Below are 56896 nucleotides of genomic sequence, written 5' to 3' on the forward strand. Positions count from 1 at the left end.
AAACTCCATGCTAAATCATCTATATTAGGATTATACACATGTGGATTAGGGTTAACCTGTCCTACATTCCATTTATTGATAATAGAAGTATTGATTGTTGCCTTATCAGCTACAAAATTTAGATAGTCTTGGCTTGTATAGGTATACATCGCATAACAATTCCAAATCGAGTTATTTGTGCTTACACCTAAACACCAGCGGGTAATGTTATCTAAGCCGACATCAATTACACTTTTAGCAGGCATTGGTTTAGAATCTGCTAAGATTCCATCAATATCAACACTTAAAGTATCAGCGGTAAAAGTGAATGTAACTAAGCGTCTTTCAAAAAAGTTGATATGAGCATTAGGCATACCAAAATATGCAGGGTCGGAACCTCCCATTCTTAAACCAGGTGGCAGATTACCAGCGTATGGTGCATGTCCATCACCTGAGTTACCACCATCGTTAAAACCTTCATATTCTTGTCCAGGCAGAAATTCCATAACCATGCTAAAAGCATATGGATAAGTTATAGATGCAAACTGCTCAGATTTGTAAAAAATATTAGGGGCATTATAAAATGCTACATATGGTCTATCTCTTTGATTTGCCCGTAAAAATGGTGGCCTAGCTAAATATGCGGTAACATCATCACCCTGGTATGCTAAATTTAGCCCAGATTTTCTATCAATTAAAGTATAAATACTATCACCATCAGCTACAGGCGCACCATCTTTTTTAAGAGATACACCAGGATAATAAATGTTGGTGGCAACTAATTCTTTATCATTTAATGCTGAATCAAAAACAGTATTAGGTGGCGGGGCAACTGTTGCCCCTACCATAAATCTTCTTAGTGTCTTCATGTTATGCAACCATTCCTGATTGTTGAAGATTAGGGGCAAGCATTTGCAAGGTATCCTGATAAACTTCTACATACAAATCAACATTTGGTTGTGGAATTGTAATAGTGTCATCAATCTCAGTCCATGTATCACCAGCATCAAAAGAATATTCAGCATACATCTGTGTTCCTGTTCCTCTAACTCTTCCTAGTGGCGTTCCAGTAAAATCAACATTGTTAAAATTATCCTGTCCGTCACCATTTCCAACAGCTGCCCATCTACCGTTTGTACTTGAATTATACTGCCATTGAACTGCACCAATAAATGAATTGTTACCAGCTATAGCATTGCCCTCAATTACTCCAAATACACCACTTTTTCCAGTTAATGGTGAATCCATTCTAATTTCAAAAGGAGCACCAGCGGGTACTTTTAACTGTGAAACAGCTGCACCGTAATTATCTACAGGCGCAACGGTATAACTAACTGAATTACTGCTAATTGTTACATCCTTCACAATACCAAATGCGGTAATAGGAGATAAAACAGTACCTGATGCTGAAGTTGTGATTGTAATAATATTACTTATAGCACTATCTGCTAAACCTGGTGCTGTTGCAAAAATTCTGTATTCATAATCTGTAGCAGGTGTTAAACCAGAGTCAGTAAAGTGGGTTGCTGTTGCTGTCCCTTCTTGTGTCCAGGTACCATTGATTAATTTTTGAATCGTGTAAGAAGTGGCATTAGCAATAGCATTCCACGACATTGAAGCACTCGAATTAGCAATACTTCCTGCTGCTAAAACAGGTGCAGATAATGTAATAGTTGCACCGCCCGCTGCAACCAGGTTATTAATGTAATTTAAAATTGAAGTGTTGGTGGTAATAAAGGAAATTAACTTGCTCTCACTTATTCCATCAGCAATACCATCATTATCTGAGTCGGCAAACCAATCAGATGTTAACGTTGGTAACTGGCTCAATGGTAAAGTACCATTGACTAAATCAGCTTTATTACTGATATCGACAGAAGTAACCGTTGCTAACCTGGCAATTTCTGTATCTGCAATAAGTGATTTACCTGTAATCTTATCTACTTTACCTGAAATATCAACATTAGCTAAAGTGGCTAACCTGGCAATTTCAGTATCTGCAATTAAGGATTTACCAGTAACGGTATCTACTTTAGAGTTAACACCGTTCTTCAATTCGTTAGCATCCTGGGCATTAAATGCTGCTGCATCATATGCATCAGTTTGTATTTTATCTGTGAAATTTACGTTCATTTATGTGTGTTTCTTTTACACGTATTGACCGTTAACTTATAATTCTACAGGGAATGCATAAGGGAATTTACTTTCAATAATAACTGGTGCATTACCAAATGATATAGGGAAAGCATAGGGAAACTTTTTAGGTATAGTTGTAGGTATATCATTCAATGGAATAGCACATCTGTTTTGTGTCCTGATGCTTTGCAATTGTACAGTAAAAGTTAATCCTGCTATCCTATCGCCATCTGCTTCCGTAAACTTTTGACTGTTGGAAGATTTATTAAAAGTCCATGAAGGATTAAATTGTAAATAAGTATAAAAATCTTCTGCAATATCTAGGGCAGTAAAATAAATATCAGATTCATTTGTATTACCAGGAGTTAACAAATCAGCAATAGTAACCTGGTAGCTATCAGTTCTTACCTGGCCATTGATACTAGAATCCAAATAATAAACGTTGGCAACAGTATATAACTTTGCCCTATCACCTATGAAATTCTTATTATCATATTGTGTTACTGAATTGATTTGCAGATGAGAATTAAACCAGGCAACTAATGCTGCACTTATTTCTTTGACAGTCATAATTTATAAATATCTATTACGCCCTCGGTTGAAGTAATCACTGAAATCATTGAAAGATTCAATGTATAAACCTGTAAGACTGGATGTAACATTAGTATCTGTTGCATCACTACATTCAACATCTTCATCAGTTTTGAGGTGTTCTATAAGCTCCAATTTAGCTGTGTTAGCTTTGGTATCATAATAGTTTTTAAGTCCTTCTATACCCTGGATATTAACCGTACTTGCTTCATTATCATTCATTTGTAACAAGCCTTTATTGGTAAGTTTGAATGAGTTTAAAACAATAAAATCAACTATCACTGCTGCCACCAAAAAGGGTTGAATATAGTCAGTAATTAAAGCCAAAGTATCAACACTAATAGCTACAGGATTAACGGTTAATAAACTATTATCAACTTCTGTAATGATAGAATTAAATAAGGTGTTCCCTAATATTTTACGTAGCTGATTGTGCTGCACATCATTTAGAATAACACGAATAGATTTAGGTGCTACACTCATTTCAATTAATGATTGATTTTTTATTTCTTCTTCTGAAATCAGTAATGTTTTCTTCATGTTATTTATTTAATTTTTTTGATTACAGATAATGCTTTGAAATAATGTCTACAGTGATTATATGTTATTCCAGTCATAGAATCCTTCCAGAATCCACCAGTATGAGCCATGATATCATACTGAAATATCGTGCTCATTGAATTTATGTCTTGTCTGCTAAATAGTTTTCCTGATTCTACAAGTTGCACACAAAAACCCCTGGATGTGGGTAATAAATCATCACCTTCAACTTCTTCACGTTTAACATATTTGTACATGGTCATAATCTCACGTTGTGCCAATTCTTTCTTTGTATCAGCAACAGGTGGTTTTATAATAAATTTACCATTGTCAAAAGTTGCAGAAATAACACCTGCATTGGATAAATCAGTAATCAATTTTTTTAGTCCAGCAGTCGTTATGTCAATGGATAATTCTTTCTTGATTAAAGCCCTTAATTCAGCACTAGAAACACCTGTGATATCATTGTTAAGGATAAATTCAGCAATATCACTTTCATCATCAAAACGACATTGAGCAGAAAATACATCACCTTCAACTAAATCAAAATCATCCCAGGATGCACCCATATCTTTAACTAAATCAAAATCTTCAGCTGTTAGATATTTACTGGTTACTTCTTCATTTGCACATTTGATACTGCATTGATGTTCTTGCTTAAATGAGCTGGTAGGTGCATTATTCGCTTTTACTGCACTGGCAATAAATCTATCACCATCTGCTATTGGTTCTTTACCTTGTTCTGCACGCAACTCATTGATGGTATAAATACCAATCCTGATTGCATCAGATATTGTTGCAGAAAACAGTGGTTTGTTTTGAAAATATATTGGTGCATTGAAAAGTTCACTAAGTACTGTTTCAACTTCTGTACGCCTTACTCTTAGATAACCATTATTCCAAATTTCATAAGCATTTTCTAATTCTTGTGTACTACCTAATGAACCTTCTTTTGCTTCACCAAACAATGCACTGCTAGTAATTTCATGTCCCTTGTAAATAGTTGCCTGTACAGCATCAGAGACGGTATTGTAACAATCAGCCCAATCACCAGCCGTAAGAGGTTTAATTTCAGCTCCTTTACCGTTTGGATGGTTGAAATCAATCATCAACTTTTGACCATCTGCACCAGTATAACCATCCTTTAAATCCCTGATTATTTTTGCTTTAACATCTTCATTCTGATTTCCATTGAAAAACGAAATTAATGTTGCAGGCGAAAAATGATTACTGATTTGATTGTAGTTAAAATCTGTAATAGCGATATCTGTTAAAAGGGTTTTATACAAGGCATGGTAATCTGGCGTAGGATATACCTTAGTCATATTTACGATAGTTGTTGATTTTCCTTCAATTACTGTTGGCACATAACGTTCAAAATAAAATACCTTTGAATTGTTATCAGAATATTTTAATGCAGGGTTATACCTTTGATAGGTATAAGTAACCTTTTGCCTGTCCTTATCTCCATAATAAAAGATTTTATCCTTACTAGGACTTAATCCTACACGTTCAATAGGTATGTGTACATAACTACCAACACTACCATCAATATTAAAATTTACTTCAACTGCAATTGCATTAAAAATTAAATATGATTTTAGAATTTTATCTACAAAACTATTTAAGTTGTCATCAACATTTGGTTTTAGTTGAAATGGTTTTTTATCTCCAATATTCATCAGACCATCACCCCAAATATGTACCGCTTTTTGATTTATAATATTTGCATGTATAGGAGATTTTGAAAATAAAGACAAAAGGAAAAAAGGGAAATTATTATTAGTCCCCCAGGTGGTAGGTCTATCGTTTGATGTATTTTGTGATTCAGTTGCCTGTGGTATTTTCACGCCACCGAAACCTAGAAATTCTGGTATATTATTTATTATTGGTTCTATAGCCATTTATTGTTTTTTTAAAGTATTGAATGGCTAATTATTAATAGCGAAAAACATTGTATTCATTATCTTCAATTTGAGCAATAACAGCATCAGGTATTACTTCAGTTGAATCATTAATTTTCAACATTCCTTCAGAAATAATACTATCATCCAGGTAATGTTTATAATGATATAAACCTATATTCAATTGATTAAATGAATCAGATGCAAGAACAAAAAAACTATAGTATGACTTGTAATTACTTAGATTAGCATCTAATTGAATAGTTATATCTTTCAATGTGTAATCAGAATGCAGTACCAAAGTATTAACGCCTGTTGATACAGCAGTAAGAATTATTTTATTTTCAATTGTATTTTTATCTAAGATTATCATAAAAAAGTATTGAGTATTATAAAAGAAAACCCCCAACCAAATAAATGATTAGGGGTTGTAAGTAATTTGGGTATTACTTAATTATGCAGTAACGCCAATGGCAGTTAATGCGGCTGTAGACTCAACGATTTTAACACCTAATGTATCAAAACCACTAAAGGTTAAAGTATAACCAATTAAATCAGCTGCTGCTTTACCCAGACCACCAGTCATTGCTGATAATCTAAGTGAACCATTCAAACCAACTGCGAAATATTCACCTGCTTTAGACATAACAATTGCTGCTACATCTTGATTAGTTACGCTATCTACAAAGTTTTGATTTGCGATATTCATTCCAAGTAATTGTAAACCTAGTGATACTGATTTATAGTTAGTACCATTTGCATTAATAACACCATCATTTTTTAATTCTGTTGAATCTGATGCCGTAGCAATTCCAATTTCAACGAATGTTTTACCTGATGCCATATTAATCTGGTTAATTACCCCACCAGTTGCAAGCACATACGGGAAAGAACTACCAGAAACTGGTACTAAATCCGCATAAGCTGCCATGTATAATTTAAGTGCACCGCCCGCAATACCAACAGTGCATGGTAAAGGTAAATCGGTAAGAGATTGACAAGCTGCCATATATTTTTATTTTATTTTTTAAATGAAAAAGGGTAAGTAAATTTTACCTACCCTCTAATTATGAATTAATCGTGTTATTAATTATACAGTTGTGTATCTAACATCTTCTGGATAAACTACAGCGATACCTACAGAGAAGAAAGTGTTTTCTTTGAAAATATTATCATCTTTAGAGTACCACAAATCAAATCCAGTAGTTTCTGGTGAACCATTAAATGCTAATTGAAGGTTAGATAAACGCAATGCTAACGCTGTACGTGTACCGTTTAATCCTGCTGTTGGAAACAACTTGATTGAAGTTCCAGCAACAGTTAAATTACCATCTTCCCTATACATGTTTTTAGCCCATAATGCTAATTTGTATTCTTCATACAAAGCATCAGAAATAAATACATATGCATCTTCTTGTAACTTATCTAGGTCTGGCATCGCCATGTAAAGAGCTTGTAATTTTTCAACGATTGTTGCACCTGTTACTACAGTTGCAGTATTACCACTAGTGGTTACAACCTGTTTAACAATACCATCAAATTTATTTAGGTTAGCTGCCGTTGCACCTGTAATAGTTGTATCACCTTGAAATAAAGCTACTTCAACCGCTGCATTAATTAATGCAACATCTTTATCAATAATTTGAGTAGTGAAACTAGACATCAATACAGCTTCTTCAGGGTCATCACTACGAATTAAAGCTTGTGCCATATAGGTACCTTCAAAATCCTTATAGCAATAATCCTTATATACGGCTAATGAGGCTACATTTACATATTTCTCACCAAAGCTTGTATCTCCGATTGCAGTTCTACCACAACCTTGTTTTTGGAAAGTTACAGTGGTATCAAATTTGATAATGGGTGCAGATGTAATTACACCAGCCTGATAGTTAAGGGATGCAATTAATGCTTTTGCTAATTTTGCTTGTGAAACGCCTTTAGTTGCAATTTTAAATCCATCTTCTAATTGTATTTGCTCACTAAGAGCGGAAACATTAAATGCCATATATTTTTATTATTTTATTTTGTTTTTTTAGGTATTGGTTATTCAGTTTTATTTAGAACCTAATACACTTTGTAATCTTTTCATATCCTCTTCTTTTTTGGTAACCTGTTTGAAACTGGATGATACTTGTGAATGTTGTGCAGGACTTTTAGCAACGATTTTTATATCATTACTCAGTACTTTAACCTCTGCATCCAGGGTTGAAAACTGTTCTTTAACTGGCGTTAAATCTTCTTCTGTTAAATACTTTGGTGTAGCCTCGAATGCTTCTTTAACTGCTGTAAATTCTTCAACAGTAGCATACTTCGGTAATGCACTGAATTGTGCTATTAAACCTTCTAATTGTTGGGTTAAATCAACTACAATAGATTTCAATGCATCTAATTGCAATTGTGCATCAGGCGCAACATCCTGTGCTGCTGGTGCAGGTTCTACTGGTGTAACTGCTAATTCTACTTCAACTGCAACAGGAATAACTTTTACTTCTTCAACCGCTTTGAAATCATCGCTAGATTCAATTGTTTCAATCAATGAGTCTACAGTTGAAAATGAAAACCCATCATCCAATACCCATGTTTTATCAGGTACAGGTTCTGCATCAGCACCTTCTGTTACTTCACCTCCAACTTCTCTACTGGATAGATTTAAATCCTGTCCATCCTCAGTTTTAACTGCTTCAAATGAATCAAGAATACCCTTTGCAAGTGTTCTTAGTTCTTTAGTGTTTTTATTTTTTTTAGACATAAATTCTTATCTTTTTTTTAGGTATTGAACTATCTTTTTCAAATCCTTAATTAATAATTGTTCATCGTCTAAACCGTCCACATTAAAGCCCTGATAAACTGAATAATTAAATAAACCTTCAGCAGAGAAACCAAATGTTTTCACGCTGTTATAAGTATTTAAATCATCTATTTTAGCACCTAATACCCATGTACCATCAGGCAGGGATAATTGGTTAACCTGGATATCACCAATGCCATTTCCTACAATTCCTGATTGAAAGAAATAACCTGGGATAGATTGTGTCGTATGATTGAAATTAATATTATGCTGAAAGCCATTTTTGAAAAATTCTTTGGCCATTAATCGAATATCTGAGGCTGAGAACTGCACCGTATGCCACGCATTAAATGCTTGATTTGGTTTTCTTAATATCTTTTTATCTGGTATGATTGCAGCACCTAATATTTCCTGTCTGGCATCACTAGCTGTGAATAATTGTTTCTCCTTTTCACCAGAAAAAGCCAAATACATACTTTCGTGTGCAGGGTCATCAGTTACAGCAAATGCGTTTACATAACCATCTGTTTGTGGATTTATTGATAAATAAAAAGATGGTAATTCATTTAATTCTTGTTCTGTCATTATTGTGTTTTTGACAGTATTGATTAAGCATAAAAAAAGCCCCTAACAATTGAATGTTAAGGGCTAAAAAGAAAAGAAATAATGGTTAAACGTTTGTTAGATTAGCATTGAATGCTGCTACATCCATTGTGTTTTTTAATTCTTTATTTGTGATATAAGCTTTCAATGGCGTATCACCAACTAGTTGTACTTTCTGCACATCTGTACCACTTGCAGCATTTGATGTTATTGTAGGTGCAGCACTATAATTAACTGCTGGTGTTGCTGATGTTGTACTTCCAACTGAACCGCTACCACTCATAAATTTACTTACTGTAGCTGCACCAATGGTTGCAATACCTAATGCTGCACTTACTTTAGTCTGGGTGATAGATGCTGCTGTACTTGCAGCTGCAACCAGATATGCAGGATTAGGAATTGGTACACCTAAAACTGCTGATTCTGGTAGAATCGTTGGAATAGCTGCTAAACTTGCTGATTGTTTTGCTATAGATGCTGCTGCTCCTGTTACAATTTGTGCAATAGCTAATCCTTTTTCAACGGCAAAGAGTGTATCTGCTAAAGCTTTATTTTTACCGAATAAACCACCTAGTATTTCAAGGCCTTCATTAGCAATTTCAAATTTTGTATCCTGTAGCTTTTGTTCAGCATCTTTCTGTGCTTGCTTTAAGGCTAAATCTTTTTGATTGTAATCAAGATTAGTTTTATAAACATCTTCATTATACTTCTGTTGTGCTTTAAGCTTATCAGCATCAGACAACTGTTTTACTACCAAATCTTCAGCTAATTGGTCTGCTAATACTTTAAGTTCAGCATCATGTTTAGTTTTTAAATCTGAAGCAGGGTCATCTACTGTTGCCTGGTCTGTAACTGTCGTATTATGTAGTGTCTGTTCTGTACGTATTTTTTTAACTTGTACGGTTGCTGTTGCTTGTATTTCACCTGCCCTATCAGGATTATTTTTAGCTAATTCATTAGCTTTTAAATAGATATCATCTATTTTCTTTTGATATTCATCTTTAAATTTATCAGCTTCATCTAAGAGATATTTATCAACTATTTTATCATTTTTAAGCTTGTTTTCTCCTAACTCAGTGGCCTGTGCATCTTGCAAAGTTTTAACTTCTTCAGATGTAGCAGAATAGATTTTGGTAGCATCTGCAATGCGTTTACGATATTTGTCCATTATGGCCAAATCTTCCTTATCACGGTCACCCATGTAAGCCTTATCAATTACATCTTGTGCAGAAATGACATTCTTATCCACCTCCTTCTGCATTGCCAAACGTTGTTCTTCCAGCTTTTTTGCTGCTGCCTTTTGAGCATCTAAACGTTTTTTGATTAAGCCATTTTCGAAGATTATTCTATCTTCTTCAACCTTTTTAGATTCTTTATTTGGGTCGTCTTCATCATTTCCCTTTTCATTCAGTTCAGCTAATTTTTTCCTATCAGCAAAGTTTTGGCGTTCTAAAGCAATTGCTTTATCACCTAATGCTTTTCGCTCTTTGATAATTGCTTCATTGGCTGCTATCAACTTTGTTAGCCTTTTCTTCTCTGCGTCATCGGCAATATTTTGAGCTTCAACTGCAACACCTTTAGCATAAACACCAGCAACATCACCAGCCTTTTTTAATTCATCAATAACTGCTGGTAAGTCACCTTTGACTAAATCAATCAAAACTTTAACAGTTGAAATAACTGAATTTATCAGGACAGAACCAACCCCAACAAATACTTCTTTTAATTCATTGAAAGCACCTTTGGTTGCAGTGGCAGTTGGTAGAAACTCTTTAAAGGTATTTTTTAACTCCTGCCAATTCGCTATGAGATATGCTACGGCTGCTATGATTAAACCTATACCCAGAGCTTTAAAAGATAGCCCTAAAGCAGTGGTAGCAACTGAGGCTTCTTCAGTGGTAGTTGTTGTAATACTAGTGGCTAATCCTTCAGCCCTGGTTGCTGCTGCTCCTTCCAACTTGGCTATTGTTAGCTTTTGTTCGAGAATAACCTGTTGAGAGGTTGTACCAATTGAAATTAATCTGGCTTCCTCTGCCTGAGCTTCAGCTATTGCTTGTGCCTCTGCTGCTGCCGTAGCTCCCAGCTGTGCAATGATTAAATCATTCTGTGCTACAGTTGCTTGGGCAGTAATTAATGTTTGCGCTGCTATAGCTTCTGCATTACCTGCAACCGCTACGGTATTACTTGTTACGGCAACATTTGCCGATAACAGGTTATTAATGAAGGGTATTAACGTTAATTTTGCTGTGTTGAAGGTATCAAACAATTGAATAATAGCACTGATTGACTGCAACTTAGCAATAGATGCTGCTGCTGATTCACTTGATGCACCCAGGAGGACAAACGTACCTTGGAGTGCGCCTAATGATGCAGCTGCTAACCTGGCTGTTGAACCTAATGCAGCAAATTTGTTGTTAGGGTCTAAGGCTTTAACAGCATCGTTTAGCTTTAACTGCTCATTTTTTAAATCAGCTACTTTCTGGGCTGCTTGTATATATGCTGCTGTACCAGATTGCCCAGCGGCACCTAAAGCAAGCACTGCTTCCCTTGCTTCTCTTAATTGTGTTCGGAAAGACTGTACACCAGCATTTGCTGCCTGGAACTGTCCACCATTACCCATGCCTGCTAGTGCAGTGTTAACATCGGCTACGCCTGATGCTACACCAGCACTATTAATTGAGGTATTTATTACTACATTAGTCTGTAAATTATTATCCATTAATACTTTTTTTAGAAGTATTGAAGAAGTTTACACTAATACCTTCTGTAGCTTGATTGAAGAGGTACGGCCATTATTAGTATAGTCAACAGATAATAATTTCCAGTATGATGCACCATACATGCCTAAATCGATAAAAATTGGTACAGATAAATCCAGATTTGCAATGTCATTTTCATTCAAATAAGCTTCACAATCAAAGTAATTGACGTTAGGATTTTTCAATTCCAGTATCTGGTTTCTATAGTTCGCATAACTCGTTGGTACGCTGGTAGCAGACTTGATAATATAAGTTTCGTTAGGACTTCCAAAGTGGATATCACTAACTGGATTACCTGATGAATCAGTTACAAAGTTGCTTACCATTGCAGCAATTTCAGTAATGAAAGCACTATGGGAATAACTATTATTTCTGGGATTAAATATCTCAGTGATAATAGTAATAGGTGTCTTGTTATAAGCTGCTGTAAAGTCCGCTATGCCATTATAATTTAAAATCCTAATGTTGGTATCCAATGGGAATACATTGCCATTAGAATCAAGCGTATAAATCCAGGGAATAGCCTTATCTAATCCACCTTGGCCTGTTATATTAGGTGCAGCCAAAACTAAAGGAGTTGGTGAAAATATTACATCAACAGCTAAGGGTGTTTCACTGATTCCTAAAGCATCAGTAACACTATAATCACCGTATGTTTGCCCGTATTTTTTCTGATAGAAATCATTGATATAATCACTATCACTTTTCATGGTAAAATTGTAGAATTTTTGGATAGTGGTATTTGTGGTGATTTTTCCACGTGAAGTAAGGTCGATTTTCCTTGTCCAATCTAAAGCATTTGCTACTAGGTTTAACCCTTTGGTATTAGCATAGTAATCATTGTATTGTTCGAATACTATTATCCTTGTATCCTGGTCTGTCCAGACATAAAAATTGAAAATATTTCTTAAACTATTTATGAAATCTAGTTGCTTAACACCTGTGGGAAGTGTTGGAATAATGGTGTCACCAATGTTTACATTAGTTACGATTGTAGCACCAACCTGATTAGGGAATTGTAAAACAACATTAGGTATTTGATAGGTAAAATGCGCTGTATCTAAGTTGCCATTTTTATCTACAAAGTTGATACCTGTAGTAGCATAATCGGAATATAAACTAAATGTAACCCTAATTTGCCTACCCACTTGATAGGTACGTTCGGGAATTGCTAAAGTGAAATTTCTAACTAAACCAGTTGAAGAAGTTGACGCAAATAAAAACACGTCACTAGCGACTTCATCCCAACCTACGGCTGTTCTATACCCTGCCTGGTTAGATTCTGCTACTACATTTCTTTCCCATAGTGTAAATTTTGCCTGAATAGGTTTAGATGCTCCATATAGGTTAGTATATATTAATTGTGTTGTTAATGTGCCTGCTGCCTTGAATGTTCGGTTAACATTATATACAACCAGGTCTTTACCATAAGGATGTGAAGTTGAAATGTTGTTAGAAAAGAAACCACCAACAGTAAATAGGTTTAATGTGTCTGTTTTAGTTCCAAAGGTTACATCATTCAACAGCGTTACAAGTCCAAAACCATCAGATTCTTGTGTGAGTAGAGCTGAATCAGAATAAATACCAGCTGTATTTGTCATTGAAAATAACTGTGTACTACCAGTTAACACCTGTGGATTACCCATGTTTAGCTGATTATTTGGGATAATTAGGTTGTTAAACATGGTTTTAAAGGCAACAGAGCCATCAACACGCCAATTATATGCCAATCCTGATACTGTTCTGACCTCTGTATCTATGTTATTATCTGTAGTTGTAGTAATAAGAATGTTAGAATCAGCAAAGATTTTATCTAGGATTTTAGACACAAAAACAGCAGGTTTAAAGTTCCTAATTTGGAAAGGATTAATGGTTGCTGCCTCAACAGATGTAGTATCCAAAAAGGGCATACCGTTGTGAATTAATGGATACACATAACCCTGGGATAATGGGTCATTATTCCAATTATATAGAATAGAACTTAGTGAAAATGTATGTGTCATTTCGGACAAATCCAAATCTGTTAACAGTTTATCCGCTAACATGCCTCTAAAATCAATTAAATCACCAGTAATAACACAATCATAGGATACAACATTATTTGCATTCAGATTAATATTTAATAATCTTAAGCTACCCTTCATCAACAAAGCACCATTTTCATAAATGTATGCATCTACTAAAACCTGTGGATTATAGTTGAAAAACAATGTACCATTTGTTACATCATCGTTATCATCATTGTATTTAGTAACCATGAATGCATAACCAAAAGCTTTGTTATTTCTGGCGGTACCTGGTAATGTTAAATCTTTGGTCGCTGCATCTTTACGTTTACTAATATCATTGATATCACTTACGGCAAAGGTTGTTGAAAAATCGGTTGCATCTGTATCTAATTTAGTGTATTGATTGTGTACTTTATCGTCTAAATATATTTCAAACATTATTAATCTTTTTCAAGTATTGATGTACTTGTCAATTAATTTTTTACATTTGATTATATACTTAAATAAATAAACATATGGCACGTCCTAAAGCGGTACAACCTAGCACAATTGAGACTAAAATTAAAAGTAGATTAGCATCACTTGATGAACAAATTGAAGCCCTACAAAATGAAAAGAAACACTGGACTAAAGTAGCTTCTGATTACGAAACTAACAGGGTTACAATTGAATCAATTTTATCGGTTGCAGATGCACCAGATTTAGCTGCACCGAAAAAAATCAGAAGTACATCAGGCAAAAAAGCAACTAGTAAACATAGTTATTAATAGCTATCAATAAAGCTATGGGACAAATGATTTTTGGCGCATTTTGCCTTGCTTTCCTTTTATGGATTTGCACTAAAGCTAATAATTTTCATAATGCGAGGGAAAAGGTAGCAGTCTGTCCATTTTGTAAAAAAACTGGTGCCAAAAGAATTATGAAAGGCACAACCAGAGGTAGACATGAATGTAATCACTGTAGAAGACATTTTAATTTTTAAAACTACACACCAAATATAAATGAAGGGGAAACATTAATTTGCTTCCCCTCTTTTGTTTAACTGCTTGCTCCTGCAATAGTTGAAATTGTATAAGTTGTTGCTGTAGGACTAACACTTGTTACGGTCGGTGCATAATGGTTAGCAGTAAAATCTGGTTGATATGTAGTTGTTGCGGTTTTCGTCAAATCACCAGCTGCCAATACTATAGTATAGATACCAGAACCTTCACCACCTAATATTGTTTGATTTCCCGCTGAATATGCTGCAATTGAACCTTTTATAGTTACCGCAACAGCGTAATCACTACGTTTATTAACAGTCACATCATAATAAGTAACCCCGCCTGTTGTACGTGAAGTACATAAAATTGTTAAATTAGTTGGAGTTGCAACAGTACATTGTAGCATTTGCACGAACATACCACCACTGGCTACAACGTATGCTTTAGAATCACCAGGTGAAATCTTATAAGTTCCAGCGGTTAGTGGAGTTGAAAAAGTATCATCTAAGTAACCATAAATCCCTGATGCAGTTGCAGTACTGGTTAATGATGTAATAGCATCATAATCCGATTGAGTAATAAATACAGTTACCGCTGTACCAGCATTATCACAAGCTGCTGTAACCTTCCACATACTGCCATAGTATATAGCTTCTGCTGCATAGAATTGTACAGCTGCACCATAATATGTGCCCTCACTGTTTGAAAAATATGGTCTAACCAAAACGCTATCATTGGTAGTGGCTGCAACTGCACAAATATCTTGTACTGTAACACTAGTATTTGCTGCAACAGCAGTTGATGCTGCATTAAAATTAATATAGGCACCACCATTAACAGAAAATTGATATCCTCTAGCGTAGCTTCCGCCATCGAAATAACTGGCTTTTAATGTTGTACCAACTCTCACATAGTTGCTATAACGGGTAAAAATTGTGTTCAAAACTGCATCAGGTAATGTATTAAGCCCTCCATCCAGATAAGATTTTAGATAACCGTTATAATACATGTTAATTGCACCTATACGGGCTGTTGAATGATGGTTATAGTTGTAGGAATTAAGTAAATTCATCCCTATCCAACCTGTGTTGGTCGGTAATAGATAATCAAGATAAAACCTAGCTTTTAATGTTGCTGCTGTATCTGATGTATTCAGTACAAAATTGTGATTTACCTGGTTACCTGAACTGTTTTTAACTATCAAATTTGTACCTGTGTATGCGCTTGTCGGTGCTGCCATTTATTGTTTTTTAAAGTATTGTATTATTGTATCCAAATATTTCCATTAACTGGTGAAGCTGGTGCACCAGTTGGTATAATCAGACTAGATGCCACTGTTATTTTAGGTGTACTAATACTTCCAGATACACCAAAGTTTCCCGCTGCATCTAAAGACATTACAGTAGTTGGAATTACACCAGCAGAGGCTGAACCACTACCCCAAATCATTCTATTAGATGTATCTATGCCATTGCCCCAGCCAATTTGCCCTGCTCTAGTCATTCCGAAATAACTATAATTATTACCATTTGCTCCTCTAGTAACCGACATAACACCGTATGGGTCACTAGATGTACCATCAGCTGCTGCTGCAATTAATCCTTTCCCTAAATAACTTCCGACAGCTGTAATATCTCCATTCATTCCCAGGGCAATGTTAGTTGTGCCTGCTTGCCTTAAAACTACTTGGTGAATTGAAGACATCAAAGAACTATTATAAGAATAACCTAAGCCATAATGTGCTGCTATTGTGTTCCACTGGTCTCCAATAGTCCAGACAATTTTATCTTGGGTGGTATTCTGGTCGTAATCACCAACCATTCCATGATAATTTTGTGATTTATAACCATAAGCAGCTGACGATGAAACATATTGAGAATCAGTATACACATTTCCAGCTGAGTAAAAGCCTTTTCCATTATATACTCTTACATAACTGGTATCTGTCATATATATACCACCACCATAAGTATCATTATACCACCCTGTAGCACCTGAGCTATGGAACCAATTTGAAGCACCTACTGTCCCTGCGCTACCTGCATCATAGCCAAAAATACCTCTATTACCTTGTACGTAACTTGATGATACAACTTGACCATTCGCATATAGACTACCTGTCAATGTGCCACCAGCTAATGGCAAATAGTTACCAGGGCTGAAATTACCTGTATGCCATAAAGAGTACCAGGTATTCCATGTGCTATCAATCCCACTACGTAAATGCATATAAGGAACTCCACCGCCATTAGCTGAACTATTACCAAATGCCAATTGGTAGGAACCATCTCCTGTTGAAACTGTTGTACCAACCCAAGGTGAATAAGTCATCACCCCAGCATAGTTACCATTTCCACCTGCACCAACTGAACCTGCATTTACAAAATCAAAACGTACTCTATTAGGATTAGCATTTGGAAGAAAAGTAGAAGCATCTCTACTACCATCAGGACTAATTACATATGAGGCTGCTGTTGATGTTGCTGCATTACCGTTAATACTGTTTGTTAATGTTGTTCCGTTATTAACATTTAAAAATGTTTGAACTGTTGTTGCAGTAAATGGATTCCAGGTACCTGTAGAACTATTATAACCCATGACATATAATAAATTACTACCAGCACCACTTCCAGAATAAGTATTACCATTCCAAGTAGTTGCACTTCCAGCATTACCAGATATATTATTAGATAACGTACTTCCATTATTTATACCTAAAAATGCATTGAATAGTGCTGCTGTACCATAACGGAGCACACCATTTAGCATTACAATAGGTGCATCTATGCCTGTACCAGCAGTAAAACTAGCTGTAACACCGTTTAATGCAGTTGAATTTGTTGCCGTTGCGCCTATTCCTAAATAAGCTGCTGCATCCTGGGCTTTATTATTGTAATTTGATAAATCAGTAATTATAGCCTGGTTAACCCATTTTGTGCCATTATACACTAATGCCTGGCCATTGGCAGGACTTGATAACATTACATCAACTAATCCTGCTAATGTAGTACTACCACCAGAACCACCTGATGTAGAACCAGTTAAACTATCACCAATCCACATACTACCGTTCTGCAGGTTTGTCGGTAAAGACAAAGGTATCATCATATCGCCACCCCTGGCATCAATAACACCACCATTTTTAACTGTAGCTCCAATATTGGTGTCAATAACTATTTTATTACCATTCAATCCAGTAGTACTATCAGAGAAAGTAAATCCTCCAATGCTTCCAGATGTTGCATTAATGGTACCGCTAATGATTGCATTTGTAAAATTTGCTATACCATACTGGTCTATACTAAAATTTTGTGCAGATATCCCATTAGCATTTACCAGGATACCACCTATACTACCTGTACTTGCATTAATATTTCCTGTTAAATCAACATTTGTTGCAAATAATCTTCCATCAGATGTAAGTGAAGTTGTTGCAGTACCATTGCTGTTAGTTTGCAGTGATTTAATACTGCCTTGCGTGATAACCCAACCGCTCACACCGTCACCTAAATACAAATTATTAGATTCTAATTTACCAATGTAAGCATCTTGTGCTAAAAGTATGTCCGTTGCAACGTTGGCATAACTATTTAGAGCTAACCAGTAAGTACCATTTGTAGGCACTGTACCCAAAGGGATTGATGCAGAACCTAAAAGGGTTGCATAGTAAACATTGTCATAGCTAACTACTGTTTGAAAATCTGTTTGTTCTGTATATTGTTTGCTTGCGGACCATAATCCACTGAAAGTAATTGCAGGTCCTTGTCTACCTTGTAATCCTTCATTTCCAACGGCACCAGTTGCCCCTGTATCTCCTTTATCCCCCTTGATTTGCGCCCAAGAATATAATGCTGGATTTGTACTATCAGCTAAAATAAAATCTACATATTGACCAATATAAGAACCAACAGTTTCACCTACGTTTGCCGTAAAGGTTACACCTGCATCATTGGAATATTTAATGTGTAGATAACTAGTTTTTCCATCGGCTCCAACACCTGCTATACCATCAGTACCGTCTTTACCATCGGCTCCACGTAGTTGTTGCCATTGATAATCTAAATAGTTTGTACTATCTGCAACTATCTGGTCTGTGTATGTACCAATAAATGCACCACCAGTTTGATTAAAATTAACACTACCATCTAAACTATCTGCGTACGCAACGTGGAATTGTAAACCATTAGCACCAGGTGAACCTGTAGCACCATCAAGGCCATCAATTCCATCACGACCATCTAATCCAGATGCACCTGTTGCACCCTTAATTAAAATCCATAGATAATCACTATAAACAGTTGAAGGTGTAGGTGAAAGTTTATTATATCCGATACCCATGTAAGCCTTACCCGTAGGGCTATCGCTCATTCCAGTAGTAGGTGTATCTGCATATTTATACCAGGTGTAAAATGTAGAACCATTGGCACCAGGTGCTGATACAATGTTAAATCCAGCACCTTCAGTATAAACGTAAACGCCAGAATCATATACTATCCATTTTACAATGGTTACTGCATTAGCTGTTGTATCAGTAGTGATAAATCCATTATACCTTGCATCATTAGGCAGCAACATGTTATGGCCACCTACAGCATCCTGTTGAATAATTAAGGTACCTAATCCACCTGCTTCAAAGTTTGATAAAATGAAAACATCATCTGCTGTTAATATTATTTTTCTAACTATTTCCATTATATAAGTGCCTGTCCGTTTAATCCAACAACTACTTCATAATCTGTAGTCTGTAATACTATATCTGGGTTGCTTGTACCTATCTGTCCAACAATTTGATTGTTTGCAATAGCTTGTTTAACTGTCTGATTTAACCCTGTTTCAGTTGAATAAGTAAGTGTCAAACTGTTTGGTACTGTAGCATATTCACCAATGATTGATACAGTGGTTAAAGTAACTTTAACTGGTAATAATTTACCGTTGGTAAGCTCTACAAACACTGCTTTACTACCCAAAATAGAGGCTTTTAACCAAGCTTCTTCATCGTTATTTAACCAATCAGATACTACTGTATACTCACTTGTGCTGTCTGATGCTATGATTATTTCACTTGATTGATAGATATTAGCATTGGATGCAGCGTAAAAACCTGCTGAATTGACTGCATATGAGTTAGTATTAATCGTTGTAGATGTAACTGTTACTTTTTCCTGGGGATTTTTAAACAAATAACTATCTGTTCCACCTAAATCATTAGCCCAAATAATACTTACTGGCTTATCATGACAATCAGCCAAAACATTATTGTAATACCTGGTAACAGTTTGACTTGCAACTACAGCGCCTGCCATTAGGCAAACATTGAAGGATATTAAATTAGATAAGCTGATATCAGCAACAACCAAACTACGAGGGGATATATTCACCCTACCAGATTTTTTACCCAGGGGAATATTGAAAGATTTTGTTACTGTACCTGTACTATAATTTAACGTAAATAAAGCTGCTGTAACCCTTCCATTATTTAGGTAATACAAATACTCACTTAACCAGTATTTAGATACACTGGTAGGCTTATTTGTAAGGAATTTAGGTGTACTTGTGGCTGTTGCTGTTAAAGTTGTATAATCATAATCACCCATTGCAATCTTTGGTATCTGGCCATTCCATGTATTAACAAATGAAGTTGTTGCTGAAGCACCAATTGAAACAGTGTTAGATGTTACATTATAGATATACTCAGTGAAAGACAGCTTATAACTAACCACATCATCATATTCTTCAATAATTACATCATTCTTTGATATGGTAGTATTAACAATGTTTTTGAGTACCTGAGTAAGGTTAACATAAGCTCCTTGTCTTAATGCTGGGGTTGGCTGCGCCTTTAATTTTGATATTACTGTAACACCATCTGCTGCATAAACAACAACTTGAAAATATAATATATCAGTCCTGTCTGTTGCTATCTGCCATATGGCATCATTCAATGCAGGACTAAATAATGAAGGTGTTGCGACTATAGTTATTGCCATTCTTTTCTTTTTGTTAAGTATTGAATGGCTCTACAGTTTATTCCCATTTATCCAATGGACAACCGAATTGACTATATATCTTTGCAGCCAAAGGACAACCACATTCACCACAAGTATTTAAATTCGTTTTACTTGTGCAAGAGTTACAGATGCTCATACGTTGCCTGGCTTTAACATATTCAGCCTGTGAATGCTTATATGATTTATACCAGGCTGTAATGATATCTTTGATTTTACTTAACATTTGGATTAGGTGAAGATGGTGTATAGATTCTGGTTGCACCTCTAGTACTTGTACCAGGAGTTGAAAAGGTTAGTTGTCCTAGTACACCACTGGCAGTAGTTGCCATAACAAGTTGCACCAGGTCATCAACATATTGCTGTACTTCTTTAAACATTATATTCTTTGGTGGGATACCCTTTTTATGCATAATCGAATACCTCATAGCAAATGCTAATTGCTTCTGTTTTTCTTCTTCATCCATTCCTTCAAAAGCTTTCTCACTGCCATACTTCGGATTATATTCACTTTGTATTTGCCTGGCTTTAATCCAATCTAACAGCGGTTGAATAGGTGGATATTTCGTTGTATATCCAAAGGTTGTACCTGGATATAGACTTTCACCTGATGGATTAACACCTAAATCTTGAAAGAAAAGTACAGGGTCTGCTGTTACCTGGCTATGTTGTCCATCAATAATTTTAACTTTCAATGAATCACTAGATTTACCTGATACTGATATCTTTTTATCAGTCATATTTTGTTGCACTCTTAAAATAAATGCACCTGCTGCTTGCTCCATCGGTGTACTTAAGTCTTCAAAATCTGCTTCTGATTGTCCTAATTGACCTATTGCATCCAGGTTCTGCTGATATTGTGACCTGGATGATGCCTGGTTAAGATTTGCCATATGTTATCTATTTAATTTAGCAATTCTTGCTTCACCCTTCATTATTCCAATGGTTGAAAATACTTCTCGGCAACTTCTGTTCAACACTGAATAAAAATCTGTGTTAGTCCATAAAGCAACTTGCTTTGCTAAGAAGTGATAACCGTAATGTTTATTTATGATATCAAGTTCTTCTGTGTTGTCCTGAGCAAAGGGATTCTGTTCTTTATCTCTTGCCACCTTTGCTTCACCAGGGTCAACAGCAAAGAGACTTGTGTAGTCCTCAGTAATTTTATCAATTGTTTTTGCGCAAAAAAAAACACTGTCATTGCATCCACGATATTCATCTGTAGTATTTCATCTTTAGTAATATCATTCATAAATAAACCTAATATCACTGTTAGATTCTTTGCAACAGATGTTATATCAGTACTCTGCAATGTTCTGAATGTTGCATAGTTGCCATACTCAACATCAACATGACTTTTCATTCTAACATCTGGCTTCGCATTTGGTATAATGTCAACATAGATAAAGCTTAATTGTGCTACAACATATGCTACCTCATTGATAGGTATAGTATACACTTCAGCTACCTCAACGTTCAATAACTTTGCTGCAATATTTAACATGTTATCAATCTCATTTGCTGCTGCTTCTTCTTCATCCAGTTCTGTTTCCACATTAACAATTGCTGATTGAACGTTTATGTATTGATGTACTGTTATATCTTCCCATTTAGTAGGAAGAAGGGATTTAATATTTTTATAATTCATATCTAAGGATTGATTAGACAACAGTTAATCCTTGCCATTGCTGGCCAATTGAAATGTATGTACTGTACCCATACCAGGCTAAAGCTAATGCCGTAACCTTGTCATCATGGTTACCCTGTCCAGGCTGATTACCAAAGGTTACATTAGTATCATTATATTTCATTTCGTAGATGAACATTTCATCAGCTACTTCTTGTGTGTATTTAACAGCACCAGATTCAACTGCTTGGATGAACGTGTATATTAAATTAGGTTTAGATTTAGCTGTAAATAAATATGGAATAACATAATGACCATTGTTTTCAAGTGTCTCTGTTACTGATACACCACTACCAGTAGCATCAACAACTTTTAATACATTACTATCTAATTCATTTAATTTACTTGATTGTTCGGTATAGTTATTCTGTATCTTCCAGGATGTTATATGGCTCATTACAGCCTCACTGTTGATACCAATGGCTACAGTATAATCATTCTTACCATTACTGATATCAATGCCATAACATACACTCTTATCAGTTGATAATCCTGGTACAATATTTTTTACAATATCTTCATACTTAAATGGGTTACTAGCATTGGCTGTAAACTCAGCTAAGAACTCTTGTCTAAATAATACATCAGGCATATCTAACCTGGATTCTTCAATCTTCTCAACTGGATAAAATGGGTTATCATATGTGGTAAAATGGAATGCTGATGTATCCTGTAGATTACCATCTTTAGCATTGTTATAAAGCTTTGTAAAGTAGTTATTACCCTTTGGTGTGCCAATGAACCAACAGCCACCCATTAACAGAGGACGTATAACACCATTAAATGCATACTCTAAATCATCTATATCACCAGCTTCATCTATGATAGCAAACTGATATTCTCTACCACGTATTTTCTCTATGGCCATACCAGAAAAGAACTTACATGAACCACCGTTTTTTAATTTGATTGTTAACTCAGATTTGTTAATACCAGATATTAATGTCTCATTAAAGAATGCAACAAAATCGGTGAAGAATGTTTTAGCTAAATCATATTCTGGTGTTAAGTACATTGTGTGTTGTCCTCTTAACATGCAGTCCATTAGCTTCATCATTGATACTAATGTTTTACCAAATCTTCTACCAGCAACAATTACTTTATACTTGCTTTTATCCTGGATGATTTCTAGCTGCTTTGGATGTGGAGTGTTAAATAATATATTCATTAGATAACCTCCCCCTCAATATCTACTGCATCACCTGGATTGAATAAAGGATTCTTGTATTCAAATGTTATCTGTACTGCACCACTGTTTTCATTCTCATTCTTGTTAGCAGATAACTTTGGTTTAATGTAGTTCATTAAATCAGTGTACAGTTGTAATCTACGTTGTGGGCTTACCTTATCAATGTCATCTAACAATGTTGATTCAAGATGATTCATCACTAATGCTAGTGCATCCTGGATAACCTTAGTATTTTTATTAATTGCGCCTTTAGGTCTACCATTTGGATTTAAAACCTGGCCTTTTTGTATTACTGTTTTTGCCATTCTTTTCTTTAAATCCAATTATTTTAATGGATTTATGAAGTGGTATTGAATGACCTGTCTTTAAAGCAGTGTAAACATTGTTTTAATACAGTTTTTAAAGATTATACAAAGAAATTTAAAAGAATTTTTAAAATAAATGCAAAAATATTTTGTTTTAAACCAAAATTTAAATTAGTTGGAAAAATTTATTTTGTTATATCAGGAAATTTTTTGATTTTTGTATATAACTAAATCAGACTTTAAGACAATTTCATGAAGAAAATCAGAGATTCAAATAACACATGATGTTGTTATTGGCTATTTAAATAACTAACATAATATATATCATGTAAGAGTATAGAACCTGGAAGGAAGACGAATGAATTAAAGTTCTGCACTAACTCATACAAGACGAGAAAAAGTTCCTAATGGCTTTTAAAATTCTTAGATTCTATTTACCATTGCCAACATAATATATATACATAAACAATCATTTAATAAAACATCTATGGAAATTTTATCTTTCTTACGCAGTTCAATCGGTAATATTATAGGTGGTTTATTTTTAATCGGTGGTATATATTTTACATATTATCTAAACAAAAAAGACAATAAACTTCTATCAGAGGAAGTTGAAGAAACAGTTAATGCTGATGGTTCACGACATAAAAAAGAAAAAAGAATATTTAAATAATTTCGTATTTTTCACTTCTTAAAAATATGTTATTATATTGTATGACATTCTTTGAAACTTCATCAAGTGCATCAAATGTACTTTTCACTTCTGGATTTACTTTTATATAATCTGCTATAAAAACACTTACTAATTTAAAGGCAACATCTAAGGTAAACAGCGAAAGCTTAAAAAAATCTGGATTTTTTGCTTCAAACATATTACCAAATGCCTTAACCCCAATATATGATGGGTGGGCATGCAAAGATAAATGAGTGTAAAACAATCCCATAGGATATTTAGAAATACCTGCGTTATTTACTAATTCTTGGAAGCCATTTAAAACTTTAACTTTGCCATCCGTAAAGAACACACTGTAACTATTTTTCTTTATTACAGTTTCGATTTTCTGCTGGTCTATTAAAGACAAAGATTTGTATAATTCTGTATCTCGAATATCACTTATATATTTAATTATAATATCATTTTCAGATTTCGTTTTAGCTTCCGATTCTGGTGTTTTATTAAAAACAGCAAATCTTTGTCGAAACTTTAATCCAGCAATAACCCACAAAACATGTAAAACACCTCTTTCATCCTTACTTTGCGGATTCACAAAAACAGTATTAAACATACCAATTGATTCATAAAGCCCCCTTACAGCTGTGGTAACTAAAGTTTGGTCAATAACTTTATGTAACGGCACTCCATCTTCAGAGACATATTCAATTGTTTCAATAGTTTTTTCCAAAGTAGCAACTTTGGTAAATATCATTTGTAATATTAAAACCATATCCCTTCTAATACTATAATCATATTCTCTTGCTCCATGATTTTGTGTAGCCTTAAATAAAAAGTTTTTAAAAATTCCAAACAAATTATTTACGTCTTCCTGATTTTTAGGAAATGTTAACCTATCAAAAATTAGCTGTTCATCTTCGTTCATCCTTTAACATTTGATTAAATAAAAAATAAATTTAAAAATATTAATTCATTGTCATTCAAAAACCTTTGTTTATATTAGATAACTTGCGCAAGTAAAATTCGATAAATCTTATCGATAATTAATTACTCAAATATTTTGAATTATGAATCAAAAACATTATGAAGGTGTTTATCGCAATGATGAACTTCATTTTAGAATTATTGACCTGGTTGATGAAGGTAGACTTGATAAAAATACAGCAGGTTATGGTGCATCCCAAATTGTTATTAATAAGGGATATGATTACTTAACAGAGGCTCAAAAATATGCATATGACAATTATGTATCTCCATTAATTGAAAATATGGAGATTGTAGAAACCCTAGAAAAAATGTAAATTTTTGTAGGTTATATTCATCATTATAGGCTTTTATAACCATAATGATGAATATAATTTACTTTAGTATTATTTTGTTAAGGTATAACCTATAGATTCCAACCAGGTAAAAAACTCTCTGATTGAACCACCTATTAAAATAGCTCCACCACGTTTAGTTTCCTTACACCATTAGCTGTATAATTCTTCTATAGTTGCCATTATTTTTTCTTTGTTTTTAGTTTAATCGGTTCATCTTGTGTATCAGGTATCATTTGTAAATTAACCTGGGTTACAGGCTCAACAGATGCTTTCAACTGTTGATAATAAATTGATTCAATCCAGGGTAAAAAGGATATATTAATTTCATTTAACACACAATCGCCACAACTCCATAATACATCATTGCTTTTTGTATGGCCTCGTCTGCCTCGTTCATCCTGGATAGCTTTTAACTTCATTTTGTAGTCATGTGTAATCGTTCCTGTCTTTTTATTTACAATATCATACGTCTCTTTTTTAATGCTTTCTACAGCATTAACTAATGCTATATCTGTCATTATGCTACGGTTTGAAGGGTTACGCTATAACCAGCAGCAGTAAAATAATCAACTACCTTTTGGTAAATATCATCATCTGTTAAAGTACTAGCATCCTGGATGTAAACAGATGTTGGAAAAATAGTAGTACTAGCAATTTGGAATGGCTGTTCACCAGCAACATAATCAACCTCTGATTTATAAATTGAAAAGTTAATATTAGCTGATTGTGTGGTACCTGATGTAGGTAAAACTGTAACGTTTTTATTTACTGAATAATTTGTGATGTATGCAACTGCTTCATCAGTTGTAAATCCTGATACAGATTTAAGTGTTTGGTTAAATTGGATATAATTAGTCATTTTTTTCTGTTGTTTTAGTTTGTTCTTGTATAAAATTTACGAGTACTTGTAATGCTCTATCTAAGGCTTGCCCGTCTAATCTATTTAATAGTAATTCACCTGTTGCATGGTAAATTACCTGCAAAGCTTGCTGTGGTGTTAATTCTTTTTGTTCCATATAGTTATTTTTTCAAAAGTGCATATACACCTATAATTGCACCTAATCCTAAACATTGAAGTATTATTGATGGTGCTTTAGTTGTCAGTTTTTCTCGTTCCATTCTTTTTTATCTTTGTTTCTGTTATTTTTTACTGGTGGTGGATTAATTAATTCGTCTATCTCCTGGTTACTTTTGAATTTTCTTTCTCTCTTATTGAATTGATAATCTTCTGTATATTCATTCACCAAGGTTTTTATTTTAATCTTTAGTGCTTCAACCTGCTGCTTAATAATGCTTGTATATCTACCCTTTGTTTTCTTCTTGTCAACCAGGAGATTTAATATTTCAATTTCTTCTGCATCCAAGTATTGCAACAGATATTCAAAAATCTTATTTTGTGTATAAGGATTATCATCAAGGTTTGCAGGATTGAAATAATTTTCGTCTTCTGGTGATTGTGTTAAAACATTGGTAGGACTGATAGAGGCACCGCAATGCAGTGATGAAGCATGATATATACTTTGTACTTCGCAACCTTTAGGATTAGCATTACTAAGTTTTATACAGGCATTCTTGCACATATTCATGATGTAACCTTCAAATTTCTGCTTCTGCACTACATTGTATAAATATTCAATCTTTTCAGCTGGCATCCTGGATAATTCCAGGAATGTCCTGGATATACAATCTTCAATTATTCGAGTATGCCTGGATACTCCGCAACGATTTAATAATGCATCAATCTTGTCCTTCAGTTTTACACTATTCCAATATTTTAAAATAATTTCATCCCTGGTCAACACCATGTGTTGCACTGGTATTCTTTTTCCCAATTATGTTATCTCTTTACATTTATTTTTAAATACTTCTTGACCTACAAGGGCACAACATGTACTATTTTTATCACCGCCAAATACAGTGCGTAAAGCATTTACTTTTTGCCTCTCTGTAATGTATTCTTTTAGTTTATCTGTTTTAATGCTGTAATAATAATTGGAAGGAGGAATACTATAAACAATGTAATCAGCAGTAGTTGCAGATAGTCCAGAATTTTCTTTAAATCCATTAATTACTTTATATAATTCTATGGCAACATTACCAGTTTTCTGTGCAGCGTTATCTAACTTAATTTCAAATGTTACTGGTTTGCTATCAGCCTTGGTAGCTATTAAATCGTAACCAGAAAATGTACCTAATGACTGTGTACTGCTAACAGTGTAACCAAAGGTTTTTAGTTTATCAGCAAAGCTATTTTCAACCTGTTGTGACTGTTGTAAATCGGTTTTAAATGTTGACAATGTTAGACGTTCCAGGCAAATCAGTAATGCCCGTGGCTATCTTATTTTTTTTTCTCTTATTCATATAATTATAAATAGTCTCTTCCTAATTAAAGTGACTGTTTATATTAAAATAGTTGAAAATATATTTTTTGTAAAGACTTGAATTTTTCTAAAAATAGATTATAGAAAAATTAGGGCATAAAAAAACCCCTGGCTTTTTGAATACCAGGGGGGGGATTAAAATTGGAATTTCCTATTTATCTAATTTTATTTTTTGTCTTAAACAAAACATTTCATGTGATAGTTTATCACAATGAATCTCGAGTTCGTCTAATTTTTTATTTAGAGCGGGGGAAAAAGTTACACTTTTTTTAAGAGTTAAATATTGGGAATATTCAGATTCATATTTTTCTGTTAATTCTCTTAATTGCTGTCTATCAGATTTAACAGGTTCTTCATGCCTAACAGAACTCATATTAGGTATAACAAATGCACTTAATTTTTCAATGGTTTTCAATCTGTCAGCTGCATTAAGAGACGCAATATCATCTTTAAATTGTCCTTCCAGATATGTATTTACTATTGTTTTTAAATCAGATTTAACAGGTTCATCTAATAATACCTTTTTACCACTAGCACCTGTGTATGTTCTCTCCAAATCCTTTGAATTAACATAAGCTTTTACTTGTTTAATTTCACTATTTTTATTAGCTAATTCATCTTCCAACTGTTTAATTCTCTCATTCTTAATTTTAATCTCAGATTGCATTTCTTTATATTTAGTTTCGCCATAATTTACCAAAGCTTGTAAATCTTTTGATTCTTTCTTAAGTAGATTAATTTCCGCATCTGACACGTTAAAATCCCTATTTACAAAATCCATCCAATGTGATAGGTCTGTAAGTTTACGATAAACTTCAATTGGATTTGCTTCAGATGAATACATTTTTATTAATTCATCAACTGTTTTACTTAGTGTTTTAAGGTAACTATTATTTATTGTTTCCATTTTATTCTTTTATTTTTTTTAGTTTATTTAGATGCTTAAAAACATCTACACATATATTATATTCTTCCATTTTGCTTAAGTAACGTAATGCTAAATCGAACCGCTTAATCAACCATTCTTTGGTAATCACTTTAACATTTATCATGAAGCTTTCAGCATCAATTGAAATGATATCTGTGGCAGTATAAAACGAAAATGTAATCATATTTTGTTTTTCGTCGCTGTCCTGTCGTTGTACTATATAATCAACATAGTCATCCAGTATCATGTAATACTTATCCTTTGTTGTTTGATGCATTTATTTGATTAAAATAGTCCACATGTGCCTTTCAGTGAATGCATTATGAATTTGTTCATATTTATCTTTTAGAATTACCTTCAAATAATCCGCACCGTGTTTTAATTCACAACCTAAAACAGCTTCGCCACACACATCATCAAATACATATACATCATCTGTTGATTCTAATTCAACATTTTTAAAAAAAAGTGTACTATCTAGTTGAAAACCACTATAAAAACCGAAGTCCTTTGTTTGATTTTTATCTATACGTTGTTTATTTTCATTAGTTTCAACAAGTTTATCAAACTTAAATATTACATCTGTCTGTAGTCTATATTCTTCATTTGAACCTTTGGTTCTAACCTTAATTGCATCTTTAATTATAATCATATACTTATTTGTCATTTTTGGCATCAACCCACGCCCACATTGCAGCTGCAAAAACCAGCATTATTACGATTACTATTGTTGTAATATTTATTTGCTTTTATAAATCCAGTAGCAAGTGCTAAGGAGAGTCACTATTATTAATCCCATCATATATATAAATATCACGGACTTTTTAAAAGTGACTGATATAGTATTAAAATAAACTATTTTTATTTTAATGTAAATAGTATTGGATTAAAATTTAGTTGTTATTTTTATCTTAATGGATTCAGAAAAACTTACTAAAGAAGAAATATTCGGGCAAATAAACGAGCGTAGCATTTTTTACAGGGGTTCTATACTCAACTTTTGTATAGCACTAGAAAAAGCTATGGATTTATTCGTTGCCTCCTATTTGACAAATGACAGGTACAAACAGCAGGAAATAATGGTATTGTTGTTAGATAGAATGACATTTGAGGGTAAAAGGACTACTGTAAAGTCGATATTATATAAAGCAGAGGAAAAAGCTGGTTTTGTTAAAACTAAAAAAAACAGCTATAAACATTCTGCTCTAATTGAAGAAATTAGAGAAATCAATCAAATAAGAAATTATATGGCTCACTATTTATTGGCTACATATAAAGAGGCTTATGAACGATACCCAGAAGAAATAGGATTTATTGAATTTCGTGACAGCCCAAAATGTTTTTGGATGAACCATGAAACGTTTGTAAATATGATGAACAAAATTTCACATGCACATGACCAAATGAATAGTTTGGTATTACCATGCAAATAATTTACATAAAAAAACCCCAGATAAATTAATACCCAGGGCTTCATTAATGAAAAAATTACAGATTACTATTTATTGGTTAATTAATACTAAGATAGCTTACAATTGAAAAATGTCAAGCTAATAACCTCTAATATTTATATCACATTCTTCCTTCATACTTGCTAATAAGTTTTCAAGTTCTTCAATCTTACTTTTAATCTCTTTAGCTTTTTCATGGTCGCTAATTCCATGTTTATCAATAATGATTGCTAAACTGTGGGCTTTAGTGACAACACTAGATTTGCCCGAATTGCACATATATAACATATTAATTGCTATTTACAATTTTATAATTCTTAGGCATTCTGTCACCTTGAAGAAATAATAATTCATTGTCATCACCATTATATAATGTAATGAATGGTACATTGCTGTTACCAATTCTTATTGTCTCACAATTATTAGCATGTCCTTGTATAACCTGCCATTTCCAGGATACTGTGTCAATTGCTCTAACAATGCAATTCTTCTCAATCCCTAGTGGGTTACACTGTGGTTCTAGGTTGTTAACCTTATCTATTATTTCTTGTTTTGTAATTGTATGTAGTTGTGTATTCATATATTTTTATTTTTTACTTTATGTACCATTATTGGTGCAACAAAGGTAGAGTGACATGTATAGTTTTTGTATACACTTTATTTTCATTTAAATTTGTTTTGTCCCAATTTTTTGCTACATTTTATTTGCAGATTAGGGAATAATTAACAACCCCACTTTAAATACCTTTAAAGACCGATTGAAATAAATAAGGAAAATATTCGCAAGCAGAGTTGAAAGTTTTCAATACCTTATAATTACATTTCTATGACTGAATGTAAAAGAAATGCCGTCAAGTGCTATTGTTTATATAACATAGTATACCTAATTAGAGCGACAGATTTTTAATCACATCCTGTATGTAATCCTGGTTGATGAAGTCATTTGTTATGGTTAACTGATATTCCAGGTCTATTATCTTCGCTTTAAGAGCATCAATTTCTATTTGCATAGATTGTTTCGCTGATGGTTTATTAGTGGCTTTAGCAGGCTTAGAAAAGCTTGATTTGGATGTATTCTTTACAGTGTATCCATCACACAAATACTTCTGTACCCATATCGGCAAATTTCTTTGAGAGTTATAGTAATGCAGTTGAAAATTATTGGAACTGTTGAAATCATATTCACGTACTATATTATAGGTATTGCTGGTATATCCTTTACTGGCACCAGTACCACCCATGATTATCATTTCTTGTTTAAGAGTGGATAATATCCTGGTGAACTTGCCACCAGTCAAACCTAACATGGATGTATAATCTTTGTTGTTTACTTGTTTATCTAGTTGTGAGGCAATTTTATATACAATGAAGTATATTTTTGGGATATCTGTCCTAGTGAAATCACTGAATGCTTCATCTATTTGTTTTTTAATGATGAAAGGAATGTTTACTGTTAGTCCTGATTGTTTACCTGTTGTTTTGTTAATTTTTGTTGACATTATTATTTATTCTACTTACTTTATTTAGTTCACTGTATTCCTTTAGCTACCATACTAAATGTGTACTGTTAACCTAATTTGGTAGTGGTCAACAGTACACTAGAATAAACAATGATTATCGTTTCATATAAATATCATCGAGTTATTAGAAGTGCCCGAATTGAAAATATTTATTTGACTTACTACTAAAATAGCCTAAAATGAATTTTTATCAAGTCCATTATAATTTAAAAAATACTGTCTGAATTACTGCTTGAAATACCGTCTCATTTACTGCCATATATAAGAGTAAGATATAAGTATTAAAAGGTAAGAGTAAAGAATCAATGTTATAGGCAGTATTTATTTTAAAATTGAAAAAGTACTGTTTGAAATTATTATTATAGATTGTTTTCTCTATAATATCAGATAATAGATTCTTTACTCTATTTTATTATGCATGCAGGAAATGAACGAAGTGAATTATCTTTTCAACAGTTATCTGTAAGATGGTAAGTAATATTGTGACAGTATTTATTTTAAAAATGAAAAAGTACCGTCTGAAATGTATGTTTGTGAATGAGATATAAATATTACCTTCCATTTGATGATGGTGTTGCTTCTTCATGTAGGGCTGCATATGATGCCTGTATGAAGGAAGGTTATATTATGCCTTCCTATCACAAATTCCAGTATGATTTAAAAGTAACAGGTACTTATCATTTTAATTCTTTAAGTAATGTATATAAGATACAAGATTTACATCCAAGCTACTTTATTTAATGACATTTCAATGACTGAAGAAAACAACTGTTAATACATTGAAAATCAATGTCTTAATTATTCCCTAATCTGCAAATAAATATTAGCTGTTTTTATGGTCTAAAGTACGGTTACCCCTATAAATTTTTTAAATGTTATAGTACCTTTAGAAAAAGCAGAGCATAAGTAAAATATGAAAAAGGAACAAATAGAACTGATAGAAGGTCTAATATACTATGATTTAAGGAAGGTTAGGCCGTATACATATACAGAGGTGGGGAAAACTATTGTAGATGATAATCAATTTATCATTCAATATGAGTTAAACTACTTAGATGATAACAAGCAATTTGAAATCACTGTTACTAGATTTGAAGAAGGATTAACATTAGAAGTACGTAATGCTGCACTACCTGATTCTGTATTGGTAGAAGTTAAAGGTGAAATATCAACAATCAATGATTACCTAAATGGTTTTAAAAAATGGTAACACAACTACAGCAGCAACGCCTAGATAATATTATGTACCTGGCATTCCAGGATGCCATAAAGGTTAATGAAGACAAAGAGGAATATGAAGTTTGTTCAAACTTGCTGGATGCTAAATTAGAATTACAGGCGAAAATAGAATTACTTACTGAGTAACATTTTCCTCGTATGGCATCAAAAGCTCGTAAGCTTGTACATTCAATGCCTCAGCGATGATATATAAATTGGTAATGCTAACAGATGTTTTAGCAGTTTCGTACGCCCACAGGCTCTTTTGATGGATGTTAGTTTTATATTCCAACTCAACAATGGTTAACCGATTTAGTTTACGGTATTTGCGTATGTTGTTACCAACATTCACTAAAGCCATATCATTTCGATTATATTTTGCCATCAATTGGCCACAAATAAATGGCAAAATATCCCAGCACAAAACGGTCAATTGCACGGATTTTGAAAAAAGTTTAATATTTTTACAGTACCAAATATTACTTAATGACGAAAATAAATAATAGCAACACAAATAAGTGTTAAAAACTAAAGAGAAGAAATATTGAGATATTAGTCTTTTGATTTTAACAAAAGCACATGTGGAAGTATACCCAGGTGTTCAGCAATTAATTTGATTATGGTTAGATTCATTTCGACTTTTCCATTTTCGTATTGGCTGATGGTTATCTGTCCCAGGTCTGTTGCTTTGGCTAATTGATAAGGAGTAAAACCTTTTTTTTCACGGTAGAAACGAATATTAGCCCCTACCAGGTTAAGGAAATCCTGGTCACGCTTACGTTTATATCCTGATATTTTCGCCATTAATGGCAGCGAAATAATATAAAAAAATTTAGATAAATACTATATAATTATATACTATTACCTTTAGAGATGTGATTTTATGAAAAAGGAAAAACCCAAATCAGATTACATATTAGTAAAACGTGCATTGCATCAAAATGGAGTACAGTTAGTATTTGTTTTTTTGGCTAAAACCCTGGATGAAGCTTATAACCCAAATAATCCAGAACAACGCAAATACACTGTTGGATGGGAATACAGACCAGAGAGCATTAAGCTTCTACTTATTAGACACGGTGTTGACCAATTAAGTGAGGATATGAAATTAGCTTACAGAATTGTATATGAAGATGCGTTATATGGGATTAAGCAATTGGTCAGTAACTCGGAATATACCAGTATGTTAAAATATATGGATGATTACATTGATATCAATGTCTATAGCTGCATAAACATCGATGCTTTCCTACACAAAATGCTATGATTATGGAAAAACCAATATTCATTATCAACAAAAAAGTTGTGCACGGCCAAGGTAAAAGTGCAATACATCTTTATTTAAGTGCAAAAGTACCAGAAGTGTGGGATGGAGAGCGATTAACGCATTATGCCACATCCCTATTTTTTAACGGTAGCCATCAGCAAATTAAAAAGAAACTAATAGAACATGACTATGATGTAGATACAGTATGTAAATATTTCATCAAAGATTTTTATGAATTATTAATTCCTCACATCAATATAATGAAGCATATAGGCGCAGAAAAACAAAGTAAAGACATGTGTAAGGAAATTGAAGATTTCATTCGTCTAATAGTTTATTCCATTGCAGTAAAAGCCATAACAATTTCAAACGATATAACAAAAAAATGAAAAAAACACTATTAACAATATTTGCTGGTATCAGTATCTTGTCAGCCAATGCACAACAAGATTCAATTAAATTACCTTTTACACAAGATGGCAGAATAGAGTATACAGCCGTTATACAGACACCAAATCTTACAGTTAATCAAATCTATCAGAATGCAAAATACTTCTTCAGAACAGGCTTTAAAAAGGCTGATGATGTAATTACAGTTGATGATACAACTGCACATATTATAGCAATTAAGTCAAAAATATTTGCACCACTTAAACTTGATTTGCCTGGTTCTGGTGGTAGTACGACAGCTGGCGACATGTTTGATTATCTACTCACAATTGAAGTGAAAGATGGTAAGTATAGATATACTATCAGTGGATTCAGCGGTAATACTGTTTCATCAGGAATTTACCCAGGTTATCAAACCGTAAGCTTTGATGGTACAGGAGCTGGAAAAGCCCGAACAGTATACAACACTATAAAGGACGAAAAATTGAAAAAGACATTAGTAAGGGGTACAACTGATATGCTCAATTATTTGAATGATAAAATGACTACCTTAATAGCTTCACTTAATAGTAATATTGCTAAATCAAAATCTGATTTTTAAAATGAAATTTTCGATATCACCTAATGAATGGGCAACAATGCCCGAAATTGAAAAGGCTTCTTATAATAAAGGATTTGTGGACATGCAGCTACGTTTGAAAAACTTTAAGGTGCCTTTTAGCTTGTTTTTAGCGCATGTGACATCACCTGCACCAGTAATTGATAACAGTGGTTATGCAGAACTTTTGAAGGGCATAAATGAACTTAAACAGATGGGGGCAGCATCAAACAAATTTTTCACTAATATTCAGAAAGTTCCTGTACAGAAAAAACTTACTGAAGAAGATTTGATAAAAATTAAGGATGAACAACAAGCAGCTAAAATAAAAGCACGTGCAATAGCTAAACTTGCAGACAAGCAAAAAAGGGGTTAAAATAACCCCCTAAAATTCTGCATCTAGGCCTAAATCTAAGGTTAGGTATCGTATTGTTTGGTCAGGGCTGGAATGTCTGCATTTTTTCATTAGTTTAGTTATGACTATCCCTGGATGTACTCCTTTGGCTATTTGTTCATGCCAAAAGCGTGTAACAGCGGTATGTTTTAAGGCATAAGGTGATTTTCTATTGTCTAAATATTTACCTACTACACGTACATAAGCAGCATCAAACCCAGTATAATTGTAATGCCTGGTAATTAATTGATAACTAGGAAATAATGGATAATCAGGATTTTTATCCGCTCCGAATCTCATTTCTACATATGATTCCATGATTTCAAACAATTCATCATTTATTTGCAAGTGTAGCAATGTGTTGTTATCATATTTATTATGGGCTTTCGTTAAATCAGACGGAATTGAAAACCTTTTGTTGGCTCTGTCATACATTGATAATTTCAACCTCAATATTTCAGAACGTCTGATGCAAGCGTGATAACAACACATTCCTATAGCCCTGAAGAACTGACCTTTTTTTGTCTTTAAAGCTACAGTGTGAAAGTCTTCTAACTCTTTATCTGACCAAATTTCAAACCTATTTTTTGTAATAATAGGTTGTAAATGGATTTTCCTTAAACGCTTCATCAAACGCTTTTTCATCCCAGTTATGGGACTAAATTCTATCTTTCCATTATCTATCAATGGAGCAAAAAAATAACCAAATTGGTCAATTTTGCTTTGACAGGTTCTAATGCTCCAAAACCCATTATCATTATTCGGGTCATTCTTTTCGGTAATATATTTTTCCAAATCCTCCCTGCTTATCTTTGTTACATCATGTAGTTTATCAATTCCACTAACAAATTCTCTAAAACCTCTGTTAAAGTAACCCGTAGCACTTTTTGCTGTTAAAACCTGGGCTGGATTAGGATTTATCCAACCTTGGAACTTTATCATGCCCTGATAAGCTTCATCATAAGTTACACCTGTCGCTTTTTCCTGCTCTTCTTCAGCTGTAGCAAGTTCACGCTCACCTTTAGTTTTTGGGTCTAAACCAGCTTCCAAATCATTTTTTACCCATCTTAATAAGTCATCAGCCAATTCATCATTTTCGGCTCTTGTTTGGCTATCAGGTGAAAATCGTACTCCATATTCCTTACCATAAATTTTAGGATAATGAGTTAAAATAGGCTCTTGATACTTTTTAGTTGGATGTTTTTTATCAGGCTGATATGATACAGGCGTATCAAAGGTTATTTTATATGCTATCCACCATTTTGTAGGGGGTTCTAATTCTATTTTTTTCTTGTCGCTACCCTTTTTATATTCTGCATTTGTACAAATACGTACATTGGCATAAGTGAACTTTGGCATAATCAAATTTTCTCCTTTTTTTCTCCTTCATATATTGAAAGTGCCATAAAGGTACTAAAAACCCATTATGTAGCAATGGTTTTCATGTTGCCAATGATGCCGTAGTTTTCAATCGGTAAATATTCAGTATATTTTTTCACTATTCCATAACCATCAAAAAGAACTTATGTTTTAATTCAGCTCAGCGATGTGTATATATAGCTAAAGAGAGTACATCATATTAATGAGTTTTTGGTTTAATAATCCTGCTTTCCAGACCTAAGTGCTGTGTCCTGATCTCAGCCAATACCAGCTCCGCCATTCGTCTTGCGCCAAGCTCATTAAAATGGGTATTATCTGCTCTGCCTTCCGGATAATTAGGATGCTCTCCCGGAGCCAGCTGATTGAACAGATTTTTTGACCCCTCTTCACCAAATGACTGGAGCAAAACCTGGCTATCCTTGTCGAGGTCAATCAGGGCTACCTTTTGTTCCAATGCTACCTTTCTTACGATCTCTGCATACACAGCATGTGTTTCCTGGATTTTTCCTGAAGCATCAAAACTTCTTCTGGCAACGGGAGTGACCAAAACAGGAATAGCCTTTTTCAATCGTGATTCACTGACGTATTCTTCCAGATAACCCTGAAATTCTGCCTCAGTAGTATAAGTCTTTTTAGTTTTCACTTCATCATTGTGCCCAAACTGTATCAGCACATAATCTCCTTCCTGCATCTTTTCCGTAACAGGTTTCCATAAGCCTTCTTTTATAAAACTCCTGGTACTGCGTCCGTTCTTTGCCCTGTTATCTACTACTACTGTTGAATCGAAGAAATTCACAAAAGGCATTCCCCATCCCGTTTCAGGATAGGTCTTTGGATCTTTAATGGCCATCGTTGAATCGCCAATCAGCCAAACGGTAATTTTGTGCTGCTCAGGGAAACTGAAGGAAGATAAAACCAGCAAAAGGGTGAGTAGATATAAAGGTCTGCAATTCATAATTCAATTCATTGATTGATAACGAATGTAAAATTTACATTTTAATCCTGATGGTAAAAACCCAGGAATATTTATGCAATCGTTACCATATGAAAATTTAAGCTGTTTCCACGTCATCTGCCCATTTATTAAGCATATGCTGAAGCAGGTCTTTATTGATCATTTTTGTCTCGTAAGCTGCAACAAGTGCAGGACTCAGATTTCTGTTCAGTGCATATTCTACTACCTCTTTATCCTGTTTTTTACAAAGTAGTACGCCAATGGAAGGATTTTCATGACTTTTTTTCACATCCTTATCCAGGGCTTCCAGATAAAAATCAAGTTTTCCTAAATACTCGGGCTGGAACTCATTGTTTTTCAACTCAAAGGCTACAAGACATTGTAAATCTCTGTGAAAAAATAGCAGGTCTATATAAAAATCATGCATTCCAACCTGTATTCTAAATTCCTCTCCCATAAAAATGAAATCCTTTCCCAGTTCCAAAATGAACTGTTTTAACTTAAACAATATCCCTTTTTGAACATCGTTCTCACTGTGAAACTCCGGAAGGTCTAAAAATTCAAAAATGTACTTATCCCTAAAAATCTTAGGAATCATCGTTGCCTCAGGATGCGAACTTTCAGCAACCTTTTGACTGCTCATAATTTGACGTTCAAACAATGAAGTCTTAATTTGTCTCACCAGTTCAGCAACAGTATACCTCTCTTTTACTGACAGCACCAGATAAAAAATCCTTTCCTCTAAACTAGCCGTTCGCTTTAAAATTTCAACGTGATGTGTCCAGCTTAACTTGCTCAATAAAACAGGTAATTCAGGTAATTCCTGTAATTGTGGGTTTATTAAACCCACAATTACATTATCCTGATTATCAGTACTTTTCAATTGTGGGTTTAATGAACCCACAATTTGTTTTTTGTCCATTAATTCTTTCCAGTCCAGGTCTTTCCAGGTGAGGTAAAACTCCTTCATTCTGTACAATGTTCTTTTGTCAAAACCCTTCAAACCTGGCTCTGATTCTTTCAACCAAACGGCAAGTTCTTCCACAACTTTTTGCCCCCATTCTGAGCTTTCCAGACGATCATGAATATAAGCCCCCAGTTGCCAATATACTGTCAGTTGTTGTGAATAGGCGAACTGCATAGCCCTGGCCTGGCCTGCTTTTATCAACTGCCTGATGTGCTCGAAGTGTTGTTGTAATTCCATAGTAATTAATAATCGCTAAATTTCACATTTATTTCATTAAAATAAAAATATAATTAATAAAGAAACTATTTTACCAAAGAATATGCCTGCGATGCCAGGTTTATTCCGGCAAACTTTTATTAGAACTGATGTGTTGTAAGCTTCAATGGCACTGATCACATTTACCAACAAAGGCATTTATTGTAAACAGGGTGGTTTTTATATCGACCCATGGAAACCTGTCGACCTCGCTGTAACCACACACGGACATGCCGACCATGTAAAATGGGGCAATAAAGGATATCTATGCCATGAACTCACGAAGCCGGTACTCCTTCAGCGGCTGGGCGCAGATCTGCCAATACAAACCCTGCCCTATAACCAGGAGATCAGTATTAATGGGGTAAAGGTTAGTCTTTTCCCCGCAGGACATGTGATTGGTTCCGCACAGATCAGGCTGGAATATAAAGGAGAGATCTGTGTGGTGTCTGGTGATTATAAGGTAGAGTATGATGGTATTAGCACAGCTTTTGAACCTGTTAAATGCCATACTTTTGTATCTGAAAGCACCTTTGGCCTGCCTATTTATAAATGGCAGCCCCAGGAGAAGGTGTTTGGGCAGATCAGGAACTGGATCTCTGACAACCATGATCAGCAGAAAACCAGTGTGCTGGTGGCCTATAGTTTAGGAAAAGCCCAGCGACTGATCAAAAATCTGGCAGGTTATACAGATATATATGTACACAACTCTATTGCCAATTTAAACGAGCGGTTTATTGAGGCCGGAGTTGACCTCCCGCAAACCATCAGGATCACTCCTGATATCAAAAAAGAAGAATTGCAAAAAGGCATTGTCATTGTGCCTCCTGCTTTATCGGATGGCAAATGGATCAAGAGTTTGCAGCATGCAGCAACAGGGGTTTGTTCTGGCTGGATGCAGGTAAGGGCGGGCAGAAGATGGAGATCATCTGATGCAGGCTTTGCACTGAGCGATCATGCCGACTGGCCGGGATTGTTATCTGCTATAAAAGCTACCGAAGCAGAAAAAGTATATGTTACCCACGGTTTTGTCTCCACCTTTTCCAAATACCTTAATGAAATAGGTATCCCTTCGGCAGAAGTGATAACCCGATATGGAAATGAAGAAGATGAGGAAGAAGAAATCTTAAAAGAAGCATAATTTGAAAAGGTTTACAGAATTGATCCAGCAACTGGAAACGAGCAATAAGACCAATGATAAGATTGCCGCACTGGTGAGTTATTTCAGCACGGCCGATGAACTGGATAAACCTTATGTGATCGCTATGTTCACCGGTAAAAAGCCCAAACGACCAATAGCTACAGCACTGATCAGACAATGGGCAACTGAACTCAGCGGGATTCCTGCCTGGCTATTTGCTGAAAGTTACCACAGTGTGGGCGACCTCAGTGAAACCATTGCTTTAGTGCTCCCCCCTCCTTCGCATACTACAGACCGTAAACTACACCAGTGGATACAGGACCTTGCTGCCTTGAATGGAAAGGATGAAGAAGCCAAGAAAGAATTTATCCTGCATTCCTGGGACAGCCTGGATACACAGGAGCGCTTTATTTTTAATAAGCTGATCTCAGGAAATTTCAGGATCGGCGTATCCAATAAAATGCTGGTAAACGCAATCTCCAAACAAAGTGATACCGACAGTAATAAGATCATGCACAGCATCATGGGCAAGTGGAATCCGGGTGAGATCACTTACCAGGAACTCATTGCAGGGGCGCATGTGAATACGGATAATTCCTGGCCTTACCCTTTCTGCCTCGCCTATGCACTGGAAGCTGAACCTTCAAGTTTGGGTGAAACCGATGAATGGCAGGCCGAATGGAAATGGGATGGTATACGCGGACAGATTGTAAAACGTAACGGAGAATTATTTATCTGGTCGCGCGGCGAAGAGCTGGTTACTGATCAGTTTCCTGAGCTGCATTTCCTGAAAGATGAACTGCCCGATGGCACCGTGATTGACGGGGAAATCCTTTCTGTAAAGGATGGACAGGTACAGGCTTTTAGTATTTTACAGCAGCGGCTGAACAGAAAAACCATTAATAAGTCGCAGTTGAAAGATGCGCCTATTGGTTTCTTTATTTACGACCTGCTGGAATTTCAGGGAAAGGATATCAGAACAGAACCGCTCAAAGAAAGAAGGAGAATACTGGAGACGATCATTTCAGCGCTGAGTGATACAACTGTTGCTATACTTTCACCCGTAATTGAATTTAACGACTGGGAGCAACTGGCAGAAATCAGAAAAGGCTCCAGAGATAACAACAGCGAGGGGATCATGCTCAAAAAACTGAGTTCCCTTTATCATAGCGGACGTAAGCGGGGCGACTGGTGGAAGTGGAAGATCAACCCTTATACCGTGGATACCGTAATGATCTATGCCCAGAAAGGTAGCGGACGACGTGCCAATCACTTTACAGATTATACCTTTGCCGTACGTGACGGTGAAAACCTGATCACGATCGCTAAAGCTTATTCGGGCTTAACCGATAAAGAAATTAAAGAGGTGGATTCTTTTGTCAGAAAGAATGCCATAGAAAAGTTCGGCCCCGTAAGAACGGTAAAACCAGAACTGGTCTTTGAAATCGCTTTTGAGGGCATTGCCGAAAGTAAAAGGCATAAAGCAGGTTTAGCCCTGCGCTTCCCCCGCATCGCCCGCTGGCGAAAAGATAAAAAAGCAGCCGAGATCAATACCCTCGAAGATTTACGACAACTTTTAGCTTCTACCTTATGATGCTGGAAAAGAGTAAAGGATATAAACAGGTGATCAAATGGCTTAAGACCACCAGAAAAAAGCCCTTTAAGTTTCAAACGGATGCCTGGGAATATTATGCAGAGGGTTATAGCGGACTTGTAAATGCACCAACAGGTTTTGGAAAAACATTTTCTATGTTTCTGGCCGTTGTGATCGATGAGCTGAATAACCAGGAAGCGGCTAAGATTGCCGGAAGAGTTAAGTTATCAAAAGATAGCAATGCTAATAACCGTATCGCCAAAGAGAAAACTTCAAAAGAGAAAATCAGTAAGGGAAGTTCGGCAAAAGTAAGTATGCTGAAAAAAGCAAAGTCATCCACAGGATTAAAATTACTCTGGATCACACCGCTGCGTTCACTGGCTAAAGATCTGGCCAGGGCAATGACAGAGGTTTGCAGGGAACTTGATCTCGACTGGCAGGTGGGTGTGCGTAATGGCGATACTGCACAGAGCGAAAAGCTGAAACAGAAAAAGCAAATGCCGGAAGTGCTAATCATTACTCCCGAAAGTATGCACCTCCTGCTGGCACAAAAAAATACCTCTGGCTATTTTGACGACCTGCAATGTATCGTAGCCGATGAGTGGCATGAATTGCTGGGCAGTAAACGCGGTGTGATGGCAGAACTGGCTATCTCCAGAATAAAAGGGTTGGTACAGGAAAAACATCCTGAAAGGCTGCTCCGTATTTGGGGTATCTCTGCTACTATAGGTAATATGGAACAGGCGCTGGATGTATTGGTACCTTATGAGGAGGTGCTGAAAACAATAGTAGTGGCCGACCTGGAAAAGAAGATAGAAATTAAGTCTATCCTGCCGGACCATATTGATATGCTGCCCTGGGCCGGGCACCTGGGGCATAAGCTGGCCCACAAGCTCCTGCCTATTATTGAGAAAAGCAAAACAACGCTCATCTTTTGCAATACCCGCGGACAGGCAGAGCTCTGGTACCAGAACCTGCTCAAGCTGGATGAAAATCTGGCAGGGCAAATTGCTATCCACCACGGCTCTATAGATTATGAATTGCGCAACTGGATTGAAGATGCCATTCATACCGGTGTACTAAAAGCAGTGATCAGTACATCGTCACTGGATCTGGGTGTGGATTTTAAACCTGTAGATACCGTAGTGCAGATAGGATCGCCAAAGGGTGTTGCCCGTTTCCTGCAGCGCGCCGGCCGAAGCGGCCACTCTCCTTATGAGACCTCCAAGATCTATTTTCTGCCTACCCATGCGCTGGAACTGGTAGAGGCCGCTGCGATTAAAGAAGCCGCAAAAACGCAGAATATCGAAAGTCGGGAACCCGTAGTAATGGCTTTTGACGTGTTGATACAGTATATGGTTACGCTGGCCGTAGGCGATGGTTTCGACGATAAAAAGTTGTACGAAGAAGTAAAGACCACCCATGCTTTCAGGGAACTGGAGCCTTCGGAATGGAGCTGGATGATGCAGTTCATTACTACCGGTGGCGACAGCCTGACGGCCTACACCGAATTTAGTAAAGTAGAAAAGGAAGAAGGGCTATGGAAAGTAAAAAGCAGGCAGATCGCGATGCGTCATCGATTGCATATCGGCACCATTGTGAGTGATGCCATGATCAAGGTCAAATACATGACCGGTGGTTATGTAGGAATGGTAGAGGAATCTTTCCTTTCCAAAATTAAACCTGGCAAAAGTTTTACCCTGGCAGGCAGGGTACTAGAGTTCATTATGATAAAAGAAATGACAGCCCTGGTTCGCAAAAGCAGGCTGAAAAGTGCCATTACCCCCAGCTGGATGGGCGGCAGGATGTCTCTTACTGCAAACCTGGGTGCCATTTTACGGCAGAAGTATAACCAGACACTGGATAAAACACACGAGGATGAGGAGCTGGATATTGTATTGCCCTTGTTTGAAAGGCAGGCCAAAGTTTCTCATGTACCGAAAGATGATGAATTTCTGATTGAGCTGATCAAAACGCGGGACGGCTATCATTTTTTCGCTTATCCTTTTGAAGGGCGCCAGGTGCATGAGATTCTGGCAGCGCTGATTGCCTACAGGCTGGGAAAAGTAAAGCCCATCAGTTTTTCCATCGCGATGAACGATTATGGCTTTGAACTGCTGAGTGAGCAGCCCATTCCGCTTGATGAGGAAAACATTAAGTTATTATTTAGCCCGGTTAACCTGGGTGAGGATATTGTTGCCAGCATCAATTCCACAGAAATGGCCAGGCGTAAGTTCAGGGATATTGCCTGCATATCGGGATTGGTTTTTCAGGGTTTCCCGGGAAAGTATGTAGCGAACAAACATTTACAGTCGTCCGCTGCATTATTTTTTAATGTTTTTAGCGATTATGATAAACATAACTTATTATTGCGTCAAGCATACGACGAAGCTTTTTACCAGCAGATCGAGGAACCACGACTTGCCGCAGCACTGCACAGGATACAGGCCAGTAAGGTAATTATCGTAAAAACAGAAAGTTATACCCCCCTTTGTTTTCCGATTAAGGTTGATAGCTTAAGAGACAGCATGAGCACGGAAGAATTAGGGGAAAGAATAGCGAGGATGACGGCAGAAGCGGATAAAAAAGAAGCGCAGCCACAACGAAGGAGAAAGAATGACCATCAATTGTAAGGGAGAAAGTTTAATATTAAGTACAGACAGGGCAATTTACTGGGCATCGAAAAAGATGCTGATCATCAGCGATCTGCACATTGGCAAAGGGGCCCATTTTAGAAAAGCAGGAATACAGGTACCGGCCGCTGTAAACGAAACTGACCTTGATAAATTGGCAAAACTGCTGCTTACTTTTTCGCCTGAAATCCTGCTGGTTACCGGGGATATGTTCCATTCCAAAATGAATACCGAAGTAGAGCAGTTTAGCCAATGGAGAGCACAGTACCCGGATTTAAAAGTAATCCTGATTAAGGGAAACCACGATCTGCTGCAAGCAGAAGATTACGCCAGATTGGCCATCGAAGTACATTCTAAAGAATTATTGTGTTTTCCTTTCCGGTTTATACACGATCAGCCAGCGGTATTTGATGAATATTATAATATTACCGGTCATATACACCCGGGCATAACGATTTACGGCAAAGCACGTCAGCATTTAAAACTACCCTGTTTCTATTTTGGCCGAACCTGCGCTATTCTTCCTGCCTTTAGCGTATTTACGGGTTTAAGTAAAATCAAAGCAGAAGAAGGACATCAGTTCTATGCCATTACGCCAGAAAAAGTAGTCCTTGTTTAAGGTAAAAGCCTTCAAGTTTTATCTTAAAAGCTCAAACCTTTTTATACTTGATTACCTATCTCTAAGCATTCCTTAGTATTCCGGCAAAACGAAACAGACCAATGGATTAATCAAAAGTGATTTCCGATTCTTCTTCCGATTGGGAGATCAGTGATAACAACAGGTTAACCACTGTTTTATCAGTTTTGAAAGTCACATCATCTTCTTTTAATTCATCCAGCCCTATCCAGCGGAAAGACTGGAGGGTTTGCCCATCAAAATCAAACACCTTGGTTTTATAATTTAACTTTAAGGGGCCCATTTCTCTCACCAGGTAATAGATACTGATGATCTGGCTGTCATTAAAAGAAGATTTCTCAAAGAAATCAGTGGTATAAAAATGGCTGATAACCTCTACCTCTGCCTCACATTCTTCCATGAATTCACGTTTCAGCGCATCGATCAGGCCTTCGCCATATTCTAATCCGCCACCCGGGAATTTAGTAAAATTCCTGCCCCCTGATTGTTCATCGCTAATCAATATTTGATTATCAGTATTAATCAGTAAACCATATACCCTTACATTAAAATAACTCATCGTTCGAAGTGTTTTTTATTTTTTGTAGCATTTTCTACTGTCCATTGAATTTCTTCCTGGAAAGCATGCTGCCGTACGTGACAATTTTTTACCTTACAATAATTACAGCATTCAGGTAAACAAGGATCTGCGTGTATAAATAATTCGGTATCGCGCTCTGCGTTACCGTTAATAAGCTCGTCAATTTCCGAGATTTCTTTGTGTACCTGGTTAAGATCGTAATAATAAGGCAACGTAACATGACAGTCGATATGCAGATCTGCCCCATATTGCTGCGCTCTAAGGTTATGGACATCTATCCAGTCCTCGTGACGATTTTGCTGCAGGATATCCACAATCACCTCCACCAGTTCGATATTGCTTTCATCCATCAGCCCTCCCACAGATTTTCGGATCAGCTGATAGCCATTGTAAAGAATATAAAAACCGAGGAGAATAGAAACAACACTATCCAGCCAGTAGATTTTAGTAACGGTAATCACCAGGATACCCACTACCAATCCGGCGCTGGTTACTGCATCGGTCATCAAGTGTTTACCGTCAGCTTCTAATGTAAGTGAACGGTGTTTTTTCCCGGTATTGATCAGATAATAAGCTACGATCAGATTTACAATACCTGTGGCACCAATGATAATGGCACCATCAAGCAGTTTGAAGATTTCCTTCGGAAATACAAGGTCGTAACTGGATTTAAAGATAATCACTAATCCGGCAATACCAATGAGCGATCCTTCTAAAAATGCAGAAAAGAATTCTACTTTCCCATGCCCATAAGGGTGATTTTCATCTTTAGGCAAAGTAATCAGATAAATGCTGTAAAAGGCAAAGCCACTGGCCAGTACATTCACAATACTTTCTGCGGCATCAGTTAAGATGGCATTGGAATGAGTGAGAAAATATGCACCGAATTTGGCCAGCATCAGAACTATGCTAATGCAAAGGGATATAAGTATGGCTTTCTTTTTGGGCAGCAAAGGAATTGATTTAGCTCCCAAAAGTACGCTTTCAAGAGGATAATCTGTTAAAAAGTATTTTTTTTTACCGGCATGTTGTTTCAGGTTTTTATATTTGCTACCTTATAAAAGAATCATGACATTTTTATCTCAAAGAATCAATAACCTATCAGAATCGCAGACCATTAAAATGGCAAAGCTGGGGAGAGAACTCACCGCTAAAGGAATTGACGTAATTAACTTAAGTTTTGGAGAGCCCGACTTTTTTACTCCTGAGCATGTGAAAGAAGCAGCAAAGAAGGCAATTGACGAGAACTATTCTTATTATACTCCTGTTTCAGGATACCCTGAACTGCGCAAGGCAATTGCTGAAAAGCTAAAGAATGAAAATGATTTAACCTACAATTTTGATCAGATCGTTGTTTCTACAGGTGCGAAACAATCTTTGGCCAATGCCATTCTTTGTCTGGTAAACCCAGGAGAAGAAGTGATTGTACCTACACCTTACTGGGTATCTTATTCGGAAATGATCAAACTGGCAGAAGGTGAAACGGTATTCATCAATGCTACCGTTGAAAACGATTTTAAAATTACCCCGGCACAGCTGGAAGCTGCCATCACGCCAAAAACAAAAATGTTTATGTTCTCTTCCCCATGTAACCCGACAGGTTCGGTTTACTCGCATGAAGAACTGGCCGGCCTTGCTGCTGTATTCGCTAAATATCCAAATATCTATATCATCTCTGATGAGATCTATGAGCACATCAATTTTGTTGACAAACATGCTTCTATCGCAGCGTTTGACGAGATTAAAGACCGTGTGATCATCATTAATGGTTTTTCTAAGGCTTACGCCATGACTGGATGGAGAGTTGGTTATATGGCCGCAAATAAAGCCATTGCTGATGCCTGTGATAAGTTACAAGGTCAGATTACCTCAGGTACTTCTTCTATCTCTCAGCGTGCAGCTTTGGCGGCTTACCAAAGCGGTTTAGAGTCTGTAACTGCTATGAAGGATGAATTTAAAAAACGCCGTGATATCGTTTATGCGTTGCTGAAAGAAATTCCGGGTATTAAAGTAAACCTTCCTGACGGTGCATTTTATTTTTTCCCTGAAGTAAAAGAGTATTTTGGGAAAAGTGTAAACGGACAAGTGATCAATACTGCAGAAGACCTTTCTTTATACCTTTTAAATGAAGCACATGTTTCTACCGTAACAGGAGAAGCTTTCGGTAACGAAGATTGTATCCGTCTTTCTTATGCAGCAGCAGAAGATCAATTGGTAAAAGCTTGTTCAAGAATTAAAGAAGCTTTATCTAAATTGAGCTAATATCTTATATTAAGATCCCCTTTGTCAATTGGCAGAGGGGATTTTTTTGTTTAGAGGTTTTCTATTTGGTTTTTCCTGGCTTCGCTGAAAAACGAGTATGCTGTATTCCGGCTGCATAATGCTGCGCTGCGCTTGCAAGACGCTAGGCCGGAATACAGCATACTCGTTTTTTTACAGATCATCCATTGCAGGGTGCTTACAGCGAAATGCTTAAAGAAATTTTATAATCCAGTATGGATTAATTTCACTTGATTAGATTATTGTATAACGCTTTAAAAAGAAAACGTGAAAGCTAATTTCACAGATCATCCATTGCAGGGTGCTTATAGCGAAATGCTTTAAAGAAATTTTATAATCCAGTATGGGTTAATTTCACTTGATCAGATTCATTGTATTACGCTTTAGAAAGAGAATGTAAAAGCTAATTTTACAGACCATCCATTGCAAGGTGCTTATAGCGAAATGCTTTAAAGAAATTTTATAATCCAGTATGGGTTAATTTCACTCGATCAGATTCATTGTATTACGCTTTAAAAAGAGTCTGCAAAAGATAGTCAAGGATGGTATTTAAACAAATTACAAAAATAGATTATCGTATAGTACTTTAGAAAGAACTTGTAAAATCTCATTGAGTATGATGTTGAAGAATCTGCCCGAATAGGGCAAGATTAAAGTATTGTACAGCAGTTAAGAGTTGCCTAAAGAAAATAATCCTTTTATGAAGTATTTATTGTTTTTGGAAGTGGTTTAAGCGATCGTCCATGGAGATGATACCCAGGGATAGCCCCTCCTCACAAGCCCCCGGATAATCTGAAAAAAAAATAAGGTATATTGTATTTCGGCCTAGCGTCTTGCAAGCGCAGCGCAGCATTATGCAGTCGAAATATAATATACCTTATTTTTTTTTCAGGATAATCTCAGCCATCCCCACGCATACACAAACCTTATGATCTGATCGCCTCTACCGGATCCAGCCTCGAAGCAGAGTATGCCGGCCAAAACCCCGATATCGTGCCGATAACAACAGAGATACCTATCCCCATGACAACATTGGCAAAATACAGCACTATTTTCACATCCAGTAAATACGTAAAAACTAGCGTGAGACTATACACCAGCAGTAATCCGAGTATCCCTCCCATTACACATAAAGCAATCGCTTCGAACATAAATTGCAGCAGGATAAAATAATTCTTGGCGCCCAGCGACTTTTGTATACCAATAATATTAGTGCGCTCCTTTACAGAAACAAACATGATATTGGCAATCCCAAATCCCCCGACAAGGATAGAAAAACCGCCAATCACCCAGCCTGCAATTTTCACCATTTTAAACATGATGTCCAGCTGATTGGAAACCATGGTAGTTTTATTCAGGGCAAAATCATCTTCAGCGCCTGGTTTGATCCGGTGGGCAGAACGCATCGATCCTTCCAGTTCACTTTCAACTTCATCCAGTGCAATATTTTCTTTTCCCCTTACCGTAATCTGCGGCCCATAATTGTCATTCTGTACATCGAAAAGACCTCTGGCATAGTTAATCGGAATTAATATATTGTTATCCTGAGACATCCCCAGCATATCCTCACCTTCTTTTTTAAACACGCCTACTACTGTTAGTCTGCGTCCCATTACTTTCACCTGCTTACCTACGGCGGGCTCACCGGCAAATAAACCGTTGGCAACTGAAGCGCCCAATATCACTACCGGTGCGCCGAATGCCCCTTCATTATCAGTAAAATAGCGACCTTCCTGATAATCCACGTTCCAGGTTTTGTTGTAATCCTGAGTACCGGTATTTAACGTTACCCCTTCAACAGATCCGCTCCTGTATTTAACAATTCGGTTGCTGATACTGGCTTCATAAGAAATACCCTCTACATTTTCCAGACGCTCCTTCAAAGCTTTGTAGTCTCTTAAAGAAGGCACAGGCCTGTTCATATACTTCCACCATGGATAATCGCCACCACCAAACTGCCACGGCCATTTTTGTACGAAAAGTGTTTTGGAACCCAATTTATCTACACTTTCCTGCAATTTATTGCGTAAGGTATCTACACCAGAAAAAACGGCTATAATTGTGAATATTCCTATTGTGATCCCCAGCAGGGAGAGCATTGTCCTGAGTTTATTCTGTCGGAGGGCATCGGCAGCAAACCGAAAACTTTCCCCTATTAGTCTGAATATGATCATAATTACCAGTTAGACCAAAAATAGCTAAAAACGTTACAGCATCCGGGCAATTAAACAAATAAATTGTACAGATGCCATATCTGTACAAATATTGACCCTATTGTCCTTGATAAAATACATAATATTTATATTTAAATTTTGTTATACACAATCTTTAATATTATAATTCGTAAATTTGCGCCCTCAATTATTTAATAAAAAACATGAAGTTATCTCAATTTAAGTTTAATTTACCTGAATCATTAGTTGCCAATAATCCTTCAGAACAAAGGGACGAAGCCCGTTTAATGGTTTTGCACAAAGATACCGGTGAAATTGAACATAAAATATTTAAGGATGTTTTGGAGTATTTTGATGATCAGGATGTAATGATTCTGAACAATACCAAAGTTTTTCCTGCACGTTTATACGGTAATAAAGAAAAAACAGGTGCTACCATTGAAGTATTCTTATTGCGTGAACTGAACAAAGAACTCCGTTTATGGGATGTTTTAGTAGATCCGGCACGTAAAATCCGCGTTGGGAACAAACTTTACTTTGGAGATGACGACCTGCTGGTAGCAGAAGTTGTTGACAATACCACTTCAAGAGGACGTACTATTCGTTTCCTGTTTGACGGTACTGACGAAGAATTTAGAAAAAACATTGAAATCTTAGGCGAAACACCTCTTCCAAAATATATCAAGCGTAAAGCAACTGCCATGGACAAAGAACGTTACCAAACGATCTTTGCTAAACATGAAGGTGCTGTAGCTGCTCCAACTGCAGGTATGCACTTTAGCCGTGAGCTGATGAAACGCCTGGAATTAAAAGGAATCAACTTTGCAGAAGTAACGCTGCACGTTGGTTTAGGTACTTTCAGATCTGTTGAAGTGGAAGACCTGACCAAACACAAAATGGACTCTGAGCAGTTCATCATTGAAGAATCACAGGCCAACATCGTTAACAAAGCACTGGAAGACAAAAGACGTATCTGCGCTGTAGGTACCACTTCTATGCGCGCTATCGAATCGGCTGTTTCTTCAGGAAGAATGCTTAAACCGGCCAACGACTGGACCAGCAAATTCATCTTCCCTCCTTATGATTTCAGTATAGCCAATTCCATGATCACTAACTTCCACACACCGGAATCTACTTTACTGATGATGGTAAGTGCCTTTGGTGGTTACGATTACGTAAGACACGCTTACGAAGTGGCTTTAAAAGAAAAATATCGTTTCTATAGTTATGGTGATGCAATGCTGATCATCTAATTGAACAAAATATATTCATGAAATAGGAGGATCTTTAGATTTCTCCTATTTTTTTTACACAAAAAAATGAAATACTACGCCATTATTGTTGCCGGGGGAAAAGGAAACCGGATGAACCAGGCTGTTGCAAAACAGTTTTTAGAGCTGGATGGCAAGCCTGTTCTCATGCATACACTGGAAGCCTTTCACCGTTGTGTACTAAATCCTAAAATCATTTTAGTCCTGAATATACATCAGCATCAATACTGGGAAGAACTTTGTGTAAGTCATGGCTTTACCATCCCTCATCAGGTGATCAAAGGCGGCACAGAAAGGTTCGATTCTGTAAAAAATGGCATTAAAGGCCTTAAGGGAAAAGGTATTGTTGCCGTACACGATGCAGTACGTCCGCTGGTTACTTCAGAACTGATCCAGAGGGCCTATGAGATGGCGGCAGAAAAAGGCAATGCAATCACGGCTATACAACCTGTAGATTCGGTAAGGATAAAAAAAGAGGGACAAGATTCTGAAGCTTTAAACAGGAATGAGCTTTATCTCATTCAAACCCCTCAGACATTTCAGCTGGAGCAACTAAAAAAGGCTTACCGTCAGCCTTATAGAAATGAATTTACAGATGATGCTTCTGTGGTAGAAAGGGCGGGCTTTAGTATCTATCTCCTTGCTGGTGAAAGGAACAACATGAAGATCACCTATCCGCAAGACCTGGAGTTTGCAAGTTTCCTGTTAAATAAAAAGGGCTTCTGATTGCTCAAAAGCCCTTAATGTATGATTAAGCAGCGCCTCTTATTAATCTTAGCAGGATTGCAACCACTGCTATAACTAATAAAATGTGGATGATTCCACCTGTGTAGAAACCACCAAGAAAGCTGATTGCCCAAATGATGACCAGAATGACTGCGATTAGATAAAGTAAATTTCCCATAGTAGTAGATTTTTAGATTTAAGTTGTTAATTAAATGATTTAAAATTTCAAGACACGTTCTTGACATTACATAAACAATCTTCGTTCCAAAAAAAAGCCCCGTTACCGGGGCTTGTAATTATGAGTCTTAATATTCATCTTCATTAAAGAAAAAATCATCCTTCGTCGGATAATCAGGCCAAATTTCCTCAATGGTTTCATACGGCTCGCCGTCATCTTCCAGTGCCTGCAGGTTTTCTATCACCTCTACAGGTGCACCTGATCTGATTCCGTAATCGATAAGTTCGTCTTTAGTTGCAGGCCATGGAGCGTCCTCCAAATGCGATGCTAATTCTAGTGTCCAATACATATTCTATACTAATTTATTGTTCTTATTTATTTTGCAAAAGTATATTAAAAAACATGAGGAAAACAAACTTTTTTTTCCACTATTTATAACCTTGGTAACCAGATGTTTTCATCTGCCTGAGCATCAAAACTTAGCTTCCTTGCTAAAACAAATAAATAATCGCTCAAGCGGTTTAAATAAATAGTGATCTGGTTATCCACAAAGCTTTCGGCAGACAAATGTACAGTTAACCTTTCCGTCCTTCGGCAGATACATCTTGCGATATGGCAATAAGAAACAACAGTGTTTCCACCCGGTAATATGAAGTGTGTAAGCTCCGGCAACACCTCGTTCATCCGGTCCATTTCATCCTCCAGCAGCATGATATCTTCTGCTTTCAGATCTGGTATTTTCATTCTTGACTTTTCGGGATCTGCAGCCAGAGAAGAACCGATGGTGAATAAACGGTCCTGAATTTCTTTCAATATTTGCTGCTGATGTGTATCAATATCCTGACACTGGATCAATCCGATATAAGAATTTAATTCATCCACCGTGCCATAACATTCTATTCTCAGGTGAAATTTTGGGACTCTTGTCCCCCCGATTAAAGAGGTTTCTCCCCTATCACCGGTTTTAGTGTATATCTTCATTAAACTTTACCAATTTGCGTAAAATCATCCCCGGTTTCTGCCAATTGACTAAGCCGCGGGGATACAGTTTTAATATCTGTATTCAAATAATCATTCTCAATCAGCCCGTCGCGCATCCTTACAATCCGGTGCGCATGCTGTGCAATATCTTCCTCATGTGTAACCAAAATGATCGTATTACCCTTACTGTGAATCTCTTCCAGCAAACCCATGATCTCTATAGACGTTTTTGTATCGAGGTTACCTGTAGGTTCATCGGCCAGAATAATGGAAGGATTATTGATCAATGCCCTTGCCACCGCTACACGTTGGCGCTGTCCTCCGGAAAGTTCATTAGGCTTATGAGTAATCCTGTTGCCCAGGCCTACGTTTTCCAATGCTATCCTGGCACGTTCTTCACGTTCCTTCTTATTGGCACCTGCATAGATCAGTGGCAAAGCAACATTATCCAGTGAAGTAGATCTTGGCAGAAGGTTAAAAGTCTGGAAAACAAACCCTATCTCCGTATTCCTTACTTCGGCCAGTGCATCATCGGTCATGTGGCTCACATTAGTTCCGTTAAGGATATAATCACCTTTACTTGGCGTATCCAGGCAGCCCAGAATGTTCATCAGGGTAGACTTCCCTGATCCGGAAGGGCCCATCAGTGCTACAAACTCGCCTTTGCGGATCTCCAGCGATACAGATTTCAACGCATGGATCACTTCAGCACCGATCACATATTTGCGGCCTATTTCTTGAATACTAATTAAAGGGTTTTCCATCTGAGCAGGTGTTTATAGCGTATAGCTGTTTAAAGATTTAGATGTGTGGTATACCCTTTTGTTACAAAAGATATTTATTTATCCAGGATCTTGGGCACAAAGAAAAAATCTTCATTGTGTAGCGCTGCATTTTTTAATCCATCATGAACGCTGATCTCCTGCTTTACCACATCTTCCCTCCAGATATTTACTTCGGGGTTCATGTACACCAGTGGTTCTACATTGGTGGTGTCCAGCTCATTCAGCTTCTCCATAAAGGTAAGGATCTTATTCATATCTGCCTGCAGCTCTTCCACTTCATGCGCGCCGATCTCAATCCTGGCCAGATCTGCCACTTTATAAATCGTCTCTTTATCTATGTTCATTATTAATGACTTTACTGTTAATCAATCCAAAAATACGGTCTTTCAACTGATCGGCATCATCCGACCGTAAATTTTCTATATAAACGGGCTTGTGAACGTAAATATCACAAATTCCCGGGCGACTTCCGTATTTAGCGCCATCATCCCATAACTTTTCCCAGGCATCGGTTACGCTTACCGGAACGATCGGGGTACTGGTTTCAATGGCCAGCCGGAACGGCCCGTTTTTAAAAGGCATCAATACTGGCGGATAAGCCGTATCACTAATCTCCCCTTCAGGGAAGATGATCAGGCTCATCCCCTGGTTCAAGTGATTCCCCGCGCGCTTAAAAGCCCTGAAAGATGACATCCTGCTTCCCCTGTTTACGGGAATATCGATCGTACTAAAGAATATCTTAAAAACAGGGTTCTTCAGCAGTGTATCTTTACCCATAAAACTAAAACGTCCTTTTGCCAGTAAGCAGAAGATCATAATATCAAGGTTAGAGGTATGATTACCGCAATAAATGTAATTTTGTGTATCCAGCAGTTCTTCCTCATAGGTAAAACGGAAGAAGATGCCGGTAAACATACTGCACAACATACTGTTCAGTGCACGCAATTGGTTTAAAAAGCCATACCATTCCGGCTTCCGGGAGGCCAGGTAATAAAAAGGATAAAAAAGTATAAAGAACAACGTGATCACCAGTAGGAGATAAATGCGGTGCAGTTGCTTCAAAATAGGGATCATCATTTCTAAATTACAAAAAATAGGAGAGCAAGATATGGATAAAATCCCCAATTTTAACTGGGTCAACTGCAAGCCGTTTCCAATAAAAAGAAATTATTATCCGGTCGGCTGAGGGTTTTTTATTAATTTCGGGCACTTATAGTTTGAAGAGCTATAAAATAGCTTCATCATTAATAAAACCGCCAAAGGCAGTCAGAAGCATTTAGAAAAGCATAACATACAACCTGATAAAATAGTAAACAGCAATGAAAGAGACAGTAGTAAGCGGTATTCGTCCGACAGGGAAATTACACCTGGGCAATTATTTTGGTGCAGTAAGCAATTTCGTGAAAATGCAGTATGAATACAATTGTTTCTTTTTTATTGCCGACCTGCATTCCCTCACTACCCACCCTACGCCTGGCGACCTGCATGGTTATGTAAAACATGTATTGGTAGAATACCTGGCCTGCGGTATTGATCCTGAGGCTTGTACAATTTATATACAGTCGGATGTTCCCGAAGTAACTGAATTGTACCTTTACCTGAACATGAACGCCTATATGGGCGAACTGGAAAGGAGCACTTCCTTTAAAGATAAAATCCGTTCACAGCCGGATAATGTAAACGCAGGTTTACTGACCTATCCATCGCTGATGGCTGCCGATATCCTGATGCACCGGGCGACTAAAGTCCCTGTAGGTAAAGACCAAGAGCAGCACCTGGAAATGACCCGTACCTTTGGCAACCGATTTAACCGTTTGTACAATCATGATTATTTCCCTGAAGCTTTTGCCTTTAGCTACTCTGCCAACCTGGTTAAAGTTCCGGGACTGGATGGAAAAGGTAAAATGGGTAAATCCGAAGGTGATGCCAACTGTATCTACCTGGCTGATACGCCGGAAGACATCCGTAAAAAAGTATTAAAAGCAGTATCTGACGGCGGGCCGACAGAAGAAAACCAACCTAAACCAGAGGCGATACAAAACCTGTTCGACCTGATGAAGATCGTTTCCCCGGCAGATACGCTGGCGCATTTTGACGAGCTGTACAACAAATGTGCAATCCGTTATGGCGACTTCAAAAAGCAGCTGGCCGAGGATATGATCATCTTTAACTCACCGATCAGGGAACGCATTGAAGAAATATCAAAAGACAACGATTACCTGCGTAAAGTAGCCAACCAGGGAGCCGAAAAATCAAGGGAAAGCGCCAGAAAAACGCTCCGCGAAGTAAGGGAGCTGATTGGCTTCAAACCATTTTAACCCTATTCGGATCATTTTTATTTTATAATTACTACATTCAGGTCATTAGATAAATCATATGCATATAGCAATAGTTGGAAACATAGGCGCAGGGAAAACCACTTTAACAAGCCTGCTGGCCAAGAATTATGGATGGGAAGCTTTATATGAGTCGGTGGAGAACAACCCCTACCTCGAAGACTTTTACAGTGATATGAAACGCTGGAGCTTTAACCTGCAGATCTACTTTCTGAACAGCCGTTTCCACCAGATTGTAGACATACAGAACAACCAGCGGAATGTGATTCAGGACAGGACCATTTATGAAGATGCCTACATTTTTGCAGAGAACCTGCATGAAATGGGACTGATGACCACCCGCGACCATAAAAATTACCAGGATATTTTTGATAACATCACCTCATTTATTAAACCGCCT

At 36.3% G+C, this 56896-nt stretch carries 64 protein-coding genes (2 of these 64 running past the window's edge); 19 read left to right on the plus strand and 45 right to left on the minus strand.

The features are described 5' to 3' along the window. The 12 genes from GSQ84_RS14985 to GSQ84_RS15040 form a co-directional block, all read right to left on the minus strand. Positions 1–848 carry the 5' portion of a hypothetical protein gene (locus GSQ84_RS14985; protein WP_158798079.1) on the minus strand. It extends 286 nt beyond the left edge of the window, so only the first 848 of its 1134 coding nucleotides appear in the window; it begins with the start codon at positions 846–848; its stop codon lies off the left edge, out of view. A 1-nt stretch (position 849) separates the two neighbouring features. Continuing rightward, positions 850–2112, minus strand: a complete 1263-nt coding sequence (locus GSQ84_RS14990; RefSeq protein ID WP_158798080.1) for a fibronectin type III domain-containing protein — start codon at positions 2110–2112, stop codon at positions 850–852. A 36-nt stretch (positions 2113–2148) separates the two neighbouring features. Continuing rightward, positions 2149–2685: a hypothetical protein gene (locus GSQ84_RS14995; protein WP_158798081.1), complete on the minus strand. Its 537-nt coding sequence runs from the start codon at positions 2683–2685 to the stop codon at positions 2149–2151. A 3-nt stretch (positions 2686–2688) separates the two neighbouring features. Further along, entirely contained in the window at positions 2689–3246 is a 558-nt protein-coding gene (locus GSQ84_RS15000; RefSeq protein ID WP_158798082.1) for a hypothetical protein, read from the minus strand. A gap of 5 nt (positions 3247–3251) precedes the next feature. After that, entirely contained in the window at positions 3252–5150 is a 1899-nt protein-coding gene (locus tag GSQ84_RS15005; protein ID WP_158798083.1) for a hypothetical protein, read from the minus strand. Positions 5151–5184: 34 nt separating this feature from the next. Further along, positions 5185–5523 carry a hypothetical protein gene (locus tag GSQ84_RS15010; protein ID WP_158798084.1) on the minus strand — a complete coding sequence of 113 codons (339 nt, stop codon included), beginning with the start codon at positions 5521–5523 and terminating at the stop codon, positions 5185–5187. Positions 5524–5604: 81 nt separating this feature from the next. Beyond that, complete coding sequence (locus GSQ84_RS15015; RefSeq protein WP_158798085.1) at positions 5605–6159, minus strand: hypothetical protein; 555 nt, start codon at positions 6157–6159, stop codon at positions 5605–5607. Between the two features lie 81 nt (positions 6160–6240). Then, entirely contained in the window at positions 6241–7158 is a 918-nt protein-coding gene (locus GSQ84_RS15020; RefSeq protein ID WP_158798086.1) for a hypothetical protein, read from the minus strand. Between the two features lie 48 nt (positions 7159–7206). After that, positions 7207–7902, minus strand: coding sequence for a hypothetical protein (locus tag GSQ84_RS15025; RefSeq protein ID WP_158798087.1), 696 nt, complete (start codon positions 7900–7902; stop codon positions 7207–7209). Positions 7903–7908: 6 nt separating this feature from the next. Next, positions 7909–8526 carry an XkdF-like putative serine protease domain-containing protein gene (locus GSQ84_RS15030; protein ID WP_158798088.1) on the minus strand — a complete coding sequence of 206 codons (618 nt, stop codon included), beginning with the start codon at positions 8524–8526 and terminating at the stop codon, positions 7909–7911. An 85-nt stretch (positions 8527–8611) separates the two neighbouring features. Further along, complete coding sequence (locus GSQ84_RS15035; protein ID WP_158798089.1) at positions 8612–11263, minus strand: hypothetical protein; 2652 nt, start codon at positions 11261–11263, stop codon at positions 8612–8614. A 30-nt stretch (positions 11264–11293) separates the two neighbouring features. Further along, entirely contained in the window at positions 11294–13750 is a 2457-nt protein-coding gene (locus GSQ84_RS15040) for a hypothetical protein (protein ID WP_158798090.1), read from the minus strand. 77 nt (positions 13751–13827) lie between these two features. Here GSQ84_RS15040 and GSQ84_RS15045 point away from each other — a divergent pair, with 77 nt between their 5' ends. Next, entirely contained in the window at positions 13828–14079 is a 252-nt protein-coding gene (locus GSQ84_RS15045; RefSeq protein WP_158798091.1) for a hypothetical protein, read from the plus strand. Positions 14080–14350: 271 nt separating this feature from the next. On the opposite strand, the gene GSQ84_RS15050 is transcribed toward GSQ84_RS15045, so the two are convergent. From GSQ84_RS15050 to GSQ84_RS15080, 7 genes are all read right to left on the minus strand, one after another. Then, positions 14351–15535, minus strand: coding sequence for a hypothetical protein (locus tag GSQ84_RS15050; protein WP_158798092.1), 1185 nt, complete (start codon positions 15533–15535; stop codon positions 14351–14353). A 23-nt stretch (positions 15536–15558) separates the two neighbouring features. After that, positions 15559–18987: a hypothetical protein gene (locus GSQ84_RS15055; RefSeq protein WP_158798093.1), complete on the minus strand. Its 3429-nt coding sequence runs from the start codon at positions 18985–18987 to the stop codon at positions 15559–15561. Next, positions 18987–20282: a hypothetical protein gene (locus GSQ84_RS15060; protein WP_158798094.1), complete on the minus strand. Its 1296-nt coding sequence runs from the start codon at positions 20280–20282 to the stop codon at positions 18987–18989. The genes GSQ84_RS15055 and GSQ84_RS15060 overlap by 1 nt, the downstream gene beginning before the upstream one ends. A gap of 233 nt (positions 20283–20515) precedes the next feature. Then, on the minus strand, positions 20516–21193 hold the full coding sequence (locus GSQ84_RS15065) for a hypothetical protein (RefSeq protein WP_158798095.1): 678 nt from the start codon (positions 21191–21193) through the stop codon (positions 20516–20518). A 155-nt stretch (positions 21194–21348) separates the two neighbouring features. Further along, complete coding sequence (locus tag GSQ84_RS15070; protein WP_158798096.1) at positions 21349–21948, minus strand: hypothetical protein; 600 nt, start codon at positions 21946–21948, stop codon at positions 21349–21351. Between the two features lie 13 nt (positions 21949–21961). Then, positions 21962–23155, minus strand: a complete 1194-nt coding sequence (locus GSQ84_RS15075) for a terminase large subunit domain-containing protein (protein ID WP_158798097.1) — start codon at positions 23153–23155, stop codon at positions 21962–21964. Beyond that, complete coding sequence (locus GSQ84_RS15080) at positions 23155–23481, minus strand: hypothetical protein (RefSeq protein ID WP_158798098.1); 327 nt, start codon at positions 23479–23481, stop codon at positions 23155–23157. Before GSQ84_RS15080 ends, GSQ84_RS15075 begins: the two co-directional genes overlap by 1 nt. Positions 23482–23968: 487 nt before the next feature. Between GSQ84_RS15080 and GSQ84_RS15085 the strand changes: the two genes are divergently transcribed. Continuing rightward, a complete protein-coding gene (locus GSQ84_RS15085) occupies positions 23969–24154 on the plus strand; it encodes a hypothetical protein (RefSeq protein WP_158798099.1) in 186 nt (61 codons plus the stop codon). Here the strand turns inward: GSQ84_RS15085 and GSQ84_RS15090 are convergent. Next, positions 24147–25079, minus strand: coding sequence for a hypothetical protein (locus GSQ84_RS15090; protein WP_158798100.1), 933 nt, complete (start codon positions 25077–25079; stop codon positions 24147–24149). The genes GSQ84_RS15085 and GSQ84_RS15090 overlap by 8 nt on opposite strands. 142 nt (positions 25080–25221) lie before the next feature. On the opposite strand from GSQ84_RS15090, the gene GSQ84_RS15095 reads away from it, so the two are divergent. Continuing rightward, positions 25222–25455 carry a hypothetical protein gene (locus GSQ84_RS15095; protein ID WP_158798101.1) on the plus strand — a complete coding sequence of 78 codons (234 nt, stop codon included), beginning with the start codon at positions 25222–25224 and terminating at the stop codon, positions 25453–25455. A 200-nt stretch (positions 25456–25655) separates the two neighbouring features. Here the strand turns inward: GSQ84_RS15095 and GSQ84_RS15100 are convergent, their stop codons facing one another. The 8 genes from GSQ84_RS15100 to GSQ84_RS15135 form a co-directional block, all read right to left on the minus strand. Continuing rightward, complete coding sequence (locus GSQ84_RS15100; RefSeq protein WP_158798102.1) at positions 25656–25994, minus strand: hypothetical protein; 339 nt, start codon at positions 25992–25994, stop codon at positions 25656–25658. Next, the gene (locus GSQ84_RS15105; RefSeq protein ID WP_158798103.1) at positions 25994–26335 is read right to left on the minus strand and encodes a hypothetical protein; all 342 of its coding nucleotides are present in this window, start codon (positions 26333–26335) and stop codon (positions 25994–25996) included. Before GSQ84_RS15105 ends, GSQ84_RS15100 begins: the two co-directional genes overlap by 1 nt. Then, positions 26328–26492: a hypothetical protein gene (locus GSQ84_RS15110; protein WP_158798104.1), complete on the minus strand. Its 165-nt coding sequence runs from the start codon at positions 26490–26492 to the stop codon at positions 26328–26330. Before GSQ84_RS15110 ends, GSQ84_RS15105 begins: the two co-directional genes overlap by 8 nt. A gap of 84 nt (positions 26493–26576) precedes the next feature. Further along, positions 26577–27308, minus strand: a complete 732-nt coding sequence (locus GSQ84_RS15115; RefSeq protein ID WP_158798105.1) for a hypothetical protein — start codon at positions 27306–27308, stop codon at positions 26577–26579. Then, positions 27309–27773 (minus strand): hypothetical protein, encoded by a 465-nt coding sequence (locus tag GSQ84_RS15120; RefSeq protein WP_158798106.1) that lies wholly within the window; start codon positions 27771–27773, stop codon positions 27309–27311. Positions 27774–28008: 235 nt separating this feature from the next. Next, on the minus strand, positions 28009–28764 hold the full coding sequence (locus GSQ84_RS15125; RefSeq protein ID WP_158798107.1) for a hypothetical protein: 756 nt from the start codon (positions 28762–28764) through the stop codon (positions 28009–28011). 1 nt (position 28765) lies between these two features. After that, on the minus strand, positions 28766–29062 hold the full coding sequence (locus tag GSQ84_RS15130; protein ID WP_158798108.1) for a hypothetical protein: 297 nt from the start codon (positions 29060–29062) through the stop codon (positions 28766–28768). Next, complete coding sequence (locus tag GSQ84_RS15135; RefSeq protein ID WP_158798109.1) at positions 29063–29437, minus strand: hypothetical protein; 375 nt, start codon at positions 29435–29437, stop codon at positions 29063–29065. It lies immediately after the preceding gene. A 262-nt stretch (positions 29438–29699) separates the two neighbouring features. Between GSQ84_RS15135 and GSQ84_RS15140 the strand changes: the two genes are divergently transcribed. Further along, positions 29700–30218 (plus strand): hypothetical protein, encoded by a 519-nt coding sequence (locus tag GSQ84_RS15140; RefSeq protein ID WP_158798110.1) that lies wholly within the window; start codon positions 29700–29702, stop codon positions 30216–30218. A gap of 117 nt (positions 30219–30335) precedes the next feature. Here GSQ84_RS15140 and GSQ84_RS15145 read toward each other — a convergent pair whose 3' ends face one another. The 3 genes from GSQ84_RS15145 to GSQ84_RS15155 form a co-directional block, all read right to left on the minus strand. After that, positions 30336–30515 carry a hypothetical protein gene (locus tag GSQ84_RS15145; RefSeq protein ID WP_158798111.1) on the minus strand — a complete coding sequence of 60 codons (180 nt, stop codon included), beginning with the start codon at positions 30513–30515 and terminating at the stop codon, positions 30336–30338. A gap of 10 nt (positions 30516–30525) precedes the next feature. Further along, positions 30526–30816 carry a hypothetical protein gene (locus GSQ84_RS15150; RefSeq protein WP_158798112.1) on the minus strand — a complete coding sequence of 97 codons (291 nt, stop codon included), beginning with the start codon at positions 30814–30816 and terminating at the stop codon, positions 30526–30528. Between the two features lie 307 nt (positions 30817–31123). Next, positions 31124–31735 (minus strand): hypothetical protein, encoded by a 612-nt coding sequence (locus tag GSQ84_RS15155; RefSeq protein WP_158798113.1) that lies wholly within the window; start codon positions 31733–31735, stop codon positions 31124–31126. Positions 31736–32669: 934 nt separating this feature from the next. On the opposite strand from GSQ84_RS15155, the gene GSQ84_RS15160 reads away from it, so the two are divergent. Next, positions 32670–32966: a hypothetical protein gene (locus GSQ84_RS15160; protein ID WP_158798114.1), complete on the plus strand. Its 297-nt coding sequence runs from the start codon at positions 32670–32672 to the stop codon at positions 32964–32966. Then, positions 32960–33121, plus strand: a complete 162-nt coding sequence (locus GSQ84_RS15165; RefSeq protein ID WP_158798115.1) for a hypothetical protein — start codon at positions 32960–32962, stop codon at positions 33119–33121. The genes GSQ84_RS15160 and GSQ84_RS15165 overlap by 7 nt, the downstream gene beginning before the upstream one ends. Here the strand turns inward: GSQ84_RS15165 and GSQ84_RS28375 are convergent. Together GSQ84_RS28375 and GSQ84_RS15175 are read right to left on the minus strand one after the other, a co-directional pair. Next, on the minus strand, positions 33111–33359 hold the full coding sequence (locus tag GSQ84_RS28375) for a helix-turn-helix domain-containing protein (protein ID WP_371416374.1): 249 nt from the start codon (positions 33357–33359) through the stop codon (positions 33111–33113). The genes GSQ84_RS15165 and GSQ84_RS28375 overlap by 11 nt on opposite strands. 167 nt (positions 33360–33526) lie before the next feature. Continuing rightward, complete coding sequence (locus GSQ84_RS15175; RefSeq protein WP_158798117.1) at positions 33527–33778, minus strand: helix-turn-helix domain-containing protein; 252 nt, start codon at positions 33776–33778, stop codon at positions 33527–33529. Positions 33779–33857: 79 nt separating this feature from the next. Between GSQ84_RS15175 and GSQ84_RS15180 the strand changes: the two genes are divergently transcribed. Genes GSQ84_RS15180 through GSQ84_RS15195 form a run of 4 tightly spaced genes read left to right on the plus strand, consistent with a single transcriptional unit; the run spans position 33858 to position 35605 of the window. Beyond that, positions 33858–34241, plus strand: a complete 384-nt coding sequence (locus tag GSQ84_RS15180) for a hypothetical protein (protein WP_158798118.1) — start codon at positions 33858–33860, stop codon at positions 34239–34241. 2 nt (positions 34242–34243) lie between these two features. After that, positions 34244–34630 (plus strand): hypothetical protein, encoded by a 387-nt coding sequence (locus GSQ84_RS15185; RefSeq protein ID WP_158798119.1) that lies wholly within the window; start codon positions 34244–34246, stop codon positions 34628–34630. Further along, a complete protein-coding gene (locus GSQ84_RS15190; RefSeq protein WP_158798120.1) occupies positions 34627–35232 on the plus strand; it encodes a DUF4468 domain-containing protein in 606 nt (201 codons plus the stop codon). The genes GSQ84_RS15185 and GSQ84_RS15190 overlap by 4 nt, the downstream gene beginning before the upstream one ends. A gap of 1 nt (position 35233) precedes the next feature. Continuing rightward, positions 35234–35605: a hypothetical protein gene (locus tag GSQ84_RS15195; protein ID WP_158798121.1), complete on the plus strand. Its 372-nt coding sequence runs from the start codon at positions 35234–35236 to the stop codon at positions 35603–35605. Between the two features lie 9 nt (positions 35606–35614). Here GSQ84_RS15195 and GSQ84_RS15200 read toward each other — a convergent pair whose 3' ends face one another. From GSQ84_RS15200 to GSQ84_RS15210, 3 genes are all read right to left on the minus strand, one after another. Continuing rightward, positions 35615–36982, minus strand: a complete 1368-nt coding sequence (locus tag GSQ84_RS15200; protein WP_158798122.1) for a site-specific integrase — start codon at positions 36980–36982, stop codon at positions 35615–35617. Positions 36983–37202: 220 nt separating this feature from the next. Further along, positions 37203–37958 (minus strand): rhamnogalacturonan acetylesterase, encoded by a 756-nt coding sequence (locus GSQ84_RS15205; protein WP_158798123.1) that lies wholly within the window; start codon positions 37956–37958, stop codon positions 37203–37205. A 97-nt stretch (positions 37959–38055) separates the two neighbouring features. Continuing rightward, entirely contained in the window at positions 38056–39162 is a 1107-nt protein-coding gene (locus GSQ84_RS15210; RefSeq protein ID WP_158798124.1) for a YhcG family protein, read from the minus strand. Positions 39163–39307: 145 nt separating this feature from the next. Between GSQ84_RS15210 and GSQ84_RS15215 the strand changes: the two genes are divergently transcribed. From GSQ84_RS15215 to pdeM, 4 genes are read left to right on the plus strand one after another with little or no spacing between them, the layout of a single operon-like run. Continuing rightward, positions 39308–40321, plus strand: coding sequence for a ligase-associated DNA damage response exonuclease (locus tag GSQ84_RS15215; protein ID WP_158798125.1), 1014 nt, complete (start codon positions 39308–39310; stop codon positions 40319–40321). A gap of 1 nt (position 40322) precedes the next feature. Next, on the plus strand, positions 40323–41915 hold the full coding sequence (locus tag GSQ84_RS15220; protein ID WP_158798126.1) for an ATP-dependent DNA ligase: 1593 nt from the start codon (positions 40323–40325) through the stop codon (positions 41913–41915). Further along, positions 41912–44548, plus strand: a complete 2637-nt coding sequence (locus GSQ84_RS15225; RefSeq protein WP_158798127.1) for a ligase-associated DNA damage response DEXH box helicase — start codon at positions 41912–41914, stop codon at positions 44546–44548. Before GSQ84_RS15220 ends, GSQ84_RS15225 begins: the two co-directional genes overlap by 4 nt. Continuing rightward, positions 44532–45167: a ligase-associated DNA damage response endonuclease PdeM gene (gene pdeM, locus GSQ84_RS15230; protein WP_158798128.1), complete on the plus strand. Its 636-nt coding sequence runs from the start codon at positions 44532–44534 to the stop codon at positions 45165–45167. Before GSQ84_RS15225 ends, pdeM begins: the two co-directional genes overlap by 17 nt. 106 nt (positions 45168–45273) lie before the next feature. Here pdeM and GSQ84_RS15235 read toward each other — a convergent pair whose 3' ends face one another. After that, positions 45274–45744, minus strand: a complete 471-nt coding sequence (locus tag GSQ84_RS15235) for an NUDIX domain-containing protein (protein WP_158798129.1) — start codon at positions 45742–45744, stop codon at positions 45274–45276. Further along, the gene (locus GSQ84_RS15240; protein ID WP_158798172.1) at positions 45741–46718 is read right to left on the minus strand and encodes a cation diffusion facilitator family transporter; all 978 of its coding nucleotides are present in this window, start codon (positions 46716–46718) and stop codon (positions 45741–45743) included. Before GSQ84_RS15240 ends, GSQ84_RS15235 begins: the two co-directional genes overlap by 4 nt. 115 nt (positions 46719–46833) lie before the next feature. Here GSQ84_RS15240 and GSQ84_RS15245 point away from each other — a divergent pair, with 115 nt between their 5' ends. Further along, positions 46834–48027 (plus strand): pyridoxal phosphate-dependent aminotransferase, encoded by a 1194-nt coding sequence (locus GSQ84_RS15245; protein WP_174238667.1) that lies wholly within the window; start codon positions 46834–46836, stop codon positions 48025–48027. A 944-nt stretch (positions 48028–48971) separates the two neighbouring features. On the opposite strand, the gene GSQ84_RS15250 is transcribed toward GSQ84_RS15245, so the two are convergent. Beyond that, positions 48972–50219: an ABC transporter permease gene (locus GSQ84_RS15250; RefSeq protein WP_158798130.1), complete on the minus strand. Its 1248-nt coding sequence runs from the start codon at positions 50217–50219 to the stop codon at positions 48972–48974. A 203-nt stretch (positions 50220–50422) separates the two neighbouring features. On the opposite strand from GSQ84_RS15250, the gene queA reads away from it, so the two are divergent. After that, complete coding sequence (queA, locus tag GSQ84_RS15255) at positions 50423–51472, plus strand: tRNA preQ1(34) S-adenosylmethionine ribosyltransferase-isomerase QueA (RefSeq protein WP_158798131.1); 1050 nt, start codon at positions 50423–50425, stop codon at positions 51470–51472. A gap of 66 nt (positions 51473–51538) precedes the next feature. Continuing rightward, positions 51539–52216, plus strand: coding sequence for a 2-C-methyl-D-erythritol 4-phosphate cytidylyltransferase (locus GSQ84_RS15260; RefSeq protein WP_158798132.1), 678 nt, complete (start codon positions 51539–51541; stop codon positions 52214–52216). Between the two features lie 25 nt (positions 52217–52241). On the opposite strand, the gene GSQ84_RS15265 is transcribed toward GSQ84_RS15260, so the two are convergent. The 6 genes from GSQ84_RS15265 to GSQ84_RS15290 form a co-directional block, all read right to left on the minus strand. Then, complete coding sequence (locus GSQ84_RS15265; protein WP_158798133.1) at positions 52242–52394, minus strand: lmo0937 family membrane protein; 153 nt, start codon at positions 52392–52394, stop codon at positions 52242–52244. A gap of 127 nt (positions 52395–52521) precedes the next feature. Continuing rightward, positions 52522–52743 carry a DUF2795 domain-containing protein gene (locus GSQ84_RS15270; RefSeq protein ID WP_008240955.1) on the minus strand — a complete coding sequence of 74 codons (222 nt, stop codon included), beginning with the start codon at positions 52741–52743 and terminating at the stop codon, positions 52522–52524. An 83-nt stretch (positions 52744–52826) separates the two neighbouring features. Next, positions 52827–53375, minus strand: a complete 549-nt coding sequence (locus GSQ84_RS15275; protein WP_158798134.1) for a cob(I)yrinic acid a,c-diamide adenosyltransferase — start codon at positions 53373–53375, stop codon at positions 52827–52829. After that, positions 53375–54139 (minus strand): ABC transporter ATP-binding protein, encoded by a 765-nt coding sequence (locus GSQ84_RS15280; protein WP_158798135.1) that lies wholly within the window; start codon positions 54137–54139, stop codon positions 53375–53377. The genes GSQ84_RS15275 and GSQ84_RS15280 overlap by 1 nt, the downstream gene beginning before the upstream one ends. Before the next feature lie 74 nt (positions 54140–54213). Beyond that, complete coding sequence (gene gatC, locus GSQ84_RS15285; protein WP_158798136.1) at positions 54214–54504, minus strand: Asp-tRNA(Asn)/Glu-tRNA(Gln) amidotransferase subunit GatC; 291 nt, start codon at positions 54502–54504, stop codon at positions 54214–54216. Further along, positions 54491–55237 carry a lysophospholipid acyltransferase family protein gene (locus tag GSQ84_RS15290; RefSeq protein ID WP_371416376.1) on the minus strand — a complete coding sequence of 249 codons (747 nt, stop codon included), beginning with the start codon at positions 55235–55237 and terminating at the stop codon, positions 54491–54493. Before GSQ84_RS15290 ends, gatC begins: the two co-directional genes overlap by 14 nt. Before the next feature lie 242 nt (positions 55238–55479). Between GSQ84_RS15290 and trpS the strand changes: the two genes are divergently transcribed. Beyond that, positions 55480–56478 carry a tryptophan--tRNA ligase gene (trpS, locus tag GSQ84_RS15295; protein WP_158798137.1) on the plus strand — a complete coding sequence of 333 codons (999 nt, stop codon included), beginning with the start codon at positions 55480–55482 and terminating at the stop codon, positions 56476–56478. Positions 56479–56536: 58 nt separating this feature from the next. Then, positions 56537–56896, plus strand: the 5' portion of a protein-coding gene (locus GSQ84_RS15300) for a deoxynucleoside kinase (protein ID WP_158798138.1). It continues 255 nt past the right edge of the window; only the first 360 of its 615 coding nucleotides appear in the window; it begins with the start codon at positions 56537–56539; the stop codon falls past the right edge of the window.

The sequence above is a fragment of the Pedobacter sp. L105 genome (genome assembly GCF_009765875.1).
Lineage (GTDB): Bacteria > Bacteroidota > Bacteroidia > Sphingobacteriales > Sphingobacteriaceae > Pedobacter.

What these genes read in the sequence shown, in the direction of transcription:
- GSQ84_RS15000 (WP_158798082.1), bottom strand. Translation starts at nt 3,246, where the DNA reads ATGAAGAAAACATTACTGATTTCAGAAGAAGAAATAAAAAATCAATCA.
- GSQ84_RS15085 (WP_158798099.1), top strand. Translation starts at nt 23,969, where the DNA reads ATGGAAATTTTATCTTTCTTACGCAGTTCAATCGGTAATATTATAGGT.
- GSQ84_RS15180 (WP_158798118.1), top strand. Translation starts at nt 33,858, where the DNA reads ATGAAAAAGGAAAAACCCAAATCAGATTACATATTAGTAAAACGTGCA.
- GSQ84_RS15250 (WP_158798130.1), bottom strand. Translation starts at nt 50,219, where the DNA reads ATGATCATATTCAGACTAATAGGGGAAAGTTTTCGGTTTGCTGCCGAT.
- GSQ84_RS15080 (WP_158798098.1), bottom strand. Translation starts at nt 23,481, where the DNA reads ATGGCAAAAACAGTAATACAAAAAGGCCAGGTTTTAAATCCAAATGGT.
- GSQ84_RS15185 (WP_158798119.1), top strand. Translation starts at nt 34,244, where the DNA reads ATGGAAAAACCAATATTCATTATCAACAAAAAAGTTGTGCACGGCCAA.
- GSQ84_RS15140 (WP_158798110.1), top strand. Translation starts at nt 29,700, where the DNA reads ATGGATTCAGAAAAACTTACTAAAGAAGAAATATTCGGGCAAATAAAC.
- GSQ84_RS15235 (WP_158798129.1), bottom strand. Translation starts at nt 45,744, where the DNA reads ATGAGTTATTTTAATGTAAGGGTATATGGTTTACTGATTAATACTGAT.
- GSQ84_RS15260 (WP_158798132.1), top strand. Translation starts at nt 51,539, where the DNA reads ATGAAATACTACGCCATTATTGTTGCCGGGGGAAAAGGAAACCGGATG.
- GSQ84_RS15275 (WP_158798134.1), bottom strand. Translation starts at nt 53,375, where the DNA reads ATGAAGATATACACTAAAACCGGTGATAGGGGAGAAACCTCTTTAATC.
- GSQ84_RS15050 (WP_158798092.1), bottom strand. Translation starts at nt 15,535, where the DNA reads ATGGCAGCACCGACAAGCGCATACACAGGTACAAATTTGATAGTTAAA.
- GSQ84_RS15090 (WP_158798100.1), bottom strand. Translation starts at nt 25,079, where the DNA reads ATGAACGAAGATGAACAGCTAATTTTTGATAGGTTAACATTTCCTAAA.
- GSQ84_RS15155 (WP_158798113.1), bottom strand. Translation starts at nt 31,735, where the DNA reads ATGTCAACAAAAATTAACAAAACAACAGGTAAACAATCAGGACTAACA.
- GSQ84_RS15110 (WP_158798104.1), bottom strand. Translation starts at nt 26,492, where the DNA reads ATGGAACAAAAAGAATTAACACCACAGCAAGCTTTGCAGGTAATTTAC.
- GSQ84_RS15165 (WP_158798115.1), top strand. Translation starts at nt 32,960, where the DNA reads ATGGTAACACAACTACAGCAGCAACGCCTAGATAATATTATGTACCTG.
- GSQ84_RS15290 (WP_371416376.1), bottom strand. Translation starts at nt 55,237, where the DNA reads ATGATGATCCCTATTTTGAAGCAACTGCACCGCATTTATCTCCTACTG.
- GSQ84_RS15190 (WP_158798120.1), top strand. Translation starts at nt 34,627, where the DNA reads ATGAAAAAAACACTATTAACAATATTTGCTGGTATCAGTATCTTGTCA.
- GSQ84_RS15105 (WP_158798103.1), bottom strand. Translation starts at nt 26,335, where the DNA reads ATGACTAATTATATCCAATTTAACCAAACACTTAAATCTGTATCAGGA.
- GSQ84_RS15055 (WP_158798093.1), bottom strand. Translation starts at nt 18,987, where the DNA reads ATGGAAATAGTTAGAAAAATAATATTAACAGCAGATGATGTTTTCATT.
- GSQ84_RS15030 (WP_158798088.1), bottom strand. Translation starts at nt 8,526, where the DNA reads ATGACAGAACAAGAATTAAATGAATTACCATCTTTTTATTTATCAATA.
- GSQ84_RS15265 (WP_158798133.1), bottom strand. Translation starts at nt 52,394, where the DNA reads ATGGGAAATTTACTTTATCTAATCGCAGTCATTCTGGTCATCATTTGG.
- GSQ84_RS15020 (WP_158798086.1), bottom strand. Translation starts at nt 7,158, where the DNA reads ATGGCATTTAATGTTTCCGCTCTTAGTGAGCAAATACAATTAGAAGAT.
- GSQ84_RS15005 (WP_158798083.1), bottom strand. Translation starts at nt 5,150, where the DNA reads ATGGCTATAGAACCAATAATAAATAATATACCAGAATTTCTAGGTTTC.
- GSQ84_RS15100 (WP_158798102.1), bottom strand. Translation starts at nt 25,994, where the DNA reads ATGACAGATATAGCATTAGTTAATGCTGTAGAAAGCATTAAAAAAGAG.
- gatC (WP_158798136.1), bottom strand. Translation starts at nt 54,504, where the DNA reads ATGAACATAGATAAAGAGACGATTTATAAAGTGGCAGATCTGGCCAGG.
- GSQ84_RS15245 (WP_174238667.1), top strand. Translation starts at nt 46,834, where the DNA reads ATGACATTTTTATCTCAAAGAATCAATAACCTATCAGAATCGCAGACC.
- GSQ84_RS15045 (WP_158798091.1), top strand. Translation starts at nt 13,828, where the DNA reads ATGGCACGTCCTAAAGCGGTACAACCTAGCACAATTGAGACTAAAATT.
- GSQ84_RS15060 (WP_158798094.1), bottom strand. Translation starts at nt 20,282, where the DNA reads ATGGCAATAACTATAGTCGCAACACCTTCATTATTTAGTCCTGCATTG.
- GSQ84_RS15040 (WP_158798090.1), bottom strand. Translation starts at nt 13,750, where the DNA reads ATGTTTGAAATATATTTAGACGATAAAGTACACAATCAATACACTAAA.
- GSQ84_RS15205 (WP_158798123.1), bottom strand. Translation starts at nt 37,958, where the DNA reads ATGAATTGCAGACCTTTATATCTACTCACCCTTTTGCTGGTTTTATCT.
- GSQ84_RS15270 (WP_008240955.1), bottom strand. Translation starts at nt 52,743, where the DNA reads ATGTATTGGACACTAGAATTAGCATCGCATTTGGAGGACGCTCCATGG.
- GSQ84_RS15160 (WP_158798114.1), top strand. Translation starts at nt 32,670, where the DNA reads ATGAAAAAGGAACAAATAGAACTGATAGAAGGTCTAATATACTATGAT.
- queA (WP_158798131.1), top strand. Translation starts at nt 50,423, where the DNA reads ATGAAGTTATCTCAATTTAAGTTTAATTTACCTGAATCATTAGTTGCC.
- GSQ84_RS15095 (WP_158798101.1), top strand. Translation starts at nt 25,222, where the DNA reads ATGAATCAAAAACATTATGAAGGTGTTTATCGCAATGATGAACTTCAT.
- GSQ84_RS15135 (WP_158798109.1), bottom strand. Translation starts at nt 29,437, where the DNA reads ATGATTATAATTAAAGATGCAATTAAGGTTAGAACCAAAGGTTCAAAT.
- GSQ84_RS14995 (WP_158798081.1), bottom strand. Translation starts at nt 2,685, where the DNA reads ATGACTGTCAAAGAAATAAGTGCAGCATTAGTTGCCTGGTTTAATTCT.
- GSQ84_RS15075 (WP_158798097.1), bottom strand. Translation starts at nt 23,155, where the DNA reads ATGAATATATTATTTAACACTCCACATCCAAAGCAGCTAGAAATCATC.
- GSQ84_RS15215 (WP_158798125.1), top strand. Translation starts at nt 39,308, where the DNA reads ATGGCACTGATCACATTTACCAACAAAGGCATTTATTGTAAACAGGGT.
- GSQ84_RS15065 (WP_158798095.1), bottom strand. Translation starts at nt 21,193, where the DNA reads ATGGCAAATCTTAACCAGGCATCATCCAGGTCACAATATCAGCAGAAC.
- GSQ84_RS15035 (WP_158798089.1), bottom strand. Translation starts at nt 11,263, where the DNA reads ATGGATAATAATTTACAGACTAATGTAGTAATAAATACCTCAATTAAT.
- GSQ84_RS15175 (WP_158798117.1), bottom strand. Translation starts at nt 33,778, where the DNA reads ATGGCGAAAATATCAGGATATAAACGTAAGCGTGACCAGGATTTCCTT.
- GSQ84_RS15200 (WP_158798122.1), bottom strand. Translation starts at nt 36,982, where the DNA reads ATGCCAAAGTTCACTTATGCCAATGTACGTATTTGTACAAATGCAGAA.
- pdeM (WP_158798128.1), top strand. Translation starts at nt 44,532, where the DNA reads ATGACCATCAATTGTAAGGGAGAAAGTTTAATATTAAGTACAGACAGG.
- GSQ84_RS15070 (WP_158798096.1), bottom strand. Translation starts at nt 21,948, where the DNA reads ATGAATTATAAAAATATTAAATCCCTTCTTCCTACTAAATGGGAAGAT.
- GSQ84_RS15195 (WP_158798121.1), top strand. Translation starts at nt 35,234, where the DNA reads ATGAAATTTTCGATATCACCTAATGAATGGGCAACAATGCCCGAAATT.
- trpS (WP_158798137.1), top strand. Translation starts at nt 55,480, where the DNA reads ATGAAAGAGACAGTAGTAAGCGGTATTCGTCCGACAGGGAAATTACAC.
- GSQ84_RS15125 (WP_158798107.1), bottom strand. Translation starts at nt 28,764, where the DNA reads ATGGAAACAATAAATAATAGTTACCTTAAAACACTAAGTAAAACAGTT.
- GSQ84_RS15025 (WP_158798087.1), bottom strand. Translation starts at nt 7,902, where the DNA reads ATGTCTAAAAAAAATAAAAACACTAAAGAACTAAGAACACTTGCAAAG.
- GSQ84_RS15145 (WP_158798111.1), bottom strand. Translation starts at nt 30,515, where the DNA reads ATGTGCAATTCGGGCAAATCTAGTGTTGTCACTAAAGCCCACAGTTTA.
- GSQ84_RS15210 (WP_158798124.1), bottom strand. Translation starts at nt 39,162, where the DNA reads ATGGAATTACAACAACACTTCGAGCACATCAGGCAGTTGATAAAAGCA.
- GSQ84_RS15130 (WP_158798108.1), bottom strand. Translation starts at nt 29,062, where the DNA reads ATGCATCAAACAACAAAGGATAAGTATTACATGATACTGGATGACTAT.
- GSQ84_RS28375 (WP_371416374.1), bottom strand. Translation starts at nt 33,359, where the DNA reads ATGGCAAAATATAATCGAAATGATATGGCTTTAGTGAATGTTGGTAAC.
- GSQ84_RS15280 (WP_158798135.1), bottom strand. Translation starts at nt 54,139, where the DNA reads ATGGAAAACCCTTTAATTAGTATTCAAGAAATAGGCCGCAAATATGTG.
- GSQ84_RS15015 (WP_158798085.1), bottom strand. Translation starts at nt 6,159, where the DNA reads ATGGCAGCTTGTCAATCTCTTACCGATTTACCTTTACCATGCACTGTT.
- GSQ84_RS15010 (WP_158798084.1), bottom strand. Translation starts at nt 5,523, where the DNA reads ATGATAATCTTAGATAAAAATACAATTGAAAATAAAATAATTCTTACT.
- GSQ84_RS14990 (WP_158798080.1), bottom strand. Translation starts at nt 2,112, where the DNA reads ATGAACGTAAATTTCACAGATAAAATACAAACTGATGCATATGATGCA.
- GSQ84_RS15150 (WP_158798112.1), bottom strand. Translation starts at nt 30,816, where the DNA reads ATGAATACACAACTACATACAATTACAAAACAAGAAATAATAGATAAG.
- GSQ84_RS15225 (WP_158798127.1), top strand. Translation starts at nt 41,912, where the DNA reads ATGATGCTGGAAAAGAGTAAAGGATATAAACAGGTGATCAAATGGCTT.